The organism is Stenotrophomonas maltophilia group sp. LNF247, from assembly GCF_054083135.1.
The window spans coordinates 53,885-109,981 of the sequence record NZ_JBSRQL010000006.1 but is presented as its reverse complement, the minus strand read 5'-3'; the positions used below and the strand labels follow the sequence as shown (position 1 = coordinate 109,981).

Sequence of the window (56,097 nt, the reverse complement as noted above, 5' to 3'; positions counted from 1 at the left end):
GCTGCGGGTCGCGCAGGCTGGCCAGTGCCGCCGCCAGCGCCGGAACCGGCAGCGGGTTGTCGCCCAGGCTGGCCAGTTCGCGCAGACGGTCGGGATGTGCGGCCGCCACGCCCAGGCGCAGGCCGGCCATGCCGTACAGCTTGGAAAACGTGCGCAGCACGATCAGGTCATCGCGCTGCGTCACCTGGGTGATCAGGCTGGGCTGATCGCTGTACTGCAGGTAGGCCTCGTCGACCAGCACGCGGGTCGATGCGGGCTTGTGGGCCAGCAGCCAGGCAAGCTCATCTGGCGGGCTGATCGACCCAGTCGGATTGTTCGGGTTGCACACATACAGCAGCCCGGTCGGGCGCGCGTGCGCGGCAGCGACCATCGCACGCAGGTCATGCGCACCGTCCTCGCGCAGCGGCACCTTCTGCACATGCGCACCGTGGGCGGCGGCGACCTCGCCGAGCGTCTCGAAGGTCGGGTCGGCGACTACAAGTCCCGCCTGCGGCCCGGTCCACAGCACGGCGGCACGGTTCAGCGGTTCGCTGGAACCCGGATAGAGGCGCACGTGATCAGCCGGGATGCGCGCCTGCTCGATGAAGGCATCGCGCACTTGGCCTGCCAGCGCGAAGCGGTAGCGACCGCATCCGGCGATGCTGTCGCGTGCTGCCTGCTGGGCTGCAGGCGAGGGGCCGTAGGGACATTCGTTGAAATTCAGCAGCACCGCACCTTCGGCGGGGGCGGGAGCGGCGGCTGTCGCCGGTTGGGTATGGCCAAGCTGCGGCAGCCCGCTGCCAGCGACGGCGAGGCCAGCACCGGCCAGTTGCAGGAAGCGTCGACGGGAAGCAGGCAGGGTCACGGGCACGATTCCGAAGGGCAGACCGTCGCACGCTAGCGCTGGTCGCGGTGGGCGGCAAGCCCGCTTTTTGTAGTGCCGAGCCATGCTCGGCTGCAGGTGTGCCAACCAAGGTTGGCACCTGCCGGGGCGGGGAGAAGGTCGGCACCTGCCGGGAGGGGAGAAGGTTGGCCACCAGGGCAGGGGAGCGGCCGTCGAGCATGGCGCGACGCTGCGAAGGCAGGGCGTTACAGGGCCTGACGGCCGGGCGCGGTAGAATCCCCGGCCATCCCAGAACCACCGGATCCCGATGAGTCCCAGCCCCGCCGAACGCGCCGACGACCTCCGCCGGCAGATCGCCCAGGCCAACCGCGCCTACCATGAGCTGGACGCGCCGGAGATCCCCGACGTCGATTACGACCGGTTGGTGCGCGAACTGGAAGCACTGGAGCGCGAACATCCTGAACTGGCCCGCGCCGACAGCCCGACCCAGCAGGTCGGTGCGCGTCCTTCCGGCCGCTTCGCCGAGGTGCGCCATGCTGTGCCGATGCTGTCGCTGTCCAATGCGTTCAGCGACGGGGAGGTGGCTGATTTCGTGCGCCGCATTGACGAGCGGCTGGGGCGTCGCAGCCTGCGGTTTTCGGCCGAGCCGAAGATGGACGGGCTGGCGATCAGCCTGCGCTACGAGGACGGTCATTTCGTGCTCGGCGCGACCCGTGGCGATGGCACGACCGGCGAGGACGTGACGGCCAATCTGCGCGAGATTGGCGACATTCCCAAGCGCCTGCACGGCAAGGACTGGCCGGATGTGCTGGAGGTGCGCGGCGAGGTGTACATGGCCCGCGCCGACTTCGAGGCCTACAACGAGCGTGCGCGCCTGCACGGCGGCAAGGTGCTGGCCAATCCGCGCAACGCGGCGGCCGGTTCGCTGCGCCAGCTCGACCCGAAGATCAGTGCGCAGCGCAGGTTGAGCTTCTTTGCCTACGGTACCGGTGAAGTGCAGGGCGGCGAGCTGCCCGATACCCATTCGGGCACCCTGGCCCAGCTCGGCGCCTGGGGCTTCCCGGTCAGCGAGCTGTGCAAGGTGGTGGAGGGCACTGATGGCCTGCTCGGCTACTACCGCGATATCGGTGAGCGCCGCGATCGCCTGCCGTTCGACATCGACGGCGTGGTCTACAAGCTGGATGACCGCGCCGGCCAGCAGGCCATGGGCTTCGTTTCGCGCGCGCCGCGCTGGGCCATCGCGCACAAGTTCCCGGCGCAGGAACAGAGCACGACGGTAGAGGCCATCGAGATCCAGATCGGCCGCACCGGTGCCGCAACACCGGTCGCGAGACTGGCACCGGTGGCCGTGGCCGGCGTGATCGTGTCCAACGCCACCCTGCACAACGCCGACCAGATCGCACGCCTGGATGTGCGCGTGGGCGACAGCGTGATCGTGCGCCGTGCCGGCGACGTGATCCCGGAAGTGGTCAGCGTCATCCTCGATCGCCGCCCACAGGGCACTATGCCGTGGCAGATGCCGACGCGCTGCCCGGTGTGCGGCTCGGAGATCGTGCGCGAGGAAGGGGCAGCGGCATGGCGCTGCTCGGGCGAACTGTCCTGCCCGGCGCAGCGCAAGGAAGCCATTGCCCATTTCGCCTCGCGTCGCGCGATGGACATCGATGGCCTGGGCGACAAGTACATCGAAACCCTGGTCGACGCCGGCATCGTCAGGAGCGTGGCCGACCTGTACCGGCTCAGTCGTGACCAGCTGCTCCACCTGAAGCTGGTGCTGGATGCGGAAGACCCGTCCGCACTGGCCGCTGCGCTGAAACCGCATCTGCCCGCCGAGGGCAGTGGCGCGGTACTCAACGCCGTGCTGAAGCTGGACGGCAGCGATCCGGGCTGGCGCGCGCAGGCGCTGGCACAGCCCGCCAGCTTCGAATGGAACACGAAGAAGATCGCCACCAAGTGGGCCGACAACCTGATCGCAGCAATCGACGCCAGTCGTGCCGCCACGCTGGAACGCCTGCTGTTCGCGCTCGGCATCGAACACGTTGGCGAGAGCACCGCCAAGGCCCTGGCGCAGTGGTTCGGTGACCTGGAACTGATCCGCCATCTGCCGTGGCCGCTGTTCAAGCGCGTGCCGGACATCGGTGGCGAAGTGGCGCGCTCGCTCGGTCACTTCTTCGAACAGCAGGGCAACCAGCAGGCCATCGATGACCTGCTGCAGGTCGGCCAGGTGCACATCAGCGATGTACATGCCCCCAGTGCCAAGCTGCGCGAGGGACTGGACCTGGCGCAGCTGCTGGTCGAATCGGAGATCCCCGGCATCACCCGTCTGCGCGCCGAAAAACTGGTGGCAGCGCTCCCGGGGGCACAGGCGGTGCTCGATGCCGAGCATGGCCAGTTCGTCAATGCCGGCTTGCCCGATGACACCGCGCGCGGACTGGCGGAGTGGCTCGATGCCGATGGCCATGGCGAGGTGTTGCTGGCGGCCGAGAAGGCGATGCAGCAGATCCTGGCCAAGGCGCCGGCGCTGGCCGAGATCGTCGCGGGCCCGCTGGACGGGCAGACCGTTGTGCTCACTGGCACCCTGGCCCAGCTCACCCGCGATGTCGCCAAGGAGCGCCTGGAGGCGCTGGGCGCCAAGGTTTCCGGCAGCGTGTCGAAGAAAACCAGCTTCGTGGTCGCCGGCACCGAGGCCGGCTCCAAGCTGGACAAGGCGCAGTCGCTGGGCGTGCCGGTGTGGGACGAGGAACGCCTGCTGGCCTACCTTGCCGAACACGAATGACGATCCCGCCGGGTGCCGCGCCTGGCATGCAGCACAAAGGAACACAGATGCAGACCGCCCCACTGGATTTCCGCCTGGCCACCCGTGCCGACGAGGAATTGTTGATCACCTTGATGCGCGAGTTCTACGCCGAAGACAGGATCGACTTCGATGACGCGCGCGTGCGTCGCGGCGTGGACGCGCTGCTGGCCGATCCGCGCAATGGCGAAGTGCTGTTGTGGCTGGACGAGGCGGGCGAGGTGGTCGGCTACGCGGTGATCGCGATGGGCTTCAGCCTGGAGCAGGGCGGCCACTTCATGCTGCTGGACGAGCTGTACCTGAGCCATCGCGCGCGCGGTCGTGGCCGCGGCAAGCAGGCGCTGGCCATCTGCGAACAGCGCGCTCGCGGTCGTGGCGTCAGCCGCCTGCGCCTGGAAGTGAACCACCACAACGAACTGGCACGCCGCCTGTACCTGGCCAGCGGCTACATCGACGATACGCGCGATCTGCTGACCCTGCCGCTCGACCATCCGCGCCCGGAGGGCATCCTGTGAGCGAGGCCCTGCTGCGCGCGCTGCAGCAGCGCGCCGCGCTCAATGCGCTGGTGCGCCGCTTCTTTGCAGAGCGCGATGTGCTTGAGGTGGAGACGCCGATCCTGTCGGTCGCGGGCAACACCGAGCCGAACATCGACAGCTTCCATACCGACTTCACCGGCCATGTCGATGCCGGCGGACGCCGCCGATGGCTGCGCACCTCGCCGGAGTATCCGCTCAAGCGCCTGCTCGCTGCCGGCGTGGGCGACTGTTATGAACTGGGCCGGGTGTTCCGCAATGGCGAGGCCGGCGGCCGCCACAACCCGGAGTTCACCATGCTTGAGTGGTACCGGGTCGGCTGGGACCACCACCGGCTGGTGCAGGAAACCGCCGAGCTGGTAGGCCAGGCGTTGGCCCTGGTCGGGCGCCATGCGACGCTGCATGTGCTCAGTTACCGGGAGCTGTTCCAGCAGTACGTGGGCGTGGATCCGTTCGAGGCCGATGAGGCCGCGCTGCGTGCCGCGCTGGGCGAGGTGCACATTGACCCGGTCGGGCTGACCCGCGATGACTGGCTGGATCTGCTGATGACCCACCGTATCCAGCCGCGCTTCGATGGCGATGTCATGACCGTGGTCCACGACTGGCCGGCCAGCCAGGCAGCATTGGCCCGCGTCCGCCCGGGCACGCCCCCGCTGGCCGAACGTTTCGAGCTGTACCTGGGCGCGGTGGAACTGGCCAACGGCTACCACGAACTGAACGACGCCGACGAGCAGCGCGCGCGCTTCCAGCGCGATCTGCAGCGCCGCCACGAGCGCGGCCAGGTGCTACCGGCCGTGGACGAGGCGCTGCTGTTGGCGCTGCCGTCGATGCCCGCCTGCGCCGGGGTGGCGGTGGGTGTCGACCGCCTGTTGATGGCGATGAACCGCACGCCGCGGATTGCTGATGTGCTGGCCTACGACTTTGCCCACGCGTGAGTGCGGCGCACGTTCCTGAACGTTGAAGACTGAACGGATTGCCGCGTTTCCGCGCTTGCTTCGGTAAGCGGGATGATGCTCTTATCACGGCAGATGCGGGACACTGGCATCGGAATTCGTCCACTCCTATTGGGGAAGGCATTGGTCAAGTGGTTTGCGGTCGTGGCGGCACCGGTGTACTCCATCGCGCTTTGGGGTACCTGGCTGCCGTCATCGGCGTCGGCCCAGCAGGCAGGCTATGACGGCGAAGTGGTGACCTGCGAATCGCGCGACATGGGCTGGGTGCACTGCGATATCGATGTGGACAACGGCGTCGATCTGGTGCGCCAGCTGTCGAGCAACAGCTGCATCCGCGGCAGCGAGTGGGGCACCGACCGCAGCGGCGTGTGGGTCACCCTTGGCTGCCGCGCCGAATTCCGGGCGCGCCGTGCGCAGGGTGCGGCGCCTGCGGCAACGGAAGGCAAGCGCCTGGTGCGCCGCGTGGTGCGCTGCGAATCCAATGGCCGTCCGCAGAGTTGCCCGGTACGCCTGGATGGCGCGCCGGTGCGCCTGCTTCGCCAGTTGTCGGTGCTGCCGTGCCGCGAAGGCCAGGGATGGGGCTACAAGCGCAATGAAGTCTGGACCAGCCGTGGCTGCCAGGGCGATTTCGAGGTGGCCGACGAGGAGGGCCGCTTCGTCGATGTGCCGCGCCGCCTGACCTGCGAATCGAAGTCGAAGAAGCGCCGCTTCTGCGGCGCCAGCATTTCGGTGGGTGCTGTGGTCTCCGAGCAGCTGTCCAGCACGCCCTGCGAGGAAGGCAGCACCTGGGGCTGGAACCGCAACGGGATCTGGGTGGACGGCGGCTGCCGCGCCGAATTCTCGGTGAATTGAGCCGGGGCAGGCTCCAACCACGCGGGGCGTGGCCCTACAATGGGCCCATGAACACTGCCTCCGACATCGACTACGCCCGTTACGACCACATCCGCCCGATCCTGTGGACCGGCGATGCCTTGCAACTGCTGGACCAGCGCAAGCTGCCGTTCGTGGTCGAGCACGTGGTCTGCCATGACAGTGACGAGGTTGCCAGCGCCATCCACGCGCTGACCGTGCGTGGCGCGCCGGCGATCGGTATTGCCGCCGCGTGGGGCGTGGTGCTGGCGGCACGCGAGGTGCAGGCCGCCGATGGCGCGCATGCGCTGCAGCAGCTGGAGCCGGCCCTGCAGCGTCTCAATGCGTCGCGCCCGACGGCGGTCAACCTGGCCTGGGCGCTGGCGCGCATGCGCCGTTGCCTGAACGCCGCCGGCGCAGACTGGAAGGCGTTGCTGGAGGCGGAAGCGCAGGCGATTGCCAATGAAGACCTGGCCGCCAACCGCCACATGGGGGCGCTGGGTGCTGGCCTGATCGAGGCCGGCAGCGGCGTGCTGACCCATTGCAATACCGGCTCGCTGGCCACCGCAGGCTTCGGCACGGCGCTGGGCGTGATCCGCGCTGGCATGGCCCAGCACCGCATCGCCCGCGTGTTTGCCGGCGAGACCCGGCCCTGGCTGCAGGGCGCCCGCCTGACCGTGTGGGAACTGCAGCAGGATGGCATCGACGCTACCCTGATCGCCGATTCGGCTGCCTCGCACCTGATGAAGACCGGCGCCGTGCAGTGGGTGATCGTCGGCGCAGACCGCATCTGCGCCAATGGCGATACCGCCAACAAGATCGGCACCTACCAGCTGGCCATCGCGGCCCGCCATCACGGCGTGAAGTTCATGGTCGTAGCGCCGTCCTCGACGGTGGACATGGACACCGTGGACGGCAGCCAGATCGAGATCGAGCAGCGCGATCCGGGCGAACTGTACGGCGTGGGCGGGACCCGCACCGTGGCCGAGGGCATCGCCGCCTGGAACCCGGTGTTCGACGTCACCCCGGGCGAGTTGATCGACGCCATCGTGACCGAGCGCGGGGTGATCCTGAACCCGACCGCCCACAACATGCGCACCGCCTTCGACGGCTGAGGCGGGACAGGATCGAGGATGTCTGTAGAGCCGAGCCCATGCTCGGCTCAGCCAGCGAATCCGCCGCAGCCGAGCATGGGCTCGGCTTTACAGGGCGGTATGGGGCCCTAAGTTCCTGATTTGTGCCGGTAAAATCCCCGTGAAGGGAGGCGGAAAACGGCCTGTTGTGGTAGTATCCACAGGTTGAATCGAGGTTCCGGCGCGACCCCCTCCCGCAGAGGGCTGCGCCGGACTGGACCGCTACCAGACAACGGAACCCGAATGGCAGAAACCGCCAAGGAAATCATCCAGGTCAACCTGGAAGACGAGATGCGCAAGAGCTACCTCGATTACGCCATGAGCGTGATCGTGGGCCGCGCGCTCCCGGATGCGCGCGACGGCCTCAAGCCGGTGCATCGTCGCGTGCTGTTCGCGATGAACGAGTTGAACGCGCACAGCAACAAGCCTTACTTCAAGTCGGCGCGTATCGTCGGTGATGTCATCGGTAAGTACCACCCGCATGGCGATCAGTCGGTATACGACACGCTGGTGCGCCTGGCTCAGCCGTTCTCGCTGCGCTACATGCTGGTCGACGGCCAGGGTAACTTCGGTTCGATCGACGGCGACTCCGCTGCGGCGATGCGATACACCGAGGCGCGCATGTCGCGCCTGGCGCATGAGCTGATGGCGGACATCGACAAGGAAACCGTCGATTTCCAGCCCAACTACGATGAAAAGGAACTGGAGCCGACGGTCATGCCGACCCGGTTCCCGAACCTGCTGGTCAATGGTTCGGCTGGCATCGCGGTGGGCATGGCGACCAACATCCCGCCGCACAACCTGAGCGAATCGATCAACGCCTGCATCGCGCTGATCGACAACCCGGACATCGATGTCGACGGCCTGATGGAATACATCCCGGGCCCGGATTTCCCGACTGCCGGCATCATCAACGGCACCGCCGGCATCGTCGCCGGCTACCGCACCGGCCGTGGCCGCGTGCGCATCCGTGCCAAGGCCGATATCGAAGTGGCCGACAACGGCCGCGAATCGATCATCGTCACCGAAATTCCTTACCAGGTGAACAAGGCGCGTCTGATCGAGAAGATCGCCGAGCTGGTCAAGGAAAAGAAGATCGAAGGCATCAGCGAGCTGCGCGATGAGTCCGACAAGGACGGCATGCGCATCTACATCGAGATCAAGCGCGGCGAATCTGCCGAGGTTGTGCTGAACAACCTGTACCAGCAGACGCAGATGGAATCGGTGTTCGGCATCAACATGGTGGCGCTGGTCGATGGCCGCCCGCAGTTGATGAACCTCAAGCAGATGCTGGAGGCGTTCGTCCGCCACCGTCGCGAAGTGGTCACCCGCCGCACCGTGTTCGAGCTGCGCAAGGCGCGCGCCCGTGCCCATGTGCTGGAAGGCCTGACCGTCGCACTGGCCAACATCGACGAGATGATCGAACTGATCAAGACCTCGCCGAACCCGAATGAAGCCCGCGAGCGCATGCTGGCACGCGTGTGGGAGCCGGGCCTGGTCGGTGCGATGCTGGGTGCCGCCGGTGCCGAAGCATCGCGTCCTGAAGACCTGCCCAAGGGCGTGGGCCTGATCGAGGGTGGCTACCAGCTGACCGAGATCCAGGCCACCCAGATCCTGGAAATGCGCCTGCACCGCCTGACCGGGCTGGAGCAGGACCGCCTGACCGACGAGTACAAGCAGCTGCTGGAAGTGATCGCCGGGCTGATCCACATCCTGGAAGATCCCGATCGCCTGCTGCAGGTCATCCGCGAGGAGCTGGTCAACGTCAAGGCCGAGTTCGGCGACGAACGTCGCACCGAAATCCGCCACAGCGAAGAAGACCTGGACATCCTGGACCTGATCGCGCCGGAAGACGTGGTGGTCACCGTGTCCCACGCCGGCTACGTGAAGCGCCAGCCGGTCAGCGTGTACCGCGCGCAGCGCCGCGGCGGCCGTGGTCGCAGTGCGGCGGCGACCAAGGAAGAGGATTTCATCGAACAGCTGTGGCTGGTCAACACGCACGATACGCTGCTGACCTTCACCAGTTCGGGCAAGGTGTTCTGGCTGCCGGTCTACCAACTGCCGGAAGCGGGTTCCAACGCCCGTGGCCGTCCGATCATCAACTGGATTCCGCTGGAACCGGGCGAACGCGTGCAGGCCGTGCTGCCGGTGCGCGAGTACGCCGATGGCCAGTTCGTGTTCTTTGCCACGAAGAACGGTACGGTCAAGAAGACCCCGCTGGGCGAGTTCGCCTTCCGCCTGGCCCGCGGCAAGATCGCGATCAATCTCGATGAGGGCGATGCCCTGGTCGGCGTCGGCCTGACCGACGGCCAGCGCGACATCCTGCTGTTCGCCTCCAATGGCAAGACCGTGCGCTTCGGCGAGGACAAAGTCCGCTCGATGGGCCGTACCGCAACCGGCGTGCGTGGCATCAAGATGCCGGCTGGCGAGGAAGTGGTCAGCCTGATCGTGGCCGAAAGTGCCGGTGGCATCGAGGACGAGAACGACGACGACAACGGTGTCGAGGAAGCCACCGCCAATGGCGATGCGGTGATCGATAGTGCCGATGACGCCAGCGTGCAGTACATCCTGACCGCCACCGAGAACGGCTATGGCAAGCGCACCCCGCTGCCGGACTACCCGCGCAAGGGCCGTGGCACCCAGGGCGTGATCGGCATCCAGACCACCGAGCGCAACGGCAAGCTGGTCGCTGCGGTGCTGATGGGCTCGAATGACGAAGTCCTGCTGATCTCCGATGGCGGCACCCTGGTGCGTACGCGTGGCTCGGAAATCAGCCGCGTCGGCCGCAACACCCAGGGCGTCACCCTGATCCGTCTGTCCAAGGATGAGAAGCTGCAGGCGGTGGAGCGCTTGGATGCCTCGATCGATGAGGACGAGGACGAGGTGGCGGTCGCCACCCCCGCCACGACCGACGGCGCACCGGCTGCGGCCAGCAGCGAGGACGCCGCGCAGGAATGACCCTGCCGCTGTGAGAGGTACCCGACGACGCCGGCCCTGTGCCGGCGTCGTCATTTCTGCGGATCTTCCGGTCGTGGTGGATTCTCCGATCGCTGCGGACTATCTGATCGCTGCGGACCATCCGATTGCTGCGGACCATCCGATCGCTGCGGTAGAGTCGACTGTTAGTCGACTGCTCTGCGCACGGCGATGAAAAGCCCGCGCTGCGCGCGATAGTCGACTAACAGTCGACTCTACCCAGCCGACAATCACCCAGCCGACAATCACCCAGCCGACGATCACCCCGTCAGGTCCACCCAGAAAATACGCGCGCGCTTCACATCGGCGGTGGGATAAGGGCGCATGCTGCCCCCGGAGATCGACGATGTCCGCCACGCCGCAGTCCGCTCCCGCCCGCGCCTCCCGGCATCCCCTTGTCACCGTGCTGTCGCTGCTGCTGGTCGTGCTCGGCCTGGTCATCGGCGGCTTGGGGGCGTGGCTGCTCAGTCTCGGGGGCTCGGCCTACTACGCCATCGCCGGGGCCGGCCTGCTGGCCAGCGGCATCCTGCTGTTCGGCAACCGCCGCAGCGGGGCGCTGCTGTACGCACTGGTGTTCATTGGTACGCTGCTGTGGACCTGGTGGGAGTCAGGCAGCGACTACTGGCGCTGGGTGCCGCGGCTGGGCCTGGTGACCGCGCTCGGCATCGTGCTGGCGCTGCTCGCGCCGACCCTTCGCGAACCGGTTTCAAAACGCCTGTCGCGCAGCGTGGCGGGCGTGCTGATGCTGGTGTTCGTGGCGGCCTTCGGTCTGGCTTTCGCCCCGCATGGCGAAGTGGATGGGCACTTGCCATTCCCGGAAGGCGCAGCCAGTGCCGGACTGGAACCTACGCGCGATACCACTGGCCTGCAGCCGGCTGACCAGCCCGCCGAAGGCGACTGGCCGGCCTGGGGGCGCAGCAATGCCGGCACCCGCTACTCGCCGCTGCAGCAGATCACCCCGGCCAACGTGGCCACGTTGCAGCTGGCCTGGCAGTTCCGTACTGGCGACATGCCGAACAACCGCTGGGGTGCGGAAACCACGCCGCTGAAGGTCGGCGACCGCGTGTACCTGTGCACCGCGCGCAACCGCCTGATCGCACTCGACGCCGCCAGTGGCAAGGAACTGTGGCGGTTCGATCCAAAGGTGAGGGATGCTTCGATTCCGTATACCGCCGCCTGTCGTGGCGTGAGCTATTACGAGCAGCCCAGCACGCCGACCATTGCCGATGCGGCGTTGGCCGATGCGGCTGCGGATCTGGCCCTTCCCGAGCCACCGCCAACGGTCACCCGCAGCGCCGCACCCGGCAGCCGTCCGGCGTGCTGGGCGCGCATCATCGAAGGCACGCTGGACGGGCGCATCATTGCAGTGGACGCGGACAGCGGCCGTCCGTGCGTGAATTTCGGCAACAACGGCCAGGTCGACATCACCCTGGGCATGGGCGAGGTCCCACCGGGCTATGTTTCGATCACCTCGCCACCGGCCATCGTGCGTGGGGTGATCGTCACGGGTCACCAGGTGCTGGATGGGCAGCGCCGCGATGCGCCGTCGGGCGTGATCCAGGCCTACGACGCGGTCACCGGCAAGCTGCGCTGGGCGTGGGACATGGACCAGCCCGAGCGCAGCGGACTGCCGCCACGCGAGCAGACCTATACGCGTGGCACCCCGAACATGTGGACCACGGCCACCGGTGATGAGGCGCTCGGGCTGGTCTACCTGCCGCTGGGCAATTCAGCCGGTGACTACTGGAGTGGCTCACGCACTGAAAACCAGAACCGCTACTCGACCTCGCTGGTGGCGATCGAGGTTAGCACTGGCAAGCCGGCCTGGCATTTCCAGGCCGTGCGCAAGGATGTGTGGGACTACGACCTCGGTTCGCAGGCCAGCCTGATCGACTACCCGACGGCTGCAGGCAAGGTGCCGGCGATCCTGCTGCCGACCAAGCAGGGTGACATCTACATTCTCGACCGCCGCAACGGCCAGCTGCTGACTGCTGCCGAAGAGCGCAAGGTACCGGTGGGTGGCGTCGAGCCCGAGCAGCGTTCACCCACCCAGCTGTTCTCGCTGTACCACACGCTGCGTCGCGAGCATGACCTGACCGAGCGTGACATGTGGGGCATCACCCCGATCGACCAGCTGGTCTGCCGCATCCAGTTCCGCAAGGCGTACTACGAAGGCTTCTACACGCCGCCGAGCAGCGAGCGCCATTCCATCGAATACCCCGGCTACAACGGCGGCTCGGACTGGGGCAGCGTGTCCATCGACACGCGACGCGGCGTGATCGTAGCCAACTACAACGACATGCCCAACTACAACCGGCTGGTGCCACGCGCGGAGGCCGACCGGCTGGGCTGGTTGCCGCGCGAGAAGATCCGCGCCGACAAGGGCGGTGGCGAGGGCGCCGGCGATCCGCAGGTCGGCACGCCGTATGCCATCGACGTCAACGCCGGTTGGCGCCTGCCATTCACCGGCCTGCTGTGCAAGCAGCCGCCCTATGGCGGCATCCGTGCCATCGACCTGCGCACCGGCAAGCTGCTGTGGGACCGCCCGTTCGGCAGTGCACGCGGCAATGGACCGTTCGGCATCCGCTCCGGCCTGCCGATCGAGATCGGCACGCCGAACAACGGTGGTTCGGTAGTGACCGCCAGCGGCCTGATCTTCATCGCCGCCGCCACAGATGACCTGCTGCGCGCCATCGACCTGAAGACCGGCAAGGAGCTGTGGCATGCCAAGCTGCCAGCGGGCGGGCAGGCCAACCCGATGGTGTACGAGCAGGCCGGCCGCCAGTACGTGGTGATCATGGCCGGCGGCCACCACTTCATGGAGACCCCGAAGGGCGATTACGTGATGGCATTTGCGCTGCCCAGGTAGTGCCGACAGGGTATAACCGATTGGGTAGAGTCGACCGGGTAGAGTCGACTGTTAGTCGACTGCTCTTTTCTCCCGCGCTGGAAAGCCCCAGCTTCGCGCGACAGTCGACGCTACCCGGGCGACTCCACATCCCCGGACGCTGTATCGAGATGATCCCTGATCCTGGCGTTGGCAATGAACCGATGTCGGGAATCCATCCTGGCGGGCATTCTCGAACTCATGCCCAGCCCTCAACTGCTTGCCGGCCGCCGATCCATCGTCGGCAACGTCTACACCATCACCATGGTGTGCAGGAACCGCCATCGCGTCTTCGATTGCCCTGCCAATGCCGACCTTGCCATGCAGCTCCTTGGATCGATGGATCGGGAAGGCCTGACTGCGTCGCTTGCCTGGGTGATCATGCCGGATCACATCCACTGGCTGGCTCAACTACGTGGCCATTCGCTGGGCTACTGCGTGCAGCGCTTCAAGGCGCGCAGCAGTTTTCTGATCAACCGGCGGCGAGGGAAGCAGGGTGCAATCTGGCAGGCGGGTTATCACGACCATGCGATCCGCAGTGACGCATCGCTACAGCGGCACGCCGGCTACATTCTGGCAAATCCCGTTCGAGCGGGTCTTGCCGAGCAGGTGGGTGACCATCCGTACGGATGGTGCCGCTGGCCGCTGAGCGAGCTGGAGTCGCCCTCCGAGGGTGAATGCTGATACAGCCAACCCGGTAGATCCGACCGGATAGGGTCGACTGGTTCTCTCGATCACGCTGGGAGGCCCGCGCTACGCGCGATAGTCGACTAACAGTCGACTCTACCTTGCCGGTCTACCGAGGGGCTACACCGTCACCACCACGTTGTGACGCTTCAGCGAAGAGAGCATGGCGCGGCGATAGCGCAGACATCGGTTAGCATTCCGGCGACTCTCTGCGAAGGATCGCCCCGTGATGTCTAATCCGATGTTCCATCCTGCCCTCTACGTTCTGCTGCTGGCGTCGTTGTCCGGCGACCGCGCTCCTGCGCAGGCGCTGGCCGACTGGGAGCTGCAGGGTCGTGCCGACGGCCTGGCGCGACCAGACACCCCCTGCCAGGATTTCCTGCAGGCAATGGGGCGGAAGCCGGCAGGGCTGGAATATGTGGGCTGCACCCAGGACGACGTGTCCTATATCAAGCCCATGCAAGCCCACTACCGCGTCGCCGGCGCACGCGCCGAGCAGGTCGAAGCGTATCTGCACACGACGTTCGGAATGCCGAAGTTACGTTACACCTGCTGTGGCTGGAGCAGTGGCGGGCCCTACAGCTGGCGCGAAGGTGCAGGCACGGTGAGGTACCAGATCGGGATGGGGGTGGAATCGCTGCCGCATCCGCGCAGCGATTGGCGCCGCATCGAAGCATTCAACGTCACCGTGGAGGTGACGCGGCAGAGCCCGTAGCGTGGATGCGGCAGGCGCATGCTTGCTCTAGGATGCGTGCAGGGATCCCTGCAAAGGAACTGCGATGAAGGCTGTTGGACGTCTGCTGCTGTGCGCTGCGCTGGCCTGTCCGCTTCTGACGGCCGTGCCGGTTTCTCCTGCGATTGGCGCAACCACCTCCGAGCCTGCACATCCGCATGCGCAGGACGCCATCGATGACTGGCTTGCGGCCTTCAACGCAGGCAGCCTCGATGCGTTGCAGGCCTTCGCCGACAGGTATGCGAAGAAGGAAGGCAGTGCTCCCAAGGACTATCTTGAGTTCCGCGAGAGTACCGGCCCGATGCGCGTGCTGGAAACGCGCGAGGGCACGCCTGGTCAAGCGAAGCTGCTGGTGATGGGCCAGCTGAACGAGCGTGCGATGTGGGTGACGGCGGAGATGGACCCGGACCACCCAGCGCACTTGAAGCTGTTCCACATCGAAGGCACCGAAACACCGGACAAGTACAAGCCGGAGCGTGTTGCGTTGCCGGCCCTGATGGCTGACGCCAGGACGAAGCTGGACGCGCTGCGTACACAGGACGCGCTGTCGGGAGCGCTGCTGGTGGCGCGCAACGGCCAGGTGCTGCTGGATTGGTGGGGCGGCGAGGCGGATCGCGAAGGCGGCATTCCGGTGCGGGCGGATACACGCTTCCGGTTGGCCTCGTCCAACAAGATGTTCACCTCGGTGGCCATCCTGCAGCTGGTGCAGGCCGGCAGGCTGGGGCTGGACGATACGATCGGCAAGCACCTGCCCGACTACCCGAACAAGGCTGTCGCCAATGTGGTGACGGTTCGCCAGTTGTTGACCCACACCAGTGGCCTTGGCGATTTTTTCGGCGATGATTTCGATCAGTATTCGGCCTCGCTGAAGACGCTGGATGACTACGTGCAGCGCTTCGCCAAGGATGCACCGCAGTTCGCGCCCGGTAGCCAGGACAGCTACTCCAACTACGGTTTCATCGTGCTTGGGCGCATCATCGAGGCCGTTTCAGGGCAGTCGTACTACGCCTACGTGGACGACCACATCCTGCGACCGGCTGGCATGACCGGCACCGGCTTCGAACCGGAAACGGTGAAGGTGCCACAGCGTGCCGTTGCCTACACGAAGACGAACGGGCAATGGACGCGTGAAACGAAGTCGCTGCCCTGGCGCGGCATGTCTGCCGGAGGCGGCTACAGCACGGCCACCGACATGCTGAGGTTTGCCGAGGCGTTGCGCGGCGGAAAGCTGGTCTCGCCGGCAGTGCTGCAGCAGGCCACCACGGCACAGAATCACAAGCGATGGTATGGCTTTGGCTTCGTGGTGCAAGGCGAGGGCAGGGAACACCAGTACGGCCACGAGGGCGGTGCGCCGGGGTCGAACAGTGCCATCGTGGTGATGCCTGCGCAGGGGTATGTGATCGTTGGCTTGGCCAATGTTGATCCGGACGGAATTGGCAACGTGGTCAATTACATCGCGCGGCGGTTGCCGTTGCAGTGAGCGCGGGGCGATACGTGTAGAGTCGACCGTTGGTCGACTATCGCGCGAAGCGCGGGCGTTTCGATCTTTCCGCGAACGGCAGTCGACTAACAGTCGACTCTACCCAGTCGACGTCACCCAATCGACGTCACCCGGTCGCTGCCGGCACCCGCACCATCTTCGTCATCAGATGCTCCACCACACCGGCCGGATCGGCGGTACGACCCACATGCGTGCTCGACATCTGCACGATCGAGCTGCGCTTGGCGGTGAGGAAGTGGAACCGTGCACGCGCGGGCAGCTGTGCGATCGGCCCGGCGCTGGCGTCGCCGCGGCAGATCGCCACGATCGCATCCAGCCACGGCTGCAGCGCCTCCTGGTCCAGCGCCGGCGCGAAGGCGCGCAGGCGCGCAGGATCGATCTCGATGGCCGCCTCCAGATGACGCGCACCAGGACAGGAGACGATCACCCCGACGTTGATGAACTCCTCGCGTTCCACCCGCGGTACCACGCGGATGACCGCATAGTCATACGTGTGCAGCGTGGGCACGGATGGCCTCCTGCACGAACACCGCACGCACTTTCAGGCGATGCTTGAGATAGTCGATGTAGCCTTGGCGATAGGCCTGCGGGCTTTCGAATGCCGGCTCGTTGACCAGCCAGCTGTCCGGCACCAGGCCGACGATGCGCTCGATCTCGGCATCGGTCAGGCGCGCGGCCAGTTCGGCATCCACCTCGGCGACGCGGCTGGCGAACGACAGCAGCACGTGGTCGCGGATCAGCACGAACGGCTTTTCGCAGGCATCGCCGGCGTTGGCCCAGTCGTGATGGAAGTACATGGCCGCACCGTGATCGATCAGGTACAGCTTTCGATGCCACACCATCAGGTTGGGATTGCGCGTGGTGCGATCGACGTTGCTGGTGAACGCATCGAACCAGACGATGCGCGAGGCGAGGTCTGGATCCACCGGCATTGCCGCCGGATCGTAATTGATCGCGCCGGGCAAATAGTCCAGGCCCAGATTCAGGCCCTCGCTGGCGCGGATCAGCTCCTGGATCTCCGGGTCGGGCTCAGTGCGGGCGAACTCGCGGTCCAGCTCGACGAACAGGATTTCCGGAATCGGCAGGCCCAGCGTGCGTGCCATCTCGCCGGCGATCAGCTCGGCGATCAACGCTTTCGGGCCCTGGCCGGCGCCACGAAACTTCAGCACGGCCATGCCGTCGTCGTCGGTCTCGACCACGGCCGGCAGGGAGCCACCTTCCCGCAAGGGCGTGATGTAGCGGAGGGCATGTACGGTGCGCATGCGTGCATTCTAGCGTGGGTGCAGGTGCAACCCTCTGATCGGCGGGGACCGATTTCGGCCTTCACCTGTCCCTTCTGCCTGCGATGGCAGCATCGTGCTCCAGGAACCCTTGGGTTCATGGGCGTACTGGCACTCTCGATGCAGAGGCTCCAGGCTGGGTACCTGCTCGGCTGCCAGCGACGCGCACTGCGAAGCGGAAACCTCATCCACGATGTCCTGCAGGCTACGGAGGTGCACCGATGAGCGACGAATTCACTCCCATTCTGCCGGCCTTGGACGATGCCAAGGCGGAAGAAATGATCGGCAAGGTCGTACTGGTCGGGGTCACCCGCTATGGTGGCGACGGCCAGGTGAAGGGGCTGGAGCAGTACGCCGGCACGGTGTTGCGCATCAGCGCCGACGAGGGCGTGGTGCTGGCCGACGAGAATGATGGCCACGAGCGCTACCTGCCGCCGATGCTGGACCAGTACCAGCCAGCCGAGCCTGGGGAATACCGCATGCGCACCAGCGGCATGATCGTGGTCGATCCCGATTACCTGGCCACCTGGGACCTGCACGCGCAGCAGTAGTGCCAGGCCACGCCCGGCAGGTGCCGGCAGTTCCGCGGCACCTGCCGGGGCTGCACTTTGCCCCATCCGGCCACTAGCCCTTCCGGCCCATTCACGACAACCCCTGCGGTGCTAGATTCGGGTTCATGCCCGATTCCGGGTACCCATTCACACCCAGGGGATAAGGATGCTCATCCGTCGAACCTCTCTGGCGGCGGCCGTTGCCGTTGCCACCGTCGGCCTGCTGGCCGCTGGCCCGGCGCTTGCCGATTACGCGAAGCCGCCGGAACACCTGCTCAAGGTGTTGAAGGCACCGCCGCCGCCGGCGCCGAACGTGGCCCCGGGCGGCCAGCGCCTGCTGCTGACCACCGCGCAGACCTACCCTTCGATCAGCCGTGTCGCCCAGCCGTATCTGAAGCTGGCCGGCGTGCGCCTGGAGCCGAAGAACCGCAGTCGCCATGACACCCCCGGTGGCTACGGCATTCCGGCCTGCGTGGCCGACTTCACCCTGGTCGACATCGGCAGCGGCAAGGAGACCAAGGTCAACCTGCCGCAGGGCTGCGCCACCGGCGCGTTGTGGTCGGCCGATGGCAGCCACTTCGCCTTCCAGAATGCGGTCGATACCAGCGTGCAGCTGTGGGTGGGCGATGCGGCCACCGGCCAGGTGAAGCAGGTGCCGAACGTGCAGCTGAACCCGATTTTCGGCTATACCGTGCAGTGGCTGGGCGGCAGCCAGAACCTGCTGGTGAAGCTGGTGCCGGCCAACCAGGGCCCGGCGCCGTCCAATGGCGGCGTGCCGACCGGTCCGGACGCGCAGGAGTCGCTGGGCAGCAGCGGCGAAAGCAGCACCTACGAAGCCCGCGACACGCTGACCAGCGTCCATGACGAGAAGCTGTTCGCTTATTACGGCGCCTCGCAGCTGGCCGTGGTCGATACCGTCGCCAACAGCGTGCGCCCGGTCGGGCAACCGGCGCTGTTCAACGAAGTCAGCGCCGCGCCCGATGGCGTGCACGTGCTGACCGAATCGATCAAGGCACCGTATTCGCATGCGGTGACCTACCAGCGTTTCGCCAACGACGTGGCCGTGCTGGATATCGCCAGCGGCAAATCCACGCCGATTGCCAGCCTGCCGCTGGCCGACCGCGTGCCGGTGCACGGCGTACCGGAGGGCCCGCGCGGTTTCGACTGGCGTGCCACCGATCCGGCCACCCTGGTCTATGCCGAAGCGCTGGACAAGGGCAACTGGAAGGTCAACGTGCCGCACCGCGACCGCGTGCTGATGCTGAAGGCCCCGTTCAACGGCAAGCCGACCGAAATCACCCGTACCGCGCAGCGATTTGAGGGCTTCGCATGGACTGCCGATCCGGCCGTGGCGTTCCAGTTCGAGAACGACGAGAACCGCCACTGGATGCAGACCCGCATCGTCGATGTGGACCAGCCGAAGAAGGAAGGCCGCCTGCTGTGGGACATGTCCAGCGATGAGCTGTACGGCAATCCCGGCAACCTGGTCTTCACCCGCCTGCCGAATGGCGCGCAGGTCGTGCGCCGTGAGGGCAACCATGTGTTCCTCAGCGGCCGTGGCGCGTCGCCGCAGGGCGACCGTCCGTTCCTGGACCGCCTGGACCTGGGCACGCTGAAGAGCGAGCGCCTGTTCCGCAGCAGTGCCGATGCCTACGAACAGTTCCTCGGTTTCAGCAACACGCCGGGGCGCTACCTGACCTGGCACCAGTCGGTGATCGATCCTCCGAACGCCTTCATCCGCCAGCAGGGTGAGGCAGTGGCTGATGCGAAGACCGGCGAGGCGCAGTTCGCGTCCACCGCGACCGCGCTGACCAAGCTGGTCGACCCGACCCCGGAGGTGCGCCAGATCAAGAAGCAGCTGGTGACCTACAAGCGTGCCGACGGCGTCGACCTGTCGTTCACCCTGTACACGCCGCCGGGCTACAAGGAAGGCCAGCGCGTGCCGGCGATCCTGTATGCGTACCCGGCCGACTTCGCCAACGCCGCGCAGGCCGGCCAGGTGTCCGGTTCGCAGCAGACCTTCACCCGCCTGCAGCCGTACCGCCTGATGCTGCTGGCCGGCTACGCGATCATCGACAACGCCTCGTTCCCGATCGTGGGTGACCCGAAGAACGCCTACGACACCTACCTGGAGCAGCTGGAAGCCGACGCCAAGGCGGCGGTGGACAAGGCCGTGGACATGGGCGTGGTCGACCGCAACCGCATCGGCGTGACTGGTCACAGCCACGGCGGCCTGATGACCGCCAACCTGATCGCGCACACCAAGCTGTTCAAGGCCGGTGTGGCGACCAGCGGTTCGTACAACAAGACCTTCACCCCGTTCGGCTTCCAGAACGAACGCCGCTCGGTCTGGCAGGCGCAGGACGTGTACCTGAAGGCCTCGCCGTTCTTCTATGCCGACAAGATCAAGCTGCCGCTGCTGCTGGTCCACGGCGAGGACGACGCCAACCCGGGCACCGAGCCGTTCCAGTCGCGCAAGCTGTACCAGGCGATCCGTGGCAACGGTGGTACCACCCGCCTGGTGATGCTGCCGAACGAACCGCACTGGTACACCGCATTGGAATCGAACGAGCAGCTGGTGGCGGAAATGTTGAACTGGTTTGACACCTACGTGAAGAACGCCAAGTAAGGGGACGGGAAGGCCGCCTCAGGGCGGCCTTCCTGCATGCTGTAGAGCCGAGCCCGTGCTCGGCTGGCGTTCGCCTGTAAATGGATTGAGGTGCTCTGCATTCAACTGTGGAGACTCGGTAACGGCGTGTTACCGGCACATTCCTGCGTCATGCAAATGGGCTAGGCTCAGGCTGTGTGCTCGTTCCAGATCGGTGCAATGAAAGCCATCTTCCTCGCTGCAGTGCTGTCGTTGGCCTCGATCCCAACGGCCTATTCTCAAGCGTTGCCCACAGAGCTGACGCAGCTGGGCATCGTCGCCGGCATGCCCTACGCCAAGGCCAAGCGCCTGATGGATGCGGCAGGGTGGCAGGCGAGTCCGGTTCAGGGCGCGCTTGAGTCACTCGAGGGCTTTCCGGAAGTCGGATGCCAGAAGGGAGGAACCCGCTGCACGACGACCTTCAAAAAGGACGGTCAACAGATCGCGGTGCGCCTGGGCACCACCCTGGCAGGGCAGCCGTTCGTGCAGGGCGCGGACTGAGCGCGCCCGTTGCGCTCAGGCAAGCGGTAACCGGTCCTGCGCGCGTGACAGCCGGTCATGCAGGTCACGCACATGCTCGGCCTTGGCATGCACCCGGGCGGTGTCGCCGAAGCTGCGCAGGTAGGTGCACGCAGCAAAGCCGGCACTCTTCTTTTCATAGTCGGCAATCCAGGCCAACCGGTCCGGGTTGTTGGCTTGTTCGGCTGACCACGCGGCCACCGGCGGCCGGATGCGATAACGCAGACCGAGGCGCCACGGCTTCGGTGTCAGCCGTGCACGGAAGCAATGCTGCAACCGGCACATGCGCGCGTATAGCGGATCGGTACCCAGCGCCTTGAAGAAATCCTGCGGCAGCGTGTCTTCGGGTGAGAACGTGGCATGCATCGCCAGCACGCGCAGCCCGGCCGGCGTACGGTAGGCACGCAGGTGCCAATCGGGGTGCTGTGCGCTGAAGGCCTCCACGCGCTTCAACGCAAGTCCTTCAACGCCGCCGGCGGCGGCCAGGCGTTGCTTCCGCCGCATCAGCACTGCCGCGTTGACCAGCAGCACTGCCGCCACGCCCAGGACCAGGCCCAGCAGCCAGTGCCAGAGCAGGGTGCCGATGACTGCACCGGCAAGCAGCACGACCGCAGCGACGATCGCCGGTATCACGCAACCGGCTGGTGGCTGCGCATGATCGATGTCGGCAAACAGCACGTCGGGGCTGTTGAGGCACAACGCGCCGTAGCTGTTGCGGGTGATGATGACATCGCCATCGCGCTGCACGATCTGCTCGCGGATTGGCACACCCTCCACGCCATAGTTGCTGCGGATTTCTCGACGCGGCAGCGCCTGGCCGGCGAGGATCGCGTTGAGTGCCTCGTTGGCGCGGCGGTCGGCATGCGCCTGCGCCTCTGCAGGGCCCTCGTCGGACCAGCCGAAGCGGCGCACGACCACCGGCCGGCCACGAAAACGGGCCTGCAGGCGGGCTTCGGCCCAGTACGCGGGAACGATCATCATCGTGCGGTGCTCCATCATCCATGGCAGGTGCCTGAGTGAGTCTGGCACAGCCCCGAAGGGCCTGCATGTGCCCGCTGCGGTGGCCGGGCCGGAGTGATAGATTGCGCGCTCGCATGCACTCCACCAGGGACGGAGCGATGTCCAGTTTCCCGCGTTGCCTGCTTGCCCTGGCCTGTGCCGGGGCGGTCGGCGCGGCGTCGGCGGCTACCCCGCCGGGGCCGCAGATCGTCACCACAGATGCCAGCCGCTTCTACGCGCTCTACGACAGCACCGGTGGCAAGCCCAGCGTTGCCCAGCTGGCCGCTTACCTGGTCGAAGGCAGTCCGGGCCTGGGTGAACTGGCGAAGGCGCGCCGGGTCACGCCCGAACGCATGGCCGAAGCCATTGCCAGCCAGCCCGGGGTGTATGCGCAGGGCCGCAGCTGCCTGGCGGAGCTGCCGGCGGTCAAGCAGCGCCTGGTGCAGGTGTTTGGCAACCTGCAGGCGATCTATCCGCAGGCCGCGTTCCCGCCGGTGACCCTCGCGGTCGGCCGTGGCCGTCCGGTCGGGCTGATCTCGAAAAGCGGGGTGATCATCGGCCTGGAAGCGCTGTGCGCAGCCGATTTCATGAATCCCAATGTGCAGGACCGCTTCGTGCATGTGATCGCACACGAATACGTGCACATCCAGCAGACCGGCCTGATCGACTTCGAGCCGGGTGACCCGCGCGCGACAGTGCTGCGTGTTTCGCTGGGCGAGGGCATCGCCGAGTTCATCGCCGAACTGATTTCCGGCAACGTCGGCAATGGGCGTCACGCGGCCTGGACCCGTGGCCGGGAAGTGCATATCGAAAGCGCGTTCGCGCTGGATCTGGACAGCACCGATCTGTCGCCATGGCTGTACAACTACAAGCCGGGCTCGCAGGAGCCTTACGACCTCGGGTACTGGGTGGGCTACCGCATCGCCAAGGCCTATTACCTGCAGGCCAAGGACAAGCGTGATGCGGTGCGTGCGCTGATCCAGCAGGACAACCCGAAGGCGATCCTCGCTGCCAGCGGCTGGACGCCGGGCATGTGGATGCCGGCGAAAGTCACGGGTGTGGCGGCGCGTACGGCTGCACGCTGAGCACAGGGCGGGGCGTTAGACTGCCACCGTGAACCGGGAGAGTCTCCATGCGTATTCCTGTAGTGCTTGCCGGAACGTTGGCCATCGCCTTCAGCATTGGCTTGACCGTTCCGACCGCGGCTGCTGAAACGGGCGCGGTCAATCCGATGCTGCTCAAGCCCGTAGAGCAGCTGCGCCCTGATGAGATTCGTTTCATGCAGCAGCGCCTGGCTGATTGGCCGCAGCTGCAGCACTATCGTGATGCCAACGCGCGACTGCCCGCGGCGGCGCCGGGCCAGCCACGCGTGGTCTTCTTCGGCGACTCCATCACCGAAGGCTGGGGCAGGGAAGGCAGCGCGGCTTTCTTCCCCGGCAAGGGCTGGCTCAACCGCGGTATCAGCGGCCAGACCACGGCACAGATGCTGGTGCGCTTCCCGCAAGACGTGCTGGCGCTGAAGCCACAGGTGGTGGTGATCCTGGCCGGTACCAACGATATTGCAGGCAACACCGGTCCATCCACGCAGGCGATGATCGAAGACAACCTGCACGCGATGGTGGACCTGGCCCGCGCACATGGCATCGCCGTGGTGCTGGCATCGGTGCTGCCGGTCAGCGATTACCCATGGATGCCCGGGATCGCGCCTGCGCCCAAGGTGCGTGCGCTGAACACGGCGTTGAAGCGCCATGCCGATGCACAGCAGCTGGTCTATCTGGACTACTACACGCCGATGGCCAATGCCGCCGGAGGACTCGATCCGCAGCTGGCCGAGGATGGCGTGCATCCCACGGCGAAGGGCTATGCGGTGATGGCGCCGTTGGCCGAGGCGGCGATTGGCCGAGCTCTCAAGGACATGAATGCTGGAGCACGATAGTCAGGCTGGAACGTCAGACACTGACGCATACGCCGCAATGGCTGGCGCTTGTTTGCTGCAGAATGGCTGATTTGGATCGGGAGGGACGATGGGTGCTGTTTCGCTCACGGTAGTAGAGATTGTGGCGCGCGCAATTTTCAAGCGCGCACCGTCGTTGGTTACCGAAATCTACTCCACACCGGGCGAGACCCTCCAGCGATTCGGTAGCGCAGAGGATCTATGCAGCTACGCGGAATTGCTCCGGCAGGTAAAAGGAGGAGCGGTTTTTGTCGGAGTGAGATATCCCGATATGGACGGTGACGTCACCATCCGAGAATTTGAGCTGACCAAGGGGCCAGATCGCGGGAAGATGCGCTCGAGCGTTGCAGGATGGGGGCTAATACACGTTTTTCTGCCGGTGAATCAAGACGCCAGTAGCTTGGCAAGTATCTATCGCATGTCCGAACGCGGCGCCTTCGCCAGAGAGCGCGGTGGAATCGATCTTCCTCCCGTGAGGGATTGGAATTGGAAAGCGGTTGAATCGCACTCGCGCAGATTGAAGCGTGTTCTGAAGGATGCAATCTAAAGTCGCGTGAAGTCTGTGCTTACAGGTGGCGGGGTACTACTTGAGCGACATTGTTGCCAGCAGCCACTCACAGAAACTGATCACCAGCGGATCGGCTGCGCTGTCCTCATGCACCAGCCAGCTCCAGCGCGGGCCGCGCACGCGCGCCTCATCCAACGGCAGCAGCAGCCCTTGCTCGCAGGCGCGTGCCGCCAGCAGCTCACTGACCAGCGCGATGCCCAGCCCTTGGCATGCGGCATCCAGCAGCTGCCCGGGCTCGGAGAAATTCATGCCCTCGCGGCGCTGGCCGACATCGGCGCCCCCCTGCACCTGCCACTGGCTCCAGTCCATTTCGCGCTCGCCATGCAGGGTGAGGCGTTCGTGCACAGGCGTGGCGAGCAGGGCCGGATGGCAGGCCGGAAAGAGGCGATCCTGCAGCAGCACGCGATGCTGGCACTGCGCCTGTGAGTCGAGGTCATCGCGTACCGCCACGTCCAGCGTCTGCGTGGTCATATCCGGTGCCTCCTCGCTGGTCAGCAGCCACAGGTCGGCGTCGGGATGCAGGCGGTGGAAGCTGGCCAGGCGCGGCACCAGCCAATGCCGGGCAAAGGCTGGACTGGTGTTGACGATCAGTTGATTCGGCTTGCAGTACTGATCGAGCCGGCGGATGCCGCTGGCCAGCTGCCGCAGCAGGGACTGGGTGGTTTCCAGCAGGTCGATGCCGGCGTCGGTGAGGGTGACGCTGCGGCCCTGCCGGAAGAACAACGGCTGCTGCAGCGAGGCTTCCAGGCCCCGGATCTGCTGGCTGATGGCCGACTGGTCAGATGCAGTTCCTCGGCCGCCCTGTGGAAACTACCCAGGCGGGCGGCGGCCTCGAAACCACGCAGCGCGTTCAGCGGTGGCCAATGCTTCAGCATTTCAGATAAGTAAAACTGTTCAATTGATGGCTGAATCTATCGTTTGTTCTTATCGATACGCAAGCGCAGCATAGGTCCATCCCACACCGGCCCTGGAGCCCGTCATGAGCAGCCGTCGTCGCTTCCTCACCCAGCTGGCGGGCGCCGCTGGCCTTGGCGGCCTGGCCGCCCTCGGGCTGGCGGGGCTGCCGACGCGCGTATCCGCAGCGGGGCCGGGTGCGGGTATCTGGCGCATGCCGGACGAGCACGGGCCGCAGGAACGCGTTTTCCTGGCCTTCGCCGCGCAACCGCGGGTGTGGGGCGCGCAGGCCGATGCGGTGAACACCGCCGTGGCACGCCTGGCCCGCACCATCGCCCGCCACCAGCCCGTTAGTGTGCTGTGCCGGCCGGCGCAGCGGAAGCAGGCGCAGGACCGCTGCGGCCGCGACAACATCGAGTTCCTCGAGGTGCCGCTGGATGACATCTGGGTGCGCGATTACGGCGGTTGCTTCGTCACCGATGGCCAGGGCGGACTGGGGCTGGTCGACTTCAACTTCAATGGCTGGGGCGGCAAGCAGAGCGCGCGCAACGATGGTGCGGTGGCACCGTGGCTGGCGCAGGTGACCGGTGCCACGCTGCTGGAAAGCGATCTGGTGGGCGAGGGTGGCGGCATCGAAGTCGATGGCCATGGCACGGCCATCCTCACCGAAAGCTGCTGGGTGAACCGCAATCGCAATCCCGGCTGGTCGCGCGCGGATATCGAGGCCGAGCTGATGCACCACCTCGGCCTGCGCAAGGTGATCTGGCTGCCCGGCATCGCCGGCGAGGACATCACTGACGCACACGTGGATTTCTATGCGCGCTTCGTGCGTCCGGGCGTGGTGATCGCCAATCTGGACGACGATCCGCAGTCCTACGACTACGATCTGACCCGCGAGCACCTGGAGATTCTGCGCGTCGCCACCGATGCCGATGGCCGTCGTCTGCAGGTGCACACGCTGCCGCCGCCGCTGGACGGGCGCGACAACGTGCATACCCGCGACAACGATGATCTGGCGATGGGCTACATCAACTACCTGCCGATCAACGGCGCGGTGGTCGCGCCGCAGTTCGGTGACGACGCAGCCGATGGCTACTGCCGTGAACTACTGGAAGACATGTATCCCGGTCGTGTGATCGAACAGGTGGACATCGATGCGATCGCCGGTGGCGGTGGCGGCATCCATTGCGTGACCAAGAACATGCCGAAGGTAGGCTGAGGTGCCTCAGGCGTCGTCCTGCTTCAACGCCGCATCGGCCGCCAGCAGCGCCTCGGCGGCTGCACTGAGCGGCGGCGACGGCGGGGCAACCACACCGATCGCTTCCATCATCTTCGGCATGCCCAGGAACTGGCGCGCGCGACGGTCGTAGATGCCGGTGACCAGCAGCGCACGGGTGGCGATCTTCTGCTCGGGCCCGATCAGCACGCGCTGCTCCATGATGCCGCGCGAGCCGATCCAGCCGACCAGGCGTGTTTCCAGGGTGAAGCGCTGGAACGGCTTCAGTTCACGGCGGAACTGGATGGTGCCAGCGCCGACGATCGGTGCCCACTTCTCGCGCAGCGCCACCCGGCCCAGGCCCATGCGCAGGATCAGGTCCAGCCGGCCCAGATCGAAGATGTTCCAGTAGCGGCCGTTGGTCATGTGCAGGTTGCTGTCCAGGTCGTTGGGCAGTACCCGGAACTGCAGCCGTGAGACCCCGAACGGGGCCTCCAGCTTGGGCCGGAACAGGCTGCAAAGCAGTAGATGGAGCAGGCGGAACCAGAGATTCATGGCTATGACGACTGTTATAGAACGGCCGGTACGCTAATCTATGACGACTGTCTTAGCAAGGCGATCGCCGTGAGTCCACGACCCTCTGATGCCCCGCAACGGGTGATTGATGCCGCAGCACTGATGCTGGCGCGGGTAGGCCTCAATGCCACCAGCATCCGTGAGGTGACCAAGCTGGCCGAGGCGCCGTTGGGCTCCACCTACCACCATTTTCCTGGCGGCAAGCAGGAGCTTCTGGCGCGCGCCACCTACATGGCTGGCGACAAGGTGGAGGCGCTTCTCGTCGAGCTGTTGAAGGGAGGGGCGGTGCAGGGCCTGCAGCAGTTCCTGGCAATGTGGCGCGAGCGCCTGCTGCGCTCCGGGTTCCGGGCGGGCTGTCCGGTACTGGCCGCTGCCGTGGAGGAGCCGGTGGAGGCAGTGCCGAGCCAGCCCCGTGCAGCAGCTGCTGAAGTGTTCGCACGTTGGCAGGGGCATCTGGCCGCAGCCTTCATTGCCGACGGCCACCAACCTGCTGTGGCGGATGGGTTGGCCAGCCTGGTGATCGCCAGCGTGGAAGGCGCCGTGGCGATGTGCCGCGCACTGCAGGACATCGCCCCGTTCGACCAGGTCGCAGCGCAGTTGCTGAAGGCCGCCGCGCCACCTGAGCGCTAGAATGCACCCGAACGCACGACTGCGTGCCCGGCAAGGATGTCTGCATGTTGCACCACCTTTCCCTCGGCGTCCGTGACCTCGACGCCGCAGGCCGCTTTTACGATGCCGCACTCGCCGCACTCGGGTACCGCCGGGTGTTCGAGGACGAGACCGCGATCGGCTATGGGGTGGCCGATGATGAAGACGCGTTCTGCCTGAAGCTGCGTGATGACGCCGCAGCGCCGGGCCCCGGTTTCCACGTGGCGTTCGCTGCGGTGTCCGCAGCGGCCGTGGATGCGTTCCACGCAGCAGCCATGGCCAACGGAGGCGCTGACAATGGAGCGCCCGGACTGCGCCCCGATTACGGTGACTCCTACTATGCGGCGTTCGTGGTCGACCCCGAGGGCCATCGCATCGAGGCGGTGACCAAGGCGCGGCCGGCGTGAAGCAGCCGGGCATTCCGGCGCCAGCCCGCTGAAGTTGCCAATCGCATGCCGTAGCGCGTCATGGCCCATACCAGGCCGGCGATCGGCCAGCGCCCGTCCGCCCCTGGTACTCCCCAAGCCGTAGAGGCACGCGCAGTTTTCGATCCTGCCCGACTCTGCGCTATTATCCGCCGGGGGCCTCGGAACGTGGCCCGGCTTCAACCAACCCCGACAAGGACAAGCGCATGGATGTCGCTGCACGCAGGAACAGGACGTTGTTTCGTTGGATCATGGTGACGCTGCTGGCGGTACTGATGCCGTTTGCAGCGCTGGCGCAGCCCGCAGCCGGGCAGGCCGATGGCGCCGAAGCCGCCACTGCCACGGAAGAGGCGCAATGCCGCGCCTGCAGCTATGAACGCATCGGGCCCAAAGTCGATATCGGGCTGGTTGCATTAGTGTCGCTGCTGGTGGTGGGTCTGCTGATCGCAGCGTCGCGGGAATGGGGCAGCACGTCGCAGCGCTGGACCTGCCGCACGCTGGCTCTGTTGCTGGTGGGCATCGGCCTGGCGTTGTTGTGGTGGGCTGGCAGCGTCGTCTACCTGGGCTACAACCCGTGGCAGGAAATGGCCGCCCCCGTCGGTGGCTCGCTCACCTCGACACTGCTCACTACCTCACCGAAGTGGCTGGCGGCGCTGGTGTTGATTGGTTTCGCGCCTTCCATCTGGAAGCGCAGCGAACGCCTGCCGGCCTGGCGTATCGGCTGACCCTGGAACGACGGCGCCGGGTCAGACCCGGCGCCGCCTGCGGCCATCAGTCAAAGCGCCAGCGCACGCCCGCATAGACGCCACGGCCTTCGCCTGGCGTCGAGCGCGCGACATCCTTGCCGGCGTCGTCGTAGCCCGGCGTGACCGTGGCCGCGTAGTGGCGGTTGCCGATGTTGCGCATCTCCGCCCAGGCCTGCCAGCGACCACCGGGTGCCTCGTAGCCGATGCGGCTGCCGAAGATCACGTGGCTATCGGCCCAGTAGCTGTTGGCGTAGTCCACCGCGATGCGCGAGGCGTATTCGCTGTTCAGCGCGGCGTACAGGCCGGAGGCATGATCGAAGCGCAGCTCGGCCTGGTAGCTGTGGCGCGGCAGGCCCGGCAGGCGGTTGCTGCCGAAGCGCGCATCGTGGCGGTAACCGAAATCACTGAAGGTGTACGCCTGGCGCAACGACAGGCGCCCCGGCGCGGCCCGCCACAGTGTGCTGTCCAATCCGGCTTCGATGCCACGGTGCACGGTGGGGCTGGCGTTGTTCTCTGCGATGAACAGGTTCGGTACCGGCTGCAGCTCCACGCTCAACAATTCATGGTTCACGTGGGCGTAGTAGCCGGTCAGTTCCCAGCGACCCAGCGCCGCGTCACCGCGCGCGCCCAGTTCCAGCGTGGTGGCGGTCTGGTTCTGCATCGGCACCGGCGCGCGCTGGCGGCCGGTAGACGGGCCATTGCCCGGCCCGAAGTACTGGTTCGAGCCCCAGATCATCGACCACGGGTGCGGCGCCTCCACCGAGCGGCTGAGGTTGCCGAACCACTGCGTCTGCGCGCTGTGCTGCCAGGTGAAGCCCAGTCGCGGCGCGTAGTCCCAGTCGTGGTCGCGCAGGCGGCCGCCGCTGCTCGGCCAGGTCACCTGCACGTCGCGGCGGGTGCTGATCAGTGCCAGCCCGGTCTGCATGCGCAGGCGGTCGTTGAAGGTGAGGGTATTGCCGACGTGCAGCGTGCTGTCGGTGCCGTGGTGGCGGAAGTCACGCGTGCGCGTACCGGCGGCATAGCCGTTGCTGGCAAAGCGCAGCGACTCGCGCACATCGGCGTCCAGATCGTGGGTGACGCGCAGACCGATCGTGGTTTGGCTGTCCAGGCCGAACAGCCGGTGGCGGTGGTGGTAGTCCAGCGTGGCGTTGAGGTTGGCGTAGTCCAGCTGCTGGCGGTACAGGCTCTCGTTCAAGTCCATCGGGTACGTGTGGTAGACCAGCCCGGCCTGCAGCGAAGAATCCTCGTCGATCTGCAGCGTGGTGACATTGCCCACCCAGGTACTGCCCGGCTGCGGGCGGCGCGCATCGATGGCCAGGTTGGCCGCGTTTGCCGCATGCGGATCGTTGCGGATCTGATCGCGGGTCAAGCGACCGGGCGTTTCGTGATTGGTTTCGCGGTAGCGCACGAAGAAACGTGTCTGCAGGTCGGGCGTGATCTGCCAGCCGATGTTGGCCATCGCGCCCTTGCCGTCGCCGCGCGCATGGCGCTGATAACCATCGAACTCGGTATCGGTGTAAGCCAGGAAGTAGTCGACATCACCACTGGCGCCGCCCCAACTGATGCCGCGCTTCTGGTAGCCACGGCTGCCGGCTTCGTAGTGCAGCTGCACGCCCGCCGAATCACGTCCGCTGCGGCTGACGTAGTCGATGGCGCCGCCCAACGCGAGCGCGCCGCGTTCGAAGCCGTTGGCGCCGCGGAGCACTTCCACGCGCGACAACCACAGCGGTTCCAGCAGCTCGTAGGGCGTGCCGCCCGGGCCGGTCAGTGGCAGGCCGTCGATCGACACCGCAATGCCTGAGGCATGCGCGCCGGGGCCCCGGTTGATGCCCGAACCGCGGATCGAGATCCTGGTGCCCTCGTTGCCCGGCGACTGCGCGCTGATGCCGGGCTGGTAGGCCAGCACATCGGCGCTGCTGGAAAGGCGGCTGTCGGCCTTGGCCACGTCGATGACGTTGCTGGCGCCGGGTACACGCTTCAGCGCCTCGCGCGCCTGCGCGGTGGCATCACCAACAGCGGTGACCTGCACCGCATCCAGCGTGGTGGCCTGCGGGGCTGCAGCGGCAGTGGAGGCGAGGCCAAGGGAAACGGCCAGAGACAGCAGCGAGGGGATGGGGCGGTACGACGAGAGCGACATGCGGAAATGCTGTAAACCACAAAAGTGGTGCGAAAGTTAACAGGTCGGCGGCGTCACGTCACCCATCGGCGGCGTATGGCCGCCCGCCGCGTTCCTGTAGAGCCGAGCCCGCGCTCGGCTAATCGCGCAGCGCCGGTTGTCTGCCATCGCGACGAAGAGCAGCCGAGCATGGGCTCGGCTCTACAGCAGGGTTTATGGCGAGGGTTTCGTCAGCGTCTTCGACTTTGCGTAGAACTGATCAGCTGCTTCCTTCTCGCCCAATGCCGCATGACACTCGGCCAGGCTGTCCCACACATTGGCCGAATCCGGATACAGCTCGGTGTTGAGGGCGAATACCTTCAACGCCCTGCGTGCACCAAGGCTCTCGCGGATGGCATAGCCACTGGCGTTGATCGCACGTTCCAGCTCGCTGCCCGTCACCCGGTTGTCATCGCGCAACCAGCTGCGTATCGCCTGGGCAGCGCCTGCGTCATCGTCCAGCGCATACGCGATCAGCCGCTCGGACAGTACCGCATGCGGAAACTCCTGCGGCGCGGCCACCGCCATCGTGCTTTCCACCAGCGTGCTCGACCAGACATTGCGGGCGCTGCCGTTGGTCAGGTAAACGAATACCCAGTAGCCGCTGGCCAGCGTGCCCTTGTAGGCCAATCGCGTACGTACACGGGTGCCGCCATCATGGCCGACCTGGGTGTAGCCGTCACTGCGGGTGGTGTCCCAGCCGGTGGAGAAGAAATTGCTGCCGCCACCGCTCAGTTTCTGCGGCTGCCAGAGTTCTTCCAAGGTCGCCGTGCGCACCAGCTTGCCGGTGGCCAGTGCCTGCAGGAAGCGGTTCATGTCGCCCACGGTGGTCTGCAGGTCGGCATGGCCCCAGCCGTAGTCCGGCCAAGGGTCTTCATTGGCCGACTGCAGTTGGCCGTCCTTGCCGATGTACGGCACCGCCGCGCGCGTGGCTGGCACGCTGGTGACACCCCACGAGGTGCTGGCCATCTTCAAAGGCTGCAGGATGCGTTCGCGTGCGATGGCCGGGTAGGGCTTGCGATAGTGCGCTTCCAGCAACGCCGTCAGCACCAGGTAGTTCGCCTGGGTGTACTGCACGCGGCTGCCGGTGGCGAACTGCATCGGCGCCGCGCCGGCCACCTTCAGTGCAGCGGCAAGATCAGGCGCCACACCGGTGTAGCCCTTGCTGACCCAGCGGTTCTCCACCCGGTCGTAGTACTCGCCGATACCCGAGCTATGGTTGAGGAAGTCGCGCACGTGGATTGCCTGCCATGCAGTCGGCAGGTCCGGAACATAGCGGCTTGCCGGCGCCTCCAGATCCACCTTGCCCTGATCGACCAATTGCATCACCAGCGTGCTGGTCAGCAACTTGCCCATCGACTGCGCGGCGAAGATGGAATCGACGGCGGCAGGTGTGTGCGTAGCGCGATCACTTTCGCCGCTGGCGCCCTGGTACAGCACCTGGTCGTTGTGTGCGACCAGCACCGCCTGGCCGGCAATGCCGTAGCACTCGCGGTTGACCTGCAGTTGGGTGTCGAGCTGATTGGAAAGATCGCCGGGGGACTCATGCGCCGAAGCGATCGGAGCGGCCAAGAGGGCGCAGCGCAATGCAGCAGCAAGGGTGCGGTACATCGCGATGATCCATCAGCGGTGATGGCGCATGTTGATCAGCGGCGGTCGACGGGTCAAGCGGAGGCGGGCGCCTATGTGAATGCGTGAATTTCCAATGGCCTGTCGTAAACAGCTCTTCGCGACTGATGAGGCACCAGATATAAGAGTGCCTCAGCCCACACCGACGCGATAGTCTTAAGCGGGTTTAGACGACTCCACCCATGCGGCGATGCTTCAGGCGCTGGCTTGAGCATCGATTCGATCGATGCCCGGCGGCGTTTCACTCCAGCACCAGAGTTGTCTTGGTGCGCGCGTACAATCGAATGCCACTCCATTGATGGACAGGTGCAAGCAGTGCCAACTGCCACCAACGACGCTTTGATCAAGAGCCAACTTCTGGACGAGCTGTTGCGGGCTTCGCAAATGCTCACTTCAGAAGAGGTTGCGGTATTTGACCGGACGGTTCAGGCGCTATCAGGTCTGGGGTTCTCCAGTCGGGAGCTGGAAGTTCTCTTCTCGATGTTCGCCGATGACACTCCGCATCATGAAGTCATGTGGGGCCTTCTTCATCTTGTCGAGGCAAGTGACGGCGACAGCATGGTTTCCGCGCTTGTCCAATCAGCTCCGCACATGCGTCGCGTGGCACCAGAATGGTTGGAGACTTTCATCTGCAGATTGCTTAATAGTGATCTACACAGAAATGTGTTGATTGCTTATCTGAAGAGCATGGCCTCGACGAAGGGTGCAGCAGAAGTCGTCTCCTTGATCAAAGCGCTGAAGGATGATGCGTCGGACAGTATTCGAGCAAGGGCATCGGTGGTCGCCTCGGCATTGATGTAGCGGAGTGAGCGCCGACCTAGGTCGGCATCTACCAGAGCGTCCCAGCACCAGAAAGGGGCAGACGGCGGCCGGCGGCACGGACAATGCATGGGCGGTGCCGGCCAGCGGCCGGCACTACCCAGAACTTGATCAGCCGAGGATTCCCGGCAGATCCAGTCCCTTCTCCTTCGCGCAGTCGATCGCGATTTCATAGCCCGCATCGGCATGGCGCATCACGCCGGTGGCCGGGTCGTTCCACAGCACGCGGCCAATCCGCTTGGCCGCCGCCTCGGTGCCGTCGCAGACGATCACCATGCCGGCATGCTGCGAGAAGCCCATGCCCACGCCACCGCCGTGGTGCAGCGACACCCAGGTCGCGCCGCTGGCGGTGTTGAGCAGGGCGTTCAGCAGCGGCCAGTCGGACACCGCATCGGAGCCGTCCGCCATTGCTTCGGTTTCGCGGTTCGGTGAAGCGACGCTGCCACTGTCCAGGTGGTCACGGCCGATCACCACCGGCGCCTTCAGTTCGCCGTTGGCCACCATTTCGTTGAAGGCCAGGCCGAGTCGATCACGATCACCCAGGCCGACCCAGCAGATGCGTGCCGGCAGGCCCTGGAACTTGATCTTTTCGGCGGCCATGTCCAGCCAGCGGTGCAGGTGCGGGTTGTCCGGAATCAGCTCCTTCACCTTGGCATCGGTCTTGGCAATGTCTTCCGGGTCGCCACTCAGTGCCGCCCAGCGGAACGGGCCGATGCCGCGGCAGAACAGCGGGCGGATGTAGGCCGGCACGAAACCCGGGAAATCGAAGGCATTGGCCACACCTTCTTCCAGCGCCATCTGCCGCAGGTTGTTGCCGTAGTCCACGGTCGGCACGCCCAGCGCGTGGAAGCCGAGCATGGCGCGGATGTGGTTGGCCATCGAGGCACGCGCAGCCTTTTCCACTTCCTTGGGGGCGGAGACACGCTTTTCATCCCACTGCTCGACCGTCCAGCCCTGCGGCAGGTAGCCGTTCACCGGGTCATGCGCGGAGGTCTGGTCGGTCAGCAGGTCCGGCTTCACGCCGCGCTTGAGCAGTTCAGCCAGCACGTCGGCGACGTTGCCGAGCAGGCCCACCGACTTCGGCGTACCGGCCTTGCACGACTCGTCGATCAGGCGCAGGGCTTCGTCCAGATTGTCGGTCCAGGTATCCAGATAGCCGGTGCGCAGGCGCATGTCGATGCTGCTCTTGCGGCACTCGACGGCCAGGCAGGAGGCGCCGGCCATCACGGCAGCCAGCGGCTGTGCACCACCCATGCCGCCGAGGCCACCGGTGAACAGCCACTTCCCGGTCAGGTCGCCGCCGAAATGCTGGCGCCCCATTTCCACGAAGGTCTCGTAGGTGCCCTGCACGATGCCCTGCGCACCGATGTAGATCCAGCTGCCGGCGGTCATCTGGCCGTACATGGCCAGGCCCTTCTTATCCAGCTCGTTGAAGTGGTCCCAGTTGGCCCAGCGCGGCACCAGGTTGGAATTGGCGATCAGCACGCGCGGTGCATCGGCGTGGGTGCGGAACACGCCCACCGGCTTGCCGGACTGCACCAGCAGAGTCTGGTCGTCGTCCAGGCGCTTGAGCGTTTCGACGATGGCATCGAAGCTCTCCCAGTCACGCGCGGCGCGGCCGATGCCGCCGTACACCACCAGCTCCTGCGGCCGCTCGGCCACGTCCGGGTGCAGGTTGTTCATCAGCATGCGCAACGGCGCTTCGGTCAGCCAGCTCTTGGCGTTCAGCGTGGTGCCGGTCGGCGCGGCGATGGTGCGGGACGGGTCGTTGCGGGTCATGCGGCGCTCCGGTTCGTAGCGAATTCAAGGCAGGCGTTGAGCACCTGCGCCAGGGTGTGGCGCAGTGGTGCGGCGTGGTCGGGGTCGAGCGGGGTGGGCCAGCTGTGTTCGTCCACCTGGTCCGGCAGGGGTTCGTGCATGTAGCCGCGGCAGGCAAGTTCCATCTGCAGGCTGTGCACGCCGCCGGCGATGTTGCTGTAGTGGCGGGTGATCCAGCCGCCCTTGAAGCGGCCGTTGCGCACCTGGCTCATGCCGCTGATCTTCAGCAGGTTTTCCACAACATCGCTCAAGGCGTTGTCGCAGGACGTGTCGGGTGCGCCGGACGGCCCGGCGGTACCGAGGTTGAACTGCGGCAGCTCGCCATCGAACAGGTGCGGAATATGCGAGCGGATCGAATGCGCGTCGTACACCACCACCGTACCGTGCTGCGCGCGCAGGCGGGTGATCTGTGCGGCCAGCGCATCGTGGTAGGGCAGGAAATATGTGTCGCGGCGCCGCGCGATCTCGGCGTCATCCGGCTCGCGGCCCGCGTGGTACAGCGGCTGGTTGTCGAAGGTGGTCAGCGGGCACAGGCCGGTGGTGTTCTGGCCCGGGTACAGCGACACACCGCTGGGATCGCGGTTGAGGTCGATCACCGAACGTGAGATCGCCGAGCGCACCGTGGTCGCGCCCATGCCGCGCACGAAGTCGTACAGCTCGTGCACCCACCAGTCGGCATCGCGGCGCGCCAGCCACGGCGAGTGGTAGTCGCCGATCAGGTCGTGCGGCAGCTCGCTGCCGGTATGCGGGAAGCTGACGATGAGGGGGGCGTCGCCTTCGTGCACCGTCAGCCATTCGGGACGGGTATTCATGCGTGGGGTTCCACGGTTGGCAGCAGGTCGGTCAGGCCCTGCGCCAGCGCGCCACTGCGCACCAGATTCGTGGCGGTCACCATGTCCGGATGGAAGTAGCGGTCTTCTTCCAGCGTCGGCACCTGCGCGCGCAGGGTGGCGCGCACGGTTTCCAGCGCGGCACTGGAGCGCAGCGGCGCATGGAAGTCGCAGCCCTGCGCCGCGGCCAGCAGTTCGATGCCGATCACGTTGGCCGCGTTCTCGGCCATCTGCATCAGGCGCCGCGCACCGTGCGCGGCCATCGACACGTGGTCTTCCTGGTTGGCCGAGGTCGGGATCGAATCAACACTGGCCGGGTAGGCGCGCTGCTTGTTCTCTGAGACCAGCGCGGCGGCGGTCACCTGCGGAATCATGAAGCCGGAATTCAGGCCCGGGCGCGGGGTCAGGAACGCCGGCAGGCCGGACAGCGCCGGGTCCACCAGCATCGCCAGGCGGCGCTCGCTGATCGAACCGATCTCGCACACCGCCATCGCCAGCATGTCGGCGGCGAAGGCTACCGGCTCGGCGTGGAAGTTGCCACCGGACAACGCTTCGCCGGTATCGGTGAACACCAGTGGATTGTCGGACACGCCGTTGGCTTCGATTTCCAGCGTGGTCGCGGCCTGGCGCAGGATATCCAGCGCCGCCCCCATCACCTGCGGCTGGCAGCGCAGGCAGTACGGGTCCTGCACGCGCACGTCGTTGTCGCGGTGCGATTCGCGGATGCCTGAGCCGTGCATCAGCGTGCGCAGGGTGGCGGCGGTGGCGATCTGCCCGCGCTGGCCACGGATGGCATGGATGCGCGGATCGAACGGCGTGTCCGAACCCTTGGCCGCTTCCACCGACAACGCGCCGGTGACCAATGCCGCCTGGAACACGGTTTCGATTTCGAACAGGCCGGCCAGCGCATAGGCGGTGGAGAACTGGGTGCCGTTGAGCAGCGCCAGGCCTTCCTTCGCGCCCAGTTCGATCGGCTGCAGGCCAGCACGCGCCAGCGCGTCGGTTGCGGGCAGGCGTTCGTCACCGATGTAGGCTTCGCCCACGCCCAGCATCACGCTGGCCAAGTGCGAAAGCGGTGCCAGATCGCCGGAAGCACCCACCGAGCCTTGTGCCGGCACCACGGGCAACACGCCCTTGACCAGCATCGCTTCGAGCAGCAGCAGGGTTTCCTCGCGAATGCCCGATGCGCCTTGCGCCAGGCTGACCAGCTTCAGCGCCATCATCAACCGCACCACGTTGGCCGGCATCGGTTCGCCCACGCCAGCAGCGTGCGAGAGCACGATATTGCGCTGCAGGGTGGCCAGGTCTTCGCGCTCGATGCGCACGCTGGCCAGCTTGCCGAAGCCGGTGTTGATGCCATACACCGGCGCACCCTTGGCGACGATGGCGGCGACTGCAGCAGCACTGGCGCGCACTACCGGCAGCGCGGCCGGATCCAGTGCAAGCGGTGCACCGCGATAGACCTGCCGCCACTGGGCGAGAGTGACATGGCCGGGGCGAAGAACCAGGGTGTTGCTCATGTGTTGCTCCAGGAGGCAGGCAGGTCGGGCTGCCCGCGCACCACGCGCGCGTGCAGCGGGTTGAATCCAATGCGATAGACCAGGTCGGCGGGGGCGTCGATGTCCCAGATCGCCAGGTCGCAGTCCATGCCGACGGCCAGGCGGCCGATACGCTCGCCATGGCCCAGTGCGCGCGCCGCTTCACGGGTGAAGCCGGCGATGCACTCATCCACGGTCAGGCGGAACAGGGTCGCGCCCATGTTCATCGCCAGGAGCGGGCTGGTCAGCGGCGAGGTGCCGGGGTTGCTGTCGGTGGCCAGCGCCAGCGGCACGCCGGCCGCGCGCAATGCAGCGATCGGCGGCAGGGTGGTATCGCGGGTGAAGTAGAAGGCACCGGGCAACAGCACGGCGACGGTGCCGGCGGCGGCCATCGCGGCGATGCCGGCATCGTCCAGATGTTCGATATGGTCGGCCGAGAGAGCACCGAAGCTGGCCGCCAGTTCAGCACCATGCTGGTTGCTCAGCTGCTCGGCATGGATCTTCACCGCCAGCCCGTTCGCGCGCGCCGCTTCGAAGACCTGCCGCGCCTGCGCCGGCGAGAAGGCGATGTTTTCGCAGAACACATCCACCGCTTCGGCCAGGCCTTCCGCGGCGATGGCCGGAATCATCACGTCGCACACCTCGTCGATGTACTCCTGTGCTTCGCGGCCCGGCGGAATTGCGTGCGCGCCGAGGAAGGTGGTCACCACGTTGACCCGGCATTCCTCACCCAATGCACGCGCCACCTGCAGCTGCTTGCGTTCGTCGGGCAAGGTCAGGCCGTAGCCGGACTTGATCTCGATCGTGGTCACGCCTTCGGCACGCATCGCCAGCAGGCGCGGCCGGCTTTCGCAGGCCAGCTGTTCCGGCGTCGCGGCGCGGGTGGCGCGCACAGTGGAGACGATGCCGCCGCCGGCACGGGCGATGTCGGCATAGCTGACGCCCTGCAGACGCTGCTCGAATTCGTTGGCGCGGTTGCCGGCGTAGACCAGGTGGGTGTGGCAGTCGATCAGGCCGGGCGAAATCCAGCGGCCTTCGCCATCGATGCGGGTGGTGGGCTTCAGGTGGGCGTCGCTGCCGGCCGGGCCAACGTGGACGATGCGGCCGTCGGCGCAGGCCAGTACGCCATCGCGGATGACACCCAGGCCGTCGCCGTCGAGGGTGATCAGGTGGACGTTGGACCAGAGGGTATCGACGTGCATGGCATCCACAACGCGGCTGTGCTTATATGTCTATACAATATAGGCGTCCATTTCGGGTTGTCCAGCCATGTTCGATTCGCGTTCCCCGCACAGTTTCCATGCTGCCCACGCCTTGCTGGCCGAGGGCTGGGCCCGCGATGTCCGCCTGCAGGTGCAGGACGGCCGCGTCACGGCGATCCACACGGGGCAGGGCGCCCAGCACGACGACACCCGCGTCGGCATCCTGGTGCCCGGCCTGCCCAACCTGCACAGCCATGCCTTCCAGCGTGGCATGGCCGGCCTGACCGAGATCGGCGGCGGTGACGGTGACAGCTTCTGGAGCTGGCGCGAGCTGATGTACCGCTTCCTGGCCCACCTGCGACCGGACGCGGTGCAGGCCATCGCCGCCCAGGCCTACATGGAAATGCTCGAAAGCGGCTTTACCCGCGTCGGTGAATTCCACTACCTGCACCACGACGCCGATGGTCGCGCCTATGCCAACCGCGCCGAGATGAGTGCACGGATCGCGGCGGCAGCCGAGCAGACCGGCATCGGCCTGACCCTGCTGCCGGTGTTCTATGCGCATGCCGATTTCGGCGGGGCGGCGCCGAATCCAGCGCAGCGGCGCCTGATCCACGACGTGGAGGGTTTCGCGCAGCTGCTGGAGGCCGCCAAGCCGGCATTGGCCGCGCTGCCCGACGCGGTGCTCGGCATCGCACCGCACAGCCTGCGTGCGGTCACCGGCGAGGAACTGAGTGCGTTGCTGCCGCTAACCGACGGCCCGGTGCACATCCATATCGCCGAGCAGGTGCGCGAAGTGGAGGCCTGCCTGGCCTGGAGCGGCCAGCGCCCGGTGCAGTGGCTGTACAACCATGCGCCGGTGGATGCGCGCTGGTGCCTGGTGCATGCCACCCACATCACCGATGACGAGCGCGCGGCCATTGTGGCCAGCCAGGCCGTGGCCGGCCTGTGCCCGATCACCGAGGCCAACCTGGGCGACGGGCTGTTCCCGATGCAGGCATTCGCGCGCGAGGGCGGACGCTTCGGCGTCGGCTCCGATTCCAATGTGCTGATCGATGCGGCCGAAGAACTGCGCCTGCTTGAATACGGCCAGCGGCTGACCCTGCGCGGTCGCAACGTGCTGGCGCCGGATGCCACCCGCAGCACCGGTCGCTTCCTGTTCGAAGGCGCACTGCACGGTGGTGCACAGGTGCTGGGCGTGCCCGCTGGCCTGCAGGTGGGCGCCAGTGCCGACCTGGTCGAACTGGATGCCGGGCACCCCGCGCTGCAGGCGCGACAGGATGACGCATGGCTTGACAGCTGGGTGTTCGCCGCACGTAATGGCGCGCTGCGATCGGTCTGGCGCCATGGCCGCCAATGCGTGGCCGAGGGCCGCCACCTGCAGCGCGAGGCGATCACCACCGCCTTCGCCGCCGCCCTGCGCGGCGTGCTGGGCTGATCGCCTCCCGCTACCGAGACCCCATTACGTGAAGGCCAGCAAGTCCGCCACGCTCAACCAGCGTATCCGCAGCGATCTGGAAAGCCGCATCCTCAGTGGAGAGTGGGCGCCGGGCTTCCGGATTCCATACGAGCACGAGCTGATGGAGCAGTACGGCTGCTCGCGGATGACCGTGAACAAGGTGCTGACTGCACTGGCCGAGAGCGGCATGATCGAGCGCCGCCGTCGCGCCGGTTCATTCGTGGCGCGGCAGCCGCCGCACCTGGAACAGGTGGCGCTGGAGATTCCCGATATCGCGATGGAGGTGGGCTCGCGCGGCCATCAGTACGCCTATCGCCTGCTGCAACGGGAACTGCGCCTGGCCGATCCCGGCAATGCTGGTGAAGTCGAGCTGGCTGGGCAGGAGAACCTGCTGGCGATGCGTTGCCTGCACCTGGCCGATGGCCGTCCGCTGGCACTTGAGCATCGCCTGATCAGCCCGGTGGGGGTGCCCGAGGTGCTGGAGGTCGATTTCAGTACCACCGCGCCGGGCAGCTGGCTGCTGCAGAACGTGTCGTGGACCCGTGCCCAGCACCGCATCAGTGCCTGGGGCGCGGATACCGCCACCGCCAGGCTGCTCGATGTGAAGCCCGGCACAGCCTGTCTGGTGATCGAGCGGCTGACCTGGCGCGGTGAACAGCCGATCACCCGCGTGCGCCAGGTGTTCCTGGGGGATGCCTGGGACCTGGTCGCGCGCTTCGCGCCGGGGGCTCGGTAGGGCGTATCCACGCATGTCGTGCAACACTGAATCCCGGTTGGGATTACGTGATGCGTGAGAACCTTCGGTCGATCCACGCCATGCGTGGATGCTGCCCCATCAATACGTAGCGCACTGCCGCCAGCGCACCGGCTCGTCCACACCGGGGCGGGCATTGAGCTGGATGCGCACGTTGCGCAGGGCGGGGTAGTGCAGCACTTCCTCGCAGACCAGCGGCCACACCGCGTCCAGTTCGCCGGTGCGGTTGATCGCCAGCGTCTGCCGGGTCAGCCAGACACCGCTGGCGATGCCGGGCTTGCCAGCCAGGGCGCGGGCCAGATCGGCCTGGTAGCGATCCAGGGTGGCCGCATCCGGGTTGGGATTGCTGCGTGGGTCGGCCGCCGGCGCGGCCACACCCTGCGGCGACGAGGTCGCGGTGGCGGGCGTGCTCGGGGATGCTCCGGGGGCAGGTGCAGCGGTAGCGGCCGGAGCAGGGGCCGGCGCTGGCACTGGCGCTGGCGCTGGCACTACCGATGCGTCGGCAGTGGGTGCGGCGTCGTCCACGCGCAGGCCCTGCAGGCCCAGGCCGACCAGCAGCCCCAGCGTGATTGATCCCAGGCCGGCGATGGCGATGCGGCGCAGGGCTTCATGGCGGGCAGTGGCGCGCACACGCATTTCAATGTCACCCGGCAGGTAGGGCTGCAGCAGCGGCCACAGGCGCGGGCCGTCCAGTACCTCGACCGCCTGCTTCTCGGCAGCTGCCCGGCCATCGCGCTCAATCCGGCCTTCCGTGAGCAGCACGCCACCTTTCGCACCGGCCAGGCGCGCGGCCGCCCCCAGTTCGTTCACTGCGGCAGTGCCGATACGGTAGGCCAGGCCGTGCTTGCATGACACCAGCCACTGGTTGGGACCGTCGCTGAGCAGGAAGTCGCTGCTCGGCTCGCGGGCATCTTCGGCCGGATCGACCAGCTCGCGCAGGCCACGCTGCTCGCGCAGCATGCGCTTGACGAGTACCGAAAATTCTCGCCAGTGCATCCCCGCCAGGGCCTGCAGGCCAAGTTGCATCTCCTTCTGCCGCCGCTTGATCCACCACAGATAGACAACAGCCAGGGAACAGGTAAGCAGGGCCGACAGCAGGGCCAGGATCCAGGGGAGCATGCAGGAGTAGGGCGGAAGGGGCGAAAGCGGAGAACGACAGTGTAAAGGTCGCGGTACCTGGCCGGGTCAGGAGGTTCCTGACAGGAAGCGTGATGGAACGCCCAGTTCGGAATACAGCAGGCACGAAAAACCCGCCAATCCTGAAGCCGTGAGGGGAGGGAACAAACGGCAGCCGAAGCGATTGGCGGGTTGCTCGCGATTGTCAATCAAAGTTTATTGCATTGCAACAATTGCGCTCAGGGAATGCTGTCCGGCGACTGATGGCTGCCCGGTGCAGGGGCGTCGGTACCCGACGCTGCCCGGTTTTCCAGCCTGGCCAGGCGCGCGTGCAGGGCATCGATGCGGGCTTCGAGCGCCGTCACTTCGTCGGCGGTGGGTACATGCAACCGCTTGAGCACGCCCTGCACTTGGTCATCAAAGGCCTTCTCGACCTTGTTCCAGGTGCCCGAGGCCTTCTCGCGGGCTTCGTCCAGCGAGCTCTCGACGTTATCACGCCAGCCCGGGCCCTGTTCGCTGCTGCGCTCACGGCGGCGGGCTTCCCAGGCTTCGCCTTCCTTCACCAGGCCGTCAAAGAAGCGGCTGCCTTCGGCCTGTGCACGGCCGAGAGCGCCAAGACCGGCCAGCCACACCTGCTGCGCCGAGTCACTCAGCTTGCGCGAAAAGCGCTCGGCCTGGTCACCGAAAGAGGCGTCGTCGTTGCGGCGGTCGTCGTTCTCGTAGTGGTTCATCGCAGTTCCCGTGGGAGTTGGGCCTGCCCCGAGAGTAGCGCGCCGTGGCGTTGCACGGCCGTGATGGCCGCGGCTGGGGTTCAGCCCAGCTTTTCCTTCAGAACGCGCTGTATCTCGCCTTCGACCATGCCCTTCATCGCCGACAGCAGGAAGCCCAGCTTGGCCGTCACGCGCACGGCGCCTGGTTGCAGTTCGATCGCGCCGTCCACGCCGCTGCCGGAGAAGTTCAGTACATCGGCGGTCCACGACGACTTCAGGCCGAAGCGCTCGGACAGCTTGGCGGCGACCTGCTCGATCGCGGCGCGCGCCTGCGCGTCGGGCAGGCCGTGGGCGTGGCGGACATCGATGGTGGACATGCAGGCTCCTGGCGCAGGGCGGGGATGATCAATGAGGGCGAGCATTGTGCGCATCGAGGGCCTCCGCGCCAAGCACTCATCCTGGGTTCTTCTTCGTTGGCGACCAACCTGCTAGGCTGCGCCGCGTGCAGAACCTGCTTGTTCACTTCAGCCAACAACAACAGCCCGACCAGCCGCTGCGGCCCGGGGTGCAACGCATCGTGCGCCAGGCCAACGGCAGTGTGCGGCTCGGCGATGCCGGCCATGGTGCCCTGTTGCTGGCGCAGTTCTGCCTGGATGATCGCGGCCTGTGGCTGCAGGTCGGCAACGGGATCCGCGGCATTCATGTGAACGGTCGACCGGTGCGGCGCATGGCGCTGCTGCGTGCGGGCGATGCGGTGTATGTGGACGGCGTGGAGATGGTCCTGCAAGGTGAAGTCGAGAGCCTGCTGCAGGCGCCTGCGCCGAAGAACGAGGAAGGCAGCGACGAGCAGCAGCGGCTGTTGCGCGGAGTTGGCGGCCTGCACCACGGCCGCAGCTTCACCCTGTCGCGGGCCCGCCTGATCGGCCGCGGCGGCGACGCTGACATCGCTATTGACGATCCGGCCTTCGCAGAACGACACGCCCGCGTGGAAGTGCATGGTGATCGCGTGCTGCTGCGCGATCTGGGCAGTGCCGACGGCACCTGCGTCAATGGCGTGGCCGTGCGCCATTGCTGGCTGCAGGCCGGCGACCAGGTGGTGTTTGATGGCCAGCACCGGTTTGTGCTGGAAGTGCCGCATGACCCGCGCCGGCGCCCGCTGCCGGATGAAGACGAGTCCAGCCAGGACGCCGAGCAGGCGCCGGTGCTGCCGGCCGTGCCGCGCAAGGTCCGGCGCTGGCCGTGGCTGCTGGTCAGTGCGCTGCTGCTGGCCGCGCTGCTCAGCCTGCTGCTCTGGTTCGGCGCGCGCTGACCCCGTATCCGCCGGGCATGGCCCGACGCTACCCACGTGGCGTGTGTCCACCCGCTTCCGGTAGGTGCCGACCTTGGTCGGCACGCTCCTTCGGCGGGAATGACGGCTGACGGCGTACGCCGACCAAGGTCGGCGACTACCGGCGCCATGCGGGCGGCCAATGGATTCCAATGAAACCAAATTTCCCTTGCGCCACAAGGCCGCAAGGCTGGTGCACTGCGGCATACTAGGGGTCTTGCCCCACAGGTGTGACATGACGCGCGCGTTCAACTTCAGTGCCGGCCCTGCGACCTTGCCGGAATCGGTCCTGCGCCAGGCGCAGGCGGAAATGCTGGACTGGCACGGGTCCGGTGCTTCGATCGTGGAAATGAGCCATCGCGGCGCGGAATTCATGTCCGTGGCCGCCGAGGCCGAAGCCGATCTGCGTCGCCTGCTCGACATCCCCGACGACTATGCGGTGCTGTTCCTGTCCGGTGGTGCCACCACCCAGCAGGCGTTGATCCCGCTCAATTTCGCCGCCCCGGGCCAGCGTGCCGACTACGTGGTCAGTGGCCACTGGGGCAAGACCGCGGTCAAGCAGGCCAGTGTCTACGTCGACGTCAACATCGCCGCCAGCAGCGAGGCCGATGGCTATCGCACGCTGCCGCCGCGCGCCGGCTGGCGGCTCTCGCCGGATGCCGCCTATGTGCACGTCACCGCCAACGAGACCATCCACGGCGTCGAGTTCCGTGATGTGCCCGATACCGGCAACGTTCCGCTGATCGCCGACTTCAGCTCGTCCATCGCCAGCGAGCCGCTGGACGTGCGCCGCTACGGCGTGATCTATGCCGGTGCCCAGAAGAACCTGGGCCCGGTCGGCATCGCGGTGATGATCATCCGCCGCGACCTGCTCGAGCGCAGTGGCCAGCCGCGCGCGGACATCTTCGATTACCGTTCGCATGTCGCCCGCGATTCGATGCTCAACACCCCGCCGACCTGGAACTGGTACCTGGCCAGCCTGGTGTTCAAGTGGATGCTGGCCGAGGGCGGCGTGGCCGAGTTCGCCAGGCGCAATGCCGCCAAGGCCGCGCTGGTGTACAGAGCCATCGACGGCTCCGGCGGCTTCTACCGCAATGAAGTTGCACATGCGGCCCGTTCGCGGATGAACATCCCGTTCTTCCTGCCCAACGCCGGTCTCGATGCCCGCTTCGTGGCCGAGGCCAAGGCGGCCGGCCTGCTGGCGCTGAAGGGCCACAAGGTCGTCGGTGGCATCCGTGCCTCGCTGTACAACGCCATGCCGCTGGCCGGGGCCGAGGCGCTGGTCGCCTTCATGGCCGATTTCCAGCAGCGTCACGGCTGAGCAATGAACGGCGCGCACCGTCGGGTGCGGGCCCCGCAACAAGGAATTCCGATGGCAAGCAGCAAATCCAGCAAGAAGGCGCCGAAGAAGGCCGAACCGGCCAAGGACAGCGCGCCCGCCAAGGCGAAGGGCAAGGCCAAGGCCGCCTCGAACCCGGCACCCACCCTGGCGCCGCTGGCGCTGGCCGATGTGCGCTCGAAGATCGACCAGATCGACCGCGACATCCAGAGCCTGATCGCCGAGCGCGCGCGCTTCGCCCATCAGGTCGGCAAGGCCAAGGGCAAGCTCGCCGCCGCCGTCGACTACTACCGCCCCGAGCGCGAAGCGCAGGTGCTGCGCATGGTGGTGGATCGCAACGAAGGCCCGCTCAGCGATGAGCTGCTGGTGCACGTCTACCGCGAGATCATGTCGGCCTGCCTGGCCCAGCAGGAGCCGCTGAAGATCGGTTACCTCGGCCCGGAAGGTACTTTCAGCCAGCAGGCCGTGCTCAAGCACTTTGGCCGCTCCGCGCTGGGCCTGCCGATGGCCAGCATCGAGGAAGTGTTCCAGGAAGTGGAAGCGGGCAACGCCGATTTCGGCGTGGTGCCGGTGGAGAACTCGGGGCAGGGCACCATCCAGATCACCCTGGACATGTTCCTGACCTCCAACCTGAAGATCTGCGGCGAAGTGGAACTGCGCGTGCAGCAGTACCTGATGTCGCGCAGCGGCCGCATCGAGGACATCGAGCGCATCTACGCACATCCGCAGTCGTTCATGCAGACCTCGGCGTGGCTGCGCGCCAACCTGCCGAAGGCCGAGAAGATTCCGGTGTCGAGCAACGCCGAGGGTGCGCGCCGTGCGCGCAACGCCGACGACGCGGCGGCCATCGGCGGCGAGAGTGCCGGCCACGTGTACGGCCTGAAGAAGGTGGTCACCAAGCCGATCCAGAACGATGCCGACAACACCACCCGCTTCCTGGTGGTGGGCCGCAACATCTTCCCGACCTCCGGCCACGACCGCACCTCGGTGCTGGTGTTCATCCATGACAAGCCCGGTGCGCTGTTCGACGTGCTCAGCCCGTTCGCCCGCCACGGCATCAGCATGAACCGCATCGAGTCGCGGCCGTCGCACCATGGCAAGTGGGAGTACGGCTTCTTCATCGACCTGGCCGGCCACATCGACGACGCGCCGATGCAGGCGGCGCTGGCCGAACTTGAAGCGCACTCGGCGCAGATCAAGGTGCTGGGCTCCTATCCTGTGGCCGTGCCCTGAGTGCTGCTGGGGCGGCCCCGGCCGCCACCCCCTGATGCATCGCCGGCGGGCTGCCGGCGTTTACGGAATTATCGAACGATGAGCAACGCGCAACACTGGATCGCCCGCAAGGGCCAGCCCCTGCAGGGCAGCCTGACCATTCCCGGCGACAAGTCGGTCTCGCATCGCTCGGTGATGTTCGCCGCGCTGGCCGATGGCACCTCGCATATCGAGGGCTTCCTGGAAGGCGAAGACACCCGCGCCACGGCGCGCATCTTCAGCCAGCTCGGCGTGCACATCGAAACCCCCAGCCCGTCGCAGCGCATCGTGCACGGCGTCGGCATCGACGGCCTGAAAGCGCCGGATGCACCGCTGGACTGCGGCAATGCCGGCACCGGCATGCGCCTGCTGGCCGGGTTGCTGGCGGGCCAAGCGTTCGACTGCACGCTGATCGGCGATGAATCGTTGTCGGGCCGCCCGATGCGCCGCGTCACTGGCCCGCTGTCGCAGATGGGCGCGAAGATCGACACCCAGGATGACGGCACGCCGCCGTTGCATGTGCATGGCGGCCAGTCGCTGCACGGCATCGACTTCGCCTCGCCGGTGGCCAGCGCACAGATCAAGTCCGCAGTGCTGCTGGCCGGCCTGTACGCGCAGGGCGAAACCAGCGTGCTGGAACCGCATCCGACCCGTGACTACACCGAGCGCATGCTGTCGGCGTTCGGCGTGGACATCGAATTTTCACCGGGCAAGGCCCGCCTGCGTGGCGGCCAGCGCCTGCGCGCCACGGACATCGTGGTGCCGGCCGACTTCTCGTCTGCGGCGTTCTACCTGGTGGCCGCCAGCATCATTCCTGGTTCACAGCTGCGCCTGAAGCAGGTCGGCCTGAACCCGCGCCGCACTGGCCTGCTGCACGCGCTGCGCCTGATGGGGGCGGACATCACCGAAGAGAATCCGGCCGAGCAGGGCGGTGAGCCGGTGGCGGACCTGGTAGTGCGCTACGCGCCGCTCAAGGGCGCGCGCATTCCGGAAGCGTTGGTGCCGGACATGATCGACGAGTTCCCGGCGCTGTTCGTGGCGGCTGCAGCCGCCGAAGGCCGGACCGTGGTCAGTGGCGCCGCCGAGCTGCGGGTGAAGGAATCCGATCGCCTTGCGGCGATGGCCACCGGCCTGCGCGCGCTGGGCATGCAGGTGGACGAGACCGAGGATGGGGCCACCCTGCACGGCGGTGTGCGCCTGGGCAGCGGCACCATCGAAAGCCACGGTGACCACCGCATCGCCATGGCATTCGCCATTGCCGGCCAGATCAGCGATGGCGAAGTGCGGATCAACGATATCGCCAACGTCGCCACGTCCTTCCCGGACTTCGATGGTCTGGCCCGCAGCGCCGGGTTCAACCTGGCCTGATCGGCATCGCGCGCACCGGGCCATGCCCGGCGGATCGCATTGCCCGGCAGGTGCCAATCTTGGTTGGCACGCTCACATCTCCCGGTAGGTGCCAACCTTGGTTGGCACGCTTTCCGCATAAAAGGACGGAGGCCGAAGCCTCCGTCTAAACATCACGAACCCCTCGTCCGCGATCAACGCTGCTCGGTACGGAAATCCACCGGGACCCGCACCACGCTGGCTACTGCGCGGCCATCCTGCACCGCGGGTTGGAACTTCCAGTTCTGCACGGTGCTGAGCACCGCACGATCCAGATCGCGACTGCGCTCGCCGCTGCGCGAGACGATCGCAGCGTTGGCGACATTGCCGCGGGTATCCACATTCAGGCTGGCGATCACGCTGCCCTGCACGCCGCTACGCAGCGCGGCGGCGGGGTAGGTGGGCATGCGGTTGCTGGCCAGCGGGCGGGCTTCACGATTGCGCACTACCGGCGCGGCCTTCCGCGAAGCAGTAGCCGGGGTTGCCTGGCGCGCGGCAGGCGTCGCTGCGTCCGTCACCGCCGCCTGCTCGGGGGCCGGCAGCATGCGCTCGCCGACCGGCGCAGGTGCCACCTCTTCCTGGCTGGAATGACGCAGCCAGAGCAGGGCGGCAGCAAACATCGCCACGATCAGTGCGATCCACATCCAGGGCGACGCGTTCTTGTGCTGTACGCTTGAGTCCCGCTGCAACCGCGGCGAATGAAGGTCTTCGTGGGTGGTAACAGCCATCGCAAACTCCTTCCGTCAATGGACGACATGGGCAGTGTTGCCCGAGCCACAGACGGAAAGTGTCAGCGTTGCGTCAACATCACCGGCAGGGTTCAGCTTGCCTGCTGGGGAGCGTTCAGTTACTGCGTCTTGAAGTCGAACGGCACTTCAATGCTGCCAGGCACGGCCTGGCCGTTGCTCTGGGCCGGGGTGAATCGCCAACGGCGCACGGCGTCGGTCGCGGCACGGTCGAGGTCGCGTGAACCGCTGCGCTGGATCACCGTGGCGTTGTTCGGATAGCCGGTGGCGTCTACATCCACGCGTACCACCACGGTGCCGGTTTCACCGGCGCGCAGGGCGGCGGCGGGATAGGACGGTGGCGGCGACTGACCGGCAATCGGCATCGGCTGGCTGTTGCCGGTGGCCGCCGGCGCAGGGCCCGGTGCGGCCGGGGCTGCTTCAGCGATCGGGGCGGGCGGTGGCGGGGCGGTTTCGACCAGCTTCGGCGCTTCTTCCTCGACCGGGGCCGGCTTGGCATCGGGCATGTCGCTGGAACCGGCCGCAGCGGCCAACGGTTCCGGGAGGGGCTCGACCTGGGCGGTTTCCTGCGGGGTCTGCGCGGCCGGGTCGGCGCGGAAGAACTCCTTGTCGCGGCCGGTCAGCCAGACCAGCACGAACAGCAGTACGCCCACGCCGAAGGCGATGCCGGCGATCTTCAGGGCGTTGCGCGGGATATGCACAGTGAAGGACTTGGCGGACGACGAGCGGGGTGCAGACATGGACCGGACCAGTACGGAATGGCTCGATTCTGCCACGGCGGGAATGAACCGGGCGGCAGAAATCCGTATAACAAGCGATAATCCCGTTCCTGATACCCACCACGACACCTGCCATGCTTGATCCAGCCCTGCTCCGCCACCAGCCCGCCGACCTCGCTGAACGCCTGCGCACCAGCCGCGGCTTCGAGCTCGACGTGTCTGCCCTGGAGGCCCTGGAGGCTGATCGCAAGCGCATCCAGGTACGTACCCAGGAACTGCAGAGCCTGCGCAACAGCCGTTCCAAGGCCATCGGCCAGGCCAAGGCCAAGGGCGAGGACGTTTCGGCCATCATGGCCGAGGTTGCTGCCTTCGCCGACGAGCTGAAGGCCTCGGAAGTGGCGCTGGACGAGCTGCGCGAGAAGATCGAAGCGATCTCGATGGGCATTCCGAACCTGCCGGCCGATGACGTGCCGGCCGGTGCCGATGAGAACGACAACGTCGAGCAGGCACGTTGGGGTACCCCGCGCCAGTTCGATTTCAAGGTGCTCGACCACGTCGAACTGGGCGCCCGCAACGGCTGGCTGGACGGCGAGACCGCGGCCAAGTTGTCTGGCTCGCGCTTCACCGTGCTGCGCGGCCCGATCGCGCGCCTGCACCGTGCGCTGGCCCAGTTCATGGTCGACCTGCACACCGGTGAGCACGGCTACGAGGAAACCAACGTGCCGCTGCTGGTCAACGCCGATTCACTGCGTGGCACCAGCCAGCTGCCGAAGTTCGAGGACGATCTGTTCAAGACCGCCGTGGGCGACTCCACGCGTTACCTGATCCCGACCTCGGAAGTGCCGCTGACCAACATCGTGCGCGACGAGATCGTCGAGGCCGAGCGCCTGCCGCTGCGCATGACCGCCCACTCGATGTGCTTCCGTGCCGAGGCTGGCAGTGGTGGCCGCGACGTTCGCGGCATGATCCGTCAGCACCAGTTCGAGAAGGTCGAGCTGGTCTCGATCTGCCGCCCGGAAGACAGCGACGCCGAACACCAGCGCATGACCCGCTGCGCCGAAGTGGTGCTGGAGAAGCTGGGCCTGCCGTACCGCAAGGTGCTGCTGTGCACCGGCGACATGGGCTTCTCGGCCATCAAGACCTACGACCTGGAAGTCTGGCTGCCGTCGCAGGAAACCTATCGCGAGATCTCCTCGTGCTCGAACTGTGGTGACTTCCAGGCCCGCCGCATGCAGGCGCGCTGGCGCAACCCGGCCACCGGCAAGCCGGAGCTGGCGCACACGCTGAATGGCTCGGGCGTGGCCGTCGGCCGCGCGATGATCGCGGTGATGGAGAACTACCAGAACGCCGATGGCAGCATCACCGTGCCGGAGGCCCTGCGCCCGTACATGGGTGGCCTGGAAACCATCGCCTGACAGCCGGCGATTCGCGCCGCCGCCCGAAGCTTAGGCTCGGACGCTACAGATCCATGTAGAGCCGAGCCTATGCTCGGCTGCTCCTGCCCCTGGCGGGCCGCATTGATTATCGGCGCTTCGCGCCGCCGCCCGAGCATAGGCTCGGGCGCTACCGGGTTTCTGCTGCCCTCAGCTTCTCCAGCGGCACCCATCCCGGTTCGCCGGTCTCCGGCACGCACCATGCCCATCCATTGAGCGTGCGCATTCCTCGCAGCAGCTGCCCCGGATCCACATCCAACTCCCGCGCGCAGTAATCCTCCGTGGCATAGGCGTCACCCTGCGCATTGCGACCGATCACCGGCGCCGGCACGAAACCGGGCTGCTGCCCCTTGGCCTCGCACAGGAACCAGTCTTCCCAGCCCTCCGGGCCTTCATAACGTTCGCCCACCACCAGCGCCTGGCCACGGCGCAGGGTGATCGGGTGCGGAAATTCGCTGCGGTGCGCAGCCGTCACGGTGTAGTCCATGGCCCCAGCCTAACGCGCCCACAAAAAAACGGCCCCGCAAAGCGGGGCCGCCAGGGGGGGCCGGGATGGGGGAGGGGATCCCGGCCCGCGTTCAGCGCCCAGACGAGGAGAGAGGGGCGCCGAACGTTGGAACGCGTTACGCAGCGACGGCTTCGGCCGCTTCGTGCGACGGCAGCGCCGCCAGCGCACCGGCAATGGCGTCTTCACGGTGCTGCGGCGAATAGGCGATGCCTTCGGCGCGCACGAATTCGATCTCGTTGATGTCCATGAAGGCGAACACCTGGCGCAGGAACGGCTCCTGGAAGTCGGCCGGAGAGTCGGTGTAGATGCCGCCGCGGCTGCTGGCGATGATCACCCGCTTGCCACCGGCCAGGCCCACCGGGCCGTTCTCGGTGTACTTGAAGGTGCGGCCGGCCACGGCCACGCGATCGATCCAGGCCTTCAGGGTGGACGGGATGCTGAAGTTGTACATCGGCGCGCCGATCACAACGATGTCGGCCTCCAGGAACTGCTGCATCACCTGTTCAGCATCGGTCGCTTCAGCGGCGTCGGTCCTGGCCAGCGAGCTGCTGCGCAGATGCGGTACCGGATTGGCGTCAAGATCGCGATAATCGACCTGCAGGCCGTCGATCTGGCTGGCGAGGCGGGCGACCACGGCGGCCGACAGCTGGCGCGAGACGGAGTTGTCGCCAAGCACGCTGGCGTCGAGATGCAGAAGCTTCATGGCAGTCACCTGTGTTCTGGGAGGAAGGGGCGGGGTGGCCCCGCCGACAGAGAGAACGATAGGTTGTTGCAAAGGCGGAATAAAGGTGGTTGAATGCCACGTATTGTTCTAGATATGGAACTCGGGCATGCATGACCTGAATGATCTGTACTACTTCGCGATGGTGGTCGACCACGGCGGGTTCGCCGCCGCCGAGCGCGCACTGGGTATTCCCAAGTCGCGCCTGAGCCGCCGCATCAGCCAGCTGGAAACCGACCTGGGCGTACGCCTGCTGCAGCGCTCCACGCGCCGTTTCGCGGTCACCGATGTCGGCACCAGCGTGCATCGCCATGCGCAGACGATGCTGGCCGAGGCCCAGGCCGCCCGCGAAGTGGTGGACCGCCTCAGCGCGGAGCCGCGCGGCGTGGTGCGCGCCAGCGTGCCGGTGTCACTGGCGCAGATGCAGCTTCCCAAGCTGCTGCCCAAGTTCCTTGAGCAGTACCCGAAGGTGCGGCTGCAGCTGAACATCAGCAATCGCCGCGTGGATATCATCAATGAAGGCTACGACGTCGCCCTGCGCGTGCGTTCGCGCCTGGACGACGACGGCAGCCTGGTGATGCGCAGCTTCGGCCAGGTGCAGGAACTGCTGGTGGCCAGCCCGAAGTACCTGGACCGCGCCGGACGCCCCAAGGACCCGGAAGAGCTCACCCAGCACGTCACCCTCAGCATCAGCGAAGACGAAGCACGCCAGCGCTGGGAACTGCATGGCCCGGAAGGCGAAGTGCGCCGGGTCGACCTGCAGCCGCGCGTGGCCGGCTTCGACTTCCCGCTGCTGCAGAGCATGGTGAAGGACGGTTTCGGCATCACCATGCTGCCGGAAACCGTGTGCGCCGACGCCGTGCGCAACGGCGAGCTGGAAGTGGTGCTACCGGACTGGTCGCTGCCGCAGGGCGTGTGCCACGCCGTGTTCGCCTCGCGCCGCGGCCTGCTGCCGGCGGTGCGCGTGTTCATCGACTTCCTGGCCGAGCACCTGCCGCCGCAGCTGGAGGCCTCGCGCCTGGATTGCGGTGGCGCCTGTGAAAAGGCCAAGGAGCGGATCAAGGCCAGTGCACTGGGTGCGCTGGCGGTGGATGCCGGCTGAGAGAGCTGAACGGTAGCGCCGGGCCATGCCCGGCGTTGCTGTTTTCCAGCTGATCAGTTCCGGCCGAACAGCCGGTCCCAGAAACTGCGGCGTCGCGCTGCGGCCGGTGGCGGTTCGGCCGCAACGACCGGCGCTTCCAGCACCGCCATCAACTCTGCGCTGCGTGGCTTCTTCAGGAACCGCGCGTAGTCCAGATAGCCGGTCACCTTGCTCATGTGCAGGCGCTCGGGCATCGCCGGTAGCTCGCCGCCCCGTAGCAGCACCCGCAATGCCTGCGGGCGGTCCAGGCGGATCGCCTCGTACACGGCGGTACCGCCGCAGCCCGGTTCGATCTGGTTGGCGCGCTGCGGCGCATCCTTCAGCAGGTCCTGCAATGCCTCCGTGTCGTCTCGTTCGACGGCAGCCACCAGTCGTGCCAGCGCCTCGGCTTCTGCAGCTGGCAGGTTGTCGCGATAGGCCTGGTCGGCAATCTCGCGCTCGTCGCGCCCATCGCCACCCTCGATGCACAGGAAATCGGTGACCAGGGCGACCGGAATGCCGGACGTATCCAGCGCCCAGTAGCTGGGATACACACCGTCGCCCCAGCCGCTGGTAAAGACCACCAGGCCGTGCGGCGAGTCCTCGCCCCAAGGGCGGTACTCGGCGCCTTCGTCGAGGCCGTCGTGGTCGATCAGGGCATCCGACCACGCATTGTCTTCGTCGCCATCGGCCCGTTCGATCAGCGCCAGCAGTGCCTGTTGGGTGTCGGTATCCATGAAGCAGCCGATGCCGGCGTCGACCGGGTAGCCGATGAAGCTGTCCTCATCCAGGCCGGTCAGGTCCTGCGTGGTCCAGCGCGCCATCTGCCAGTGCAGGGCAGACGCAGTAAGGGCTTCGCGGGGCTTGAACCAGACCACGGCCAGCGCCGGGCGGCCGCTGTGCACGATGATCTCAACCGGATGCCGGCCCAGCGGGGCGGTGTAGTCGGCCAGCGCTGGTGCTTCGGCCTGGACAAGCGGATCGCAGACCACCAGATGCCCGCTGCTGACCGGCAGATGGCCGGCGAAGGTGCGGTGCAGGGCCACAGCGGCCAGCTGGGTGTCGTCCAGCAGGGTGGTGCGCAGGTTGGCCAGGTCGAGGTGGGCCATGGGGGCTCCGAGTGCGGTGAAGGCCCCCACCGTGCCGGATGCGGAGGGCAGGGGCAAGGTGGTCTTGGGCAAATGGCCTTCACGTGCGAGAATACGCCGCTGCCCGGGCGACCGGGACCCGATTGGAGAGATGGCCGAGCGGTTTAAGGCACCGGTCTTGAAAACCGGCGAAGGGTCAAACCTTCCGTGGGTTCGAATCCCACTCTCTCCGCCAGTCTTTACAAAAAGCTCCTAGAAATAGGGGCTTTTTCGTTTTTACAGCCCTTGCTACCCACCCGCTTACCCATCCACCTGCAAAGGTCGATTCTGCGCGATCTGCTGCCGAACCCAGCCTTGCACCTCGGATTGTATCCAGAGTGCGCGGCGACCGATGCGGATAGAGCGAGGGAAGCGACCGCCCTTGATTTCTCCGTAGATGAAGGTGGTCCCCATGCCGGTCATCTGGCGCACGCGATCGAGCGATAGCAGTTCTTCGAGTCTTTCAGCCGCGCCCATGATGACCTCCGATGCGGCGAGCCTTTGGCGTGCGTTCGGTCAGGCCAAGCTGGAACTGCAGTACGTTGTCGATCGGCATATCGACCGATGCGGGACGCGCGCTGCGCGCCGGGCGATTCAATCTGCGCCATGCTGCGATGGCCTTGTCGGGGTCGGCATGCTTGCTGGTCGACCTGCAGGCGCACTCGACCAGGTGGCCACCGCCTGCGGAGGCGCAGCGCTTGTCGTGGATGTGGCGCGCGCGGTGGCCGGCGGCGCAGTTCGGCAACCCTTCCGGGTGGCTGATATGTTCCTGGGTCATGGCTTGTTGCACTCCTCGATGTGGGCTTCGAGCTGTTCAATCAGGAAGGTGGCTTCGGTGGCCCGGCGGCGGCGTTCGTGCGCACTGACCGGAGCCGGGCCGGCGTCCCGGATCCACTTCAGGGGTTCGAGGAACCAGCTCGGTTCGACGGGTAGACGCGTGCGCGGGTTCGACTTTCTGGATCAGTGGCTCACAATCCGGGCCGGCCCAATCCTCGCTGTCGCCGCAGCGGATGCACACGCGTCCACTGAATTCGTGCAGCTTCTCCGGCTGGATCACGCGCGGGGTTTCGAACAGGGCGCGGACAACAAGCCCACGCTGGTGGGCGCCGTAGACGTGCCCTGCGTCGGCCTGCATCCAGCAGCCTGGCGCGAAGTCGTCCTTGAGCCTGTACTCCCAGCGCACAGGCTGCGCGGTGTAGAGCGCGGTCATCAACGTATCGGCCCAGGCGCGCACTTGGTCGACGGCAACGGGACCGCTGGCGGGGTCGATGCGTCGCATGGCAGAGACAACCGCGGCGACAGGCGACGACGCCTTGGTGGCCTCGACAGCCGTGGCCGGGGAAATAGGTAGTGGTGCTGTCATGCTATTGCTCCAAGGGGAAGGCCAGGCTGTGCAACTCGGATGCGAGCCTCGGCGATCGCTGCATAGGTCGGGTCCAGCTCGATGCCGACGAACTGGAAACCCTCGAGCACGGCTGCCTTGCCCGTGCTGCCGCTGCCC

Annotated in this window: 53 protein-coding genes, 1 tRNA gene and 1 pseudogene (2 of these 55 only partly in view); 30 read left to right on the top strand and 25 right to left on the bottom strand. The window is 66.5% G+C overall.

The genetic code is table 11. From position 1 onward, the window contains the following. On the bottom strand, positions 1–844 hold the 5' portion of the coding sequence (locus ACTXG9_RS08335; protein WP_111102647.1) for a pyridoxal phosphate-dependent aminotransferase. The gene continues 281 nt to the left of window position 1, outside the view; 844 of the gene's 1,125 nt are visible here — the first part of the coding sequence; it begins with the start codon at positions 842–844; its stop codon lies off the left edge, out of view. Between the two features lie 280 nt (positions 845–1,124). Here ACTXG9_RS08335 and ligA point away from each other — a divergent pair, with 280 nt between their 5' ends. From ligA to ACTXG9_RS08285, 10 genes are all read left to right on the top strand, one after another. After that, a complete protein-coding gene (gene ligA / locus ACTXG9_RS08330) occupies positions 1,125–3,596 on the top strand; it encodes an NAD-dependent DNA ligase LigA (protein ID WP_456115682.1) in 2,472 nt (823 codons plus the stop codon). Between the two features lie 47 nt (positions 3,597–3,643). Continuing rightward, the gene (locus ACTXG9_RS08325) at positions 3,644–4,129 is read left to right on the top strand and encodes a GNAT family N-acetyltransferase (RefSeq protein ID WP_019660365.1); all 486 of its coding nucleotides are present in this window, start codon (positions 3,644–3,646) and stop codon (positions 4,127–4,129) included. After that, positions 4,126–5,082 (top strand): EF-P lysine aminoacylase EpmA, encoded by a 957-nt coding sequence (epmA, locus tag ACTXG9_RS08320; protein WP_021202737.1) that lies wholly within the window; start codon positions 4,126–4,128, stop codon positions 5,080–5,082. Before ACTXG9_RS08325 ends, epmA begins: the two co-directional genes overlap by 4 nt. A 141-nt stretch (positions 5,083–5,223) precedes the next feature. After that, on the top strand, positions 5,224–5,952 hold the full coding sequence (locus ACTXG9_RS08315; RefSeq protein ID WP_021202738.1) for a DUF3011 domain-containing protein: 729 nt from the start codon (positions 5,224–5,226) through the stop codon (positions 5,950–5,952). A gap of 47 nt (positions 5,953–5,999) precedes the next feature. Next, complete coding sequence (gene mtnA, locus ACTXG9_RS08310) at positions 6,000–7,064, top strand: S-methyl-5-thioribose-1-phosphate isomerase (RefSeq protein WP_111102642.1); 1,065 nt, start codon at positions 6,000–6,002, stop codon at positions 7,062–7,064. 261 nt (positions 7,065–7,325) lie between these two features. Next, positions 7,326–10,040: a DNA gyrase subunit A gene (gene gyrA / locus ACTXG9_RS08305; protein ID WP_111098195.1), complete on the top strand. Its 2,715-nt coding sequence runs from the start codon at positions 7,326–7,328 to the stop codon at positions 10,038–10,040. A 364-nt stretch (positions 10,041–10,404) separates the two neighbouring features. Beyond that, on the top strand, positions 10,405–12,927 hold the full coding sequence (locus ACTXG9_RS08300) for a membrane-bound PQQ-dependent dehydrogenase, glucose/quinate/shikimate family (protein ID WP_329859288.1): 2,523 nt from the start codon (positions 10,405–10,407) through the stop codon (positions 12,925–12,927). Between the two features lie 219 nt (positions 12,928–13,146). Beyond that, positions 13,147–13,629 (top strand): REP-associated tyrosine transposase, encoded by a 483-nt coding sequence (locus ACTXG9_RS08295; protein ID WP_021202742.1) that lies wholly within the window; start codon positions 13,147–13,149, stop codon positions 13,627–13,629. A 232-nt stretch (positions 13,630–13,861) separates the two neighbouring features. Beyond that, a complete protein-coding gene (locus ACTXG9_RS08290; RefSeq protein WP_188250490.1) occupies positions 13,862–14,347 on the top strand; it encodes a DUF4952 domain-containing protein in 486 nt (161 codons plus the stop codon). 64 nt (positions 14,348–14,411) lie between these two features. Further along, a complete protein-coding gene (locus ACTXG9_RS08285; protein WP_207049182.1) occupies positions 14,412–15,845 on the top strand; it encodes a serine hydrolase domain-containing protein in 1,434 nt (477 codons plus the stop codon). 127 nt (positions 15,846–15,972) lie between these two features. Here the strand turns inward: ACTXG9_RS08285 and ACTXG9_RS08280 are convergent, their stop codons facing one another. Then, entirely contained in the window at positions 15,973–16,374 is a 402-nt protein-coding gene (locus ACTXG9_RS08280; protein ID WP_021202745.1) for a DUF3037 domain-containing protein, read from the bottom strand. Continuing rightward, positions 16,352–17,128 carry a HipA family kinase gene (locus ACTXG9_RS08275; protein WP_155029802.1) on the bottom strand — a complete coding sequence of 259 codons (777 nt, stop codon included), beginning with the start codon at positions 17,126–17,128 and terminating at the stop codon, positions 16,352–16,354. Before ACTXG9_RS08275 ends, ACTXG9_RS08280 begins: the two co-directional genes overlap by 23 nt. A gap of 239 nt (positions 17,129–17,367) precedes the next feature. Between ACTXG9_RS08275 and ACTXG9_RS08270 the strand changes: the two genes are divergently transcribed. The 3 genes from ACTXG9_RS08270 to ACTXG9_RS08260 all read left to right on the top strand — a co-directional run bounded on the left by ACTXG9_RS08270 (position 17,368) and on the right by ACTXG9_RS08260 (position 20,845). Continuing rightward, positions 17,368–17,697: a hypothetical protein gene (locus ACTXG9_RS08270; RefSeq protein ID WP_021202747.1), complete on the top strand. Its 330-nt coding sequence runs from the start codon at positions 17,368–17,370 to the stop codon at positions 17,695–17,697. Between the two features lie 166 nt (positions 17,698–17,863). Beyond that, complete coding sequence (locus ACTXG9_RS08265; protein ID WP_456115654.1) at positions 17,864–20,326, top strand: S9 family peptidase; 2,463 nt, start codon at positions 17,864–17,866, stop codon at positions 20,324–20,326. A gap of 198 nt (positions 20,327–20,524) precedes the next feature. Next, positions 20,525–20,845: a hypothetical protein gene (locus ACTXG9_RS08260; protein ID WP_448141207.1), complete on the top strand. Its 321-nt coding sequence runs from the start codon at positions 20,525–20,527 to the stop codon at positions 20,843–20,845. A 15-nt stretch (positions 20,846–20,860) separates the two neighbouring features. On the opposite strand, the gene ACTXG9_RS08255 is transcribed toward ACTXG9_RS08260, so the two are convergent. Continuing rightward, positions 20,861–21,844, bottom strand: coding sequence for a hypothetical protein (locus tag ACTXG9_RS08255; protein WP_164282788.1), 984 nt, complete (start codon positions 21,842–21,844; stop codon positions 20,861–20,863). Positions 21,845–21,981: 137 nt separating this feature from the next. Here ACTXG9_RS08255 and ACTXG9_RS08250 point away from each other — a divergent pair, with 137 nt between their 5' ends. The 3 genes from ACTXG9_RS08250 to ACTXG9_RS08240 all read left to right on the top strand — a co-directional run bounded on the left by ACTXG9_RS08250 (position 21,982) and on the right by ACTXG9_RS08240 (position 24,363). After that, complete coding sequence (locus tag ACTXG9_RS08250; protein WP_456115655.1) at positions 21,982–22,947, top strand: DUF2268 domain-containing putative Zn-dependent protease; 966 nt, start codon at positions 21,982–21,984, stop codon at positions 22,945–22,947. Positions 22,948–22,994: 47 nt separating this feature from the next. Then, positions 22,995–23,798, top strand: a complete 804-nt coding sequence (locus ACTXG9_RS08245; RefSeq protein ID WP_456115656.1) for an SGNH/GDSL hydrolase family protein — start codon at positions 22,995–22,997, stop codon at positions 23,796–23,798. 88 nt (positions 23,799–23,886) lie between these two features. Further along, a complete protein-coding gene (locus ACTXG9_RS08240) occupies positions 23,887–24,363 on the top strand; it encodes a hypothetical protein (RefSeq protein WP_146256794.1) in 477 nt (158 codons plus the stop codon). A 36-nt stretch (positions 24,364–24,399) separates the two neighbouring features. On the opposite strand, the gene ACTXG9_RS08235 is transcribed toward ACTXG9_RS08240, so the two are convergent. Further along, positions 24,400–25,107: a LysR substrate-binding domain-containing protein gene (locus tag ACTXG9_RS08235; RefSeq protein WP_456115683.1), complete on the bottom strand. Its 708-nt coding sequence runs from the start codon at positions 25,105–25,107 to the stop codon at positions 24,400–24,402. A gap of 15 nt (positions 25,108–25,122) precedes the next feature. Continuing rightward, positions 25,123–25,259 (bottom strand): annotated as a pseudogene (locus ACTXG9_RS08230) (LysR family transcriptional regulator); the annotation flags it as partial. A 104-nt stretch (positions 25,260–25,363) separates the two neighbouring features. Between ACTXG9_RS08230 and ACTXG9_RS08225 the strand changes: the two are divergent. Next, positions 25,364–26,497: an agmatine deiminase family protein gene (locus tag ACTXG9_RS08225; protein ID WP_206621509.1), complete on the top strand. Its 1,134-nt coding sequence runs from the start codon at positions 25,364–25,366 to the stop codon at positions 26,495–26,497. 6 nt (positions 26,498–26,503) lie between these two features. On the opposite strand, the gene ACTXG9_RS08220 is transcribed toward ACTXG9_RS08225, so the two are convergent. After that, positions 26,504–27,049 (bottom strand): thioesterase family protein, encoded by a 546-nt coding sequence (locus tag ACTXG9_RS08220; protein WP_005410204.1) that lies wholly within the window; start codon positions 27,047–27,049, stop codon positions 26,504–26,506. A gap of 69 nt (positions 27,050–27,118) precedes the next feature. Between ACTXG9_RS08220 and ACTXG9_RS08215 the strand changes: the two genes are divergently transcribed. The 3 genes from ACTXG9_RS08215 to ACTXG9_RS08205 all read left to right on the top strand — a co-directional run bounded on the left by ACTXG9_RS08215 (position 27,119) and on the right by ACTXG9_RS08205 (position 28,868). After that, positions 27,119–27,700 carry a TetR/AcrR family transcriptional regulator gene (locus tag ACTXG9_RS08215; RefSeq protein ID WP_206621508.1) on the top strand — a complete coding sequence of 194 codons (582 nt, stop codon included), beginning with the start codon at positions 27,119–27,121 and terminating at the stop codon, positions 27,698–27,700. 44 nt (positions 27,701–27,744) lie between these two features. After that, positions 27,745–28,125: a VOC family protein gene (locus ACTXG9_RS08210; RefSeq protein WP_206621507.1), complete on the top strand. Its 381-nt coding sequence runs from the start codon at positions 27,745–27,747 to the stop codon at positions 28,123–28,125. Between the two features lie 224 nt (positions 28,126–28,349). Continuing rightward, positions 28,350–28,868 (top strand): hypothetical protein, encoded by a 519-nt coding sequence (locus ACTXG9_RS08205; protein WP_206621506.1) that lies wholly within the window; start codon positions 28,350–28,352, stop codon positions 28,866–28,868. A gap of 46 nt (positions 28,869–28,914) precedes the next feature. Here ACTXG9_RS08205 and ACTXG9_RS08200 read toward each other — a convergent pair whose 3' ends face one another. After that, positions 28,915–31,026 (bottom strand): TonB-dependent receptor family protein, encoded by a 2,112-nt coding sequence (locus ACTXG9_RS08200; RefSeq protein ID WP_456115657.1) that lies wholly within the window; start codon positions 31,024–31,026, stop codon positions 28,915–28,917. A 192-nt stretch (positions 31,027–31,218) separates the two neighbouring features. Further along, the gene (locus ACTXG9_RS08195) at positions 31,219–32,655 is read right to left on the bottom strand and encodes a serine hydrolase domain-containing protein (protein WP_456115658.1); all 1,437 of its coding nucleotides are present in this window, start codon (positions 32,653–32,655) and stop codon (positions 31,219–31,221) included. Positions 32,656–32,880: 225 nt separating this feature from the next. Here ACTXG9_RS08195 and ACTXG9_RS08190 point away from each other — a divergent pair, with 225 nt between their 5' ends. Next, the gene (locus ACTXG9_RS08190) at positions 32,881–33,474 is read left to right on the top strand and encodes an Imm30 family immunity protein (RefSeq protein ID WP_171954503.1); all 594 of its coding nucleotides are present in this window, start codon (positions 32,881–32,883) and stop codon (positions 33,472–33,474) included. Positions 33,475–33,603: 129 nt separating this feature from the next. Here ACTXG9_RS08190 and hutU read toward each other — a convergent pair whose 3' ends face one another. From hutU to hutI, 4 genes are read right to left on the bottom strand one after another with little or no spacing between them, the layout of a single operon-like run. Beyond that, a complete protein-coding gene (gene hutU, locus ACTXG9_RS08185) occupies positions 33,604–35,271 on the bottom strand; it encodes a urocanate hydratase (RefSeq protein ID WP_111150194.1) in 1,668 nt (555 codons plus the stop codon). Next, on the bottom strand, positions 35,268–36,122 hold the full coding sequence (hutG, locus tag ACTXG9_RS08180) for an N-formylglutamate deformylase (protein WP_021202763.1): 855 nt from the start codon (positions 36,120–36,122) through the stop codon (positions 35,268–35,270). The genes hutU and hutG overlap by 4 nt, the downstream gene beginning before the upstream one ends. After that, a complete protein-coding gene (gene hutH / locus ACTXG9_RS08175; protein ID WP_288041710.1) occupies positions 36,119–37,660 on the bottom strand; it encodes a histidine ammonia-lyase in 1,542 nt (513 codons plus the stop codon). The genes hutG and hutH overlap by 4 nt, the downstream gene beginning before the upstream one ends. Continuing rightward, positions 37,657–38,880 (bottom strand): imidazolonepropionase, encoded by a 1,224-nt coding sequence (gene hutI, locus ACTXG9_RS08170; RefSeq protein WP_111098208.1) that lies wholly within the window; start codon positions 38,878–38,880, stop codon positions 37,657–37,659. Before hutI ends, hutH begins: the two co-directional genes overlap by 4 nt. Positions 38,881–38,947: 67 nt before the next feature. Between hutI and ACTXG9_RS08165 the strand changes: the two genes are divergently transcribed. Continuing rightward, positions 38,948–40,318: a formimidoylglutamate deiminase gene (locus tag ACTXG9_RS08165; RefSeq protein ID WP_111098179.1), complete on the top strand. Its 1,371-nt coding sequence runs from the start codon at positions 38,948–38,950 to the stop codon at positions 40,316–40,318. A 28-nt stretch (positions 40,319–40,346) separates the two neighbouring features. Beyond that, positions 40,347–41,075, top strand: a complete 729-nt coding sequence (gene hutC, locus ACTXG9_RS08160; RefSeq protein WP_456115659.1) for a histidine utilization repressor — start codon at positions 40,347–40,349, stop codon at positions 41,073–41,075. Positions 41,076–41,174: 99 nt separating this feature from the next. On the opposite strand, the gene ACTXG9_RS08155 is transcribed toward hutC, so the two are convergent. The 3 genes from ACTXG9_RS08155 to ACTXG9_RS08145 form a co-directional block, all read right to left on the bottom strand. After that, the gene (locus ACTXG9_RS08155) at positions 41,175–42,212 is read right to left on the bottom strand and encodes a restriction endonuclease (protein ID WP_134735918.1); all 1,038 of its coding nucleotides are present in this window, start codon (positions 42,210–42,212) and stop codon (positions 41,175–41,177) included. Between the two features lie 236 nt (positions 42,213–42,448). After that, a complete protein-coding gene (locus ACTXG9_RS08150) occupies positions 42,449–42,940 on the bottom strand; it encodes a phasin family protein (protein WP_049471412.1) in 492 nt (163 codons plus the stop codon). Between the two features lie 80 nt (positions 42,941–43,020). Continuing rightward, positions 43,021–43,296 carry a polyhydroxyalkanoic acid system family protein gene (locus ACTXG9_RS08145; RefSeq protein ID WP_019660329.1) on the bottom strand — a complete coding sequence of 92 codons (276 nt, stop codon included), beginning with the start codon at positions 43,294–43,296 and terminating at the stop codon, positions 43,021–43,023. A 125-nt stretch (positions 43,297–43,421) separates the two neighbouring features. Between ACTXG9_RS08145 and ACTXG9_RS08140 the strand changes: the two genes are divergently transcribed. The 4 genes from ACTXG9_RS08140 (at position 43,422) to aroA (ending at position 48,204) form a co-directional block, all read left to right on the top strand. Beyond that, positions 43,422–44,228, top strand: a complete 807-nt coding sequence (locus ACTXG9_RS08140) for an FHA domain-containing protein (protein ID WP_019660328.1) — start codon at positions 43,422–43,424, stop codon at positions 44,226–44,228. A 253-nt stretch (positions 44,229–44,481) separates the two neighbouring features. After that, positions 44,482–45,567 (top strand): 3-phosphoserine/phosphohydroxythreonine transaminase, encoded by a 1,086-nt coding sequence (gene serC, locus ACTXG9_RS08135; protein ID WP_180832417.1) that lies wholly within the window; start codon positions 44,482–44,484, stop codon positions 45,565–45,567. Between the two features lie 51 nt (positions 45,568–45,618). Continuing rightward, positions 45,619–46,818, top strand: coding sequence for a prephenate dehydratase (pheA, locus tag ACTXG9_RS08130; protein WP_019660326.1), 1,200 nt, complete (start codon positions 45,619–45,621; stop codon positions 46,816–46,818). 78 nt (positions 46,819–46,896) lie between these two features. Next, entirely contained in the window at positions 46,897–48,204 is a 1,308-nt protein-coding gene (aroA, locus tag ACTXG9_RS08125) for a 3-phosphoshikimate 1-carboxyvinyltransferase (RefSeq protein WP_111098174.1), read from the top strand. 173 nt (positions 48,205–48,377) lie between these two features. Here aroA and ACTXG9_RS08120 read toward each other — a convergent pair whose 3' ends face one another. Beyond that, positions 48,378–48,950: an energy transducer TonB gene (locus ACTXG9_RS08120; protein WP_019660324.1), complete on the bottom strand. Its 573-nt coding sequence runs from the start codon at positions 48,948–48,950 to the stop codon at positions 48,378–48,380. A 119-nt stretch (positions 48,951–49,069) separates the two neighbouring features. Beyond that, positions 49,070–49,708 (bottom strand): energy transducer TonB, encoded by a 639-nt coding sequence (locus ACTXG9_RS08115; protein ID WP_031269809.1) that lies wholly within the window; start codon positions 49,706–49,708, stop codon positions 49,070–49,072. A 113-nt stretch (positions 49,709–49,821) separates the two neighbouring features. On the opposite strand from ACTXG9_RS08115, the gene serS reads away from it, so the two are divergent. Next, on the top strand, positions 49,822–51,102 hold the full coding sequence (serS, locus tag ACTXG9_RS08110; protein WP_021202775.1) for a serine--tRNA ligase: 1,281 nt from the start codon (positions 49,822–49,824) through the stop codon (positions 51,100–51,102). Positions 51,103–51,250: 148 nt separating this feature from the next. On the opposite strand, the gene ACTXG9_RS08105 is transcribed toward serS, so the two are convergent. Both ACTXG9_RS08105 and ACTXG9_RS08100 read right to left on the bottom strand, forming a co-directional pair. Continuing rightward, positions 51,251–51,607 carry an SH3 domain-containing protein gene (locus ACTXG9_RS08105; RefSeq protein WP_021202776.1) on the bottom strand — a complete coding sequence of 119 codons (357 nt, stop codon included), beginning with the start codon at positions 51,605–51,607 and terminating at the stop codon, positions 51,251–51,253. A 136-nt stretch (positions 51,608–51,743) separates the two neighbouring features. Continuing rightward, entirely contained in the window at positions 51,744–52,331 is a 588-nt protein-coding gene (locus ACTXG9_RS08100; RefSeq protein WP_456115660.1) for an FMN-dependent NADH-azoreductase, read from the bottom strand. Between the two features lie 127 nt (positions 52,332–52,458). Here ACTXG9_RS08100 and ACTXG9_RS08095 point away from each other — a divergent pair, with 127 nt between their 5' ends. Then, complete coding sequence (locus ACTXG9_RS08095; RefSeq protein ID WP_005410175.1) at positions 52,459–53,451, top strand: LysR family transcriptional regulator; 993 nt, start codon at positions 52,459–52,461, stop codon at positions 53,449–53,451. Positions 53,452–53,504: 53 nt separating this feature from the next. Here the strand turns inward: ACTXG9_RS08095 and ACTXG9_RS08090 are convergent, their stop codons facing one another. Further along, positions 53,505–54,578, bottom strand: coding sequence for a DUF4241 domain-containing protein (locus ACTXG9_RS08090; RefSeq protein WP_456115661.1), 1,074 nt, complete (start codon positions 54,576–54,578; stop codon positions 53,505–53,507). A 124-nt stretch (positions 54,579–54,702) separates the two neighbouring features. Here ACTXG9_RS08090 and ACTXG9_RS08085 point away from each other — a divergent pair. Then, positions 54,703–54,792, top strand: a tRNA-Ser gene (locus ACTXG9_RS08085). A gap of 65 nt (positions 54,793–54,857) precedes the next feature. Here ACTXG9_RS08085 and ACTXG9_RS08080 read toward each other — a convergent pair. The 4 genes from ACTXG9_RS08080 to ACTXG9_RS08065 form a co-directional block, all read right to left on the bottom strand. Next, positions 54,858–55,073, bottom strand: a complete 216-nt coding sequence (locus ACTXG9_RS08080) for a helix-turn-helix transcriptional regulator (RefSeq protein ID WP_456115662.1) — start codon at positions 55,071–55,073, stop codon at positions 54,858–54,860. After that, positions 55,060–55,374 (bottom strand): hypothetical protein, encoded by a 315-nt coding sequence (locus ACTXG9_RS08075; RefSeq protein ID WP_010480572.1) that lies wholly within the window; start codon positions 55,372–55,374, stop codon positions 55,060–55,062. The genes ACTXG9_RS08080 and ACTXG9_RS08075 overlap by 14 nt, the downstream gene beginning before the upstream one ends. Positions 55,375–55,410: 36 nt before the next feature. Continuing rightward, positions 55,411–55,875 carry a hypothetical protein gene (locus ACTXG9_RS08070; RefSeq protein WP_456115663.1) on the bottom strand — a complete coding sequence of 155 codons (465 nt, stop codon included), beginning with the start codon at positions 55,873–55,875 and terminating at the stop codon, positions 55,411–55,413. Positions 55,876–55,955: 80 nt separating this feature from the next. Beyond that, positions 55,956–56,097: the 3' portion of a DNA methyltransferase gene (locus ACTXG9_RS08065; RefSeq protein WP_456115664.1), read on the bottom strand. The gene runs 308 nt beyond the window's last position; 142 of the gene's 450 nt are visible here — the last part of the coding sequence; its start codon lies off the right edge, out of view; the stop codon is at positions 55,956–55,958.

Bases quoted from the DNA above. Each gene is read 5' to 3' on its own strand.
- ACTXG9_RS08325 (WP_019660365.1), top strand. From the start codon at position 3,644: ATGCAGACCGCCCCACTGGATTTCCGCCTGGCCACCCGTGCCGACGAG.
- mtnA (WP_111102642.1), top strand. From the start codon at position 6,000: ATGAACACTGCCTCCGACATCGACTACGCCCGTTACGACCACATCCGC.
- gyrA (WP_111098195.1), top strand. From the start codon at position 7,326: ATGGCAGAAACCGCCAAGGAAATCATCCAGGTCAACCTGGAAGACGAG.
- ACTXG9_RS08300 (WP_329859288.1), top strand. From the start codon at position 10,405: ATGTCCGCCACGCCGCAGTCCGCTCCCGCCCGCGCCTCCCGGCATCCC.
- ACTXG9_RS08295 (WP_021202742.1), top strand. From the start codon at position 13,147: ATGCCCAGCCCTCAACTGCTTGCCGGCCGCCGATCCATCGTCGGCAAC.
- ACTXG9_RS08290 (WP_188250490.1), top strand. From the start codon at position 13,862: ATGTCTAATCCGATGTTCCATCCTGCCCTCTACGTTCTGCTGCTGGCG.
- ACTXG9_RS08285 (WP_207049182.1), top strand. From the start codon at position 14,412: ATGAAGGCTGTTGGACGTCTGCTGCTGTGCGCTGCGCTGGCCTGTCCG.
- ACTXG9_RS08275 (WP_155029802.1), bottom strand. From the start codon at position 17,128: ATGCGCACCGTACATGCCCTCCGCTACATCACGCCCTTGCGGGAAGGT.
- ACTXG9_RS08270 (WP_021202747.1), top strand. From the start codon at position 17,368: ATGAGCGACGAATTCACTCCCATTCTGCCGGCCTTGGACGATGCCAAG.
- ACTXG9_RS08265 (WP_456115654.1), top strand. From the start codon at position 17,864: ATGCTCATCCGTCGAACCTCTCTGGCGGCGGCCGTTGCCGTTGCCACC.
- ACTXG9_RS08260 (WP_448141207.1), top strand. From the start codon at position 20,525: ATGAAAGCCATCTTCCTCGCTGCAGTGCTGTCGTTGGCCTCGATCCCA.
- ACTXG9_RS08255 (WP_164282788.1), bottom strand. From the start codon at position 21,844: ATGATGATCGTTCCCGCGTACTGGGCCGAAGCCCGCCTGCAGGCCCGT.
- ACTXG9_RS08250 (WP_456115655.1), top strand. From the start codon at position 21,982: ATGTCCAGTTTCCCGCGTTGCCTGCTTGCCCTGGCCTGTGCCGGGGCG.
- ACTXG9_RS08245 (WP_456115656.1), top strand. From the start codon at position 22,995: ATGCGTATTCCTGTAGTGCTTGCCGGAACGTTGGCCATCGCCTTCAGC.
- ACTXG9_RS08240 (WP_146256794.1), top strand. From the start codon at position 23,887: ATGGGTGCTGTTTCGCTCACGGTAGTAGAGATTGTGGCGCGCGCAATT.
- ACTXG9_RS08225 (WP_206621509.1), top strand. From the start codon at position 25,364: ATGAGCAGCCGTCGTCGCTTCCTCACCCAGCTGGCGGGCGCCGCTGGC.
- ACTXG9_RS08220 (WP_005410204.1), bottom strand. From the start codon at position 27,049: ATGAATCTCTGGTTCCGCCTGCTCCATCTACTGCTTTGCAGCCTGTTC.
- ACTXG9_RS08210 (WP_206621507.1), top strand. From the start codon at position 27,745: ATGTTGCACCACCTTTCCCTCGGCGTCCGTGACCTCGACGCCGCAGGC.
- ACTXG9_RS08205 (WP_206621506.1), top strand. From the start codon at position 28,350: ATGGATGTCGCTGCACGCAGGAACAGGACGTTGTTTCGTTGGATCATG.
- ACTXG9_RS08200 (WP_456115657.1), bottom strand. From the start codon at position 31,026: ATGTCGCTCTCGTCGTACCGCCCCATCCCCTCGCTGCTGTCTCTGGCC.
- ACTXG9_RS08195 (WP_456115658.1), bottom strand. From the start codon at position 32,655: ATGTACCGCACCCTTGCTGCTGCATTGCGCTGCGCCCTCTTGGCCGCT.
- hutU (WP_111150194.1), bottom strand. From the start codon at position 35,271: ATGACCCGCAACGACCCGTCCCGCACCATCGCCGCGCCGACCGGCACC.
- hutG (WP_021202763.1), bottom strand. From the start codon at position 36,122: ATGAATACCCGTCCCGAATGGCTGACGGTGCACGAAGGCGACGCCCCC.
- hutH (WP_288041710.1), bottom strand. From the start codon at position 37,660: ATGAGCAACACCCTGGTTCTTCGCCCCGGCCATGTCACTCTCGCCCAG.
- hutI (WP_111098208.1), bottom strand. From the start codon at position 38,880: ATGCACGTCGATACCCTCTGGTCCAACGTCCACCTGATCACCCTCGAC.
- ACTXG9_RS08165 (WP_111098179.1), top strand. From the start codon at position 38,948: ATGTTCGATTCGCGTTCCCCGCACAGTTTCCATGCTGCCCACGCCTTG.
- ACTXG9_RS08155 (WP_134735918.1), bottom strand. From the start codon at position 42,212: ATGCTCCCCTGGATCCTGGCCCTGCTGTCGGCCCTGCTTACCTGTTCC.
- ACTXG9_RS08150 (WP_049471412.1), bottom strand. From the start codon at position 42,940: ATGAACCACTACGAGAACGACGACCGCCGCAACGACGACGCCTCTTTC.
- ACTXG9_RS08145 (WP_019660329.1), bottom strand. From the start codon at position 43,296: ATGTCCACCATCGATGTCCGCCACGCCCACGGCCTGCCCGACGCGCAG.
- serC (WP_180832417.1), top strand. From the start codon at position 44,482: ATGACGCGCGCGTTCAACTTCAGTGCCGGCCCTGCGACCTTGCCGGAA.
- pheA (WP_019660326.1), top strand. From the start codon at position 45,619: ATGGCAAGCAGCAAATCCAGCAAGAAGGCGCCGAAGAAGGCCGAACCG.
- aroA (WP_111098174.1), top strand. From the start codon at position 46,897: ATGAGCAACGCGCAACACTGGATCGCCCGCAAGGGCCAGCCCCTGCAG.
- ACTXG9_RS08120 (WP_019660324.1), bottom strand. From the start codon at position 48,950: ATGGCTGTTACCACCCACGAAGACCTTCATTCGCCGCGGTTGCAGCGG.
- ACTXG9_RS08115 (WP_031269809.1), bottom strand. From the start codon at position 49,708: ATGTCTGCACCCCGCTCGTCGTCCGCCAAGTCCTTCACTGTGCATATC.
- serS (WP_021202775.1), top strand. From the start codon at position 49,822: ATGCTTGATCCAGCCCTGCTCCGCCACCAGCCCGCCGACCTCGCTGAA.
- ACTXG9_RS08105 (WP_021202776.1), bottom strand. From the start codon at position 51,607: ATGGACTACACCGTGACGGCTGCGCACCGCAGCGAATTTCCGCACCCG.
- ACTXG9_RS08100 (WP_456115660.1), bottom strand. From the start codon at position 52,331: ATGAAGCTTCTGCATCTCGACGCCAGCGTGCTTGGCGACAACTCCGTC.
- ACTXG9_RS08095 (WP_005410175.1), top strand. From the start codon at position 52,459: ATGCATGACCTGAATGATCTGTACTACTTCGCGATGGTGGTCGACCAC.
- ACTXG9_RS08090 (WP_456115661.1), bottom strand. From the start codon at position 54,578: ATGGCCCACCTCGACCTGGCCAACCTGCGCACCACCCTGCTGGACGAC.
- ACTXG9_RS08080 (WP_456115662.1), bottom strand. From the start codon at position 55,073: ATGGGCGCGGCTGAAAGACTCGAAGAACTGCTATCGCTCGATCGCGTG.
- ACTXG9_RS08075 (WP_010480572.1), bottom strand. From the start codon at position 55,374: ATGACCCAGGAACATATCAGCCACCCGGAAGGGTTGCCGAACTGCGCC.
- ACTXG9_RS08070 (WP_456115663.1), bottom strand. From the start codon at position 55,875: ATGCGACGCATCGACCCCGCCAGCGGTCCCGTTGCCGTCGACCAAGTG.